The following is a 53867-nucleotide window of genomic DNA, read 5'->3' as shown; positions in this document are numbered from 1 at the left end:
CCGGCATCATCGCCTGCTCACCGAGGACGTGCTGCTCGATCTCGAGGTGGGCGAAGAGACCGCGATGGTCTCCATCCGGGAACTGCGCGATCTCGGCGCTTTTCGCGAATTCTGCCTGGTCACACTGCTCCGCTACGTGCTCGGCTTCTCCTGCTGGGCCGTCGATTCAAAGATCGCGCTGCGCGCGGCGGAATTCCCTTACCCCGAACCCGGCCATGTCTCGGTCTATCCGACCATCTTTTGCCGGACCATCCGCTTCGATGCGGACGGCGCCCGCATCATCTTCGACAAGCATTATCTCTCGCTGCCGCTCACGCGCAGCGCCGCCGATCTCGACAACATGCTCAAGGGCGCGCTGCGGCTGACCGTGCTGCCCTATCGGCGCGACCGCCTGCTGGTCGAGCGTGTCCGCCGCGTGCTGCGCAATGCGCGCGGACGCAGCCTCGGGGCCGAGGACGTCGCAAGCGAGCTTGCGCTCTCAACCCGCACCATGCATCGTCGCCTGCGCGAGGAATCCACCTCGCTGCGCGACCTCAAGGAAGAGGCAAAATTCGAGCTGGCCAAGCAGGAGCTGATGCGCGGCCGCACGCCGATCAAGCGGATCGCCGAGATTGCCGGCTTCCGCAACGAGAAGAGCTTCTCCCGCGCCTTCCGCAGCTGGACCGGCGCGAGCCCGCGCGAGTTCCGCGACAGGTATCGCTGAGGCGCGCAGGCCTCACGCCGCCGTCTTGATGTCCGGACCGGTCAGCGACTTGACGGCATCTTCGAGCGCCTTGGCGTTGTCGGTCAGCTCCTGCTCGGATCGCTTCATCATCTGCGCGACACGCGCGCAGCTCCGCGACAGAAACTCGATGTTGAGCAGCCGCATGCCCTTGAGGGCCGTACGGTAACGTTCGACGTCCGAACCGACCAGGCCGGGCCGAATGACGGTCTTTCCGTCGCTCGACAGCCCCAGCGACTTGTACATCTCGCGCGCCAGGATCGGCCAGTAGTCCAGCAGACGCGACATCTTCTCGCTTTCGACGTCGTCGAATGCCGCCAGAAAGTCTTCCGTGCTGATATTGCCGCGCGTCTTCGACTCGACCGTGAGATCCTCAATGACGCGTGGGATCTGCTGGATCCTGCGCTCGCGCTCGTCGGACGACTGCGCGTCGAAATCGGCAGGGAATTTCTGGATGATCTCGGACCTGAACCGGTAGCCCATGCGAATGGCGGTCAATAGCGAGAGCTGCTTGCTCGACAGCCCGGTCAGCGGTCCGCCGACCTCCTCGATCGCCAGGAATTCGCAGCGATAATCGCCATCGCCCTGGACACGCGCTCGGTGCAGCAGGGTCCGGTAGCGCCGGCCGCCGCGCCCGATCAGCACGGCCTGCGGCGCGACGAACTCGTTCTCGCGCGCCGCAAGCAGTATCTGCGCGGTTTCCTCGAGCCATTTGTACACGAAGTTCAGCTTTCCACTTTCCGTATTTGCCAGCTTCTGGACCTTGCACCAGGGTACGGATCGCGCCTGGATGGTGAAGAGATCGCCGAGCACATTGTCGTCGCCGGTGAACTGGGCCGCAGGCGGAATCTTCCCCTGGGCGAGTTCGGCGTCGGACGCCACGAAATGCACGCGCGGATAACCGTCGAACTCGCGGATCTCGCCGAACAGACTGCTATCCAGCTTGGCGACCAGCCCGCGCAATTCGTTGGCATCTACGTCGAGGGCGTTCCTCTCGAAAATGCCGATCAGCTCCTTGATGAGCTGATCCTTGCTCGTCAGCATCTGCAGATGGCTGAGCGGACCCGGCGGGTTCACGTTCGGGCGGATCAGGCAGAAGATCCGTCGATCGGCGACGGCCGGTTCTGCGGCGGCAAAATATCCGGCTTCATAGAAGCACCAGGACCAGTCCTCATAAGGCGCGCCGTAAAGCAGAAACAGGCTTTGCGCCGTCCGTAGATGATGCTCAATCAAGGGCCGCCATTCATTGCCGCGCGGAATGTCCTCCGAAATGAAGACATCGATTTGTCCATGCGAAGCGGTCTCGATGACCTTCTTCATCGCACGGGCGATCCGGCTGTATTCGAACCGGTGGCTGATGAAAATCGGGTTGGGAGCCATGACGCGCTTCCCCTTGTTACAATTCGGCCCTGTCCACAATTCGGGTGACCTCCGGGAAGCATGGACCCGCGCGGAGCGTCGCTCTGTGAGGGAGTTCACACGACCACGTCTAATTTTTGGGCCGAGATACTTACCCTCCTCCATGGCACGAGGTGTCGGGCGTGCGTTCAGGTGGGCGATAGCGAATGCGACGAAGAGACAAAGTTCGAGCTCATCAGGCAGGAGTGTATGCGCGGCCAGGGGTCAATCACTGCATCGCGGAGATCGCCAGCTTCCGCACTGCAACCGGAGCCCACCAACACACGCTTTGCGGGAGGCGCCATCGACTGGTTGTGCGCCGACTTCCATCTCGGGATTTCCGTTGTACTGTGGCGTTAGTGCAGCCGTCATTGGCAGGGGGAACCTGTGGCAAACGTTTTGCGCATTTTCATCTCCTCGCCAGGGGACGTCATTCCCGAAAGGCGACGCGTCGCCCTCATTATAGAGAAGCTGGCCAAGGACTACGCGCGTTACTTTTCCATCGAAGTGGTCCTGTGGGAGGTCGAGCCGATGCTCGCCAACCAGCACTTTCAGGACAACATAACGCCACCCAGCGTGACCGACATTTTCGTCTTGATCGTGTGGTCTCGTCTCGGAACCGAGCTGCCGCACGAAACTGAGAAACGGAAATACGAGGGCATCGGAGGCCGCTTTCCCGTCACTGGGACGGAATGGGAGTTCGAGGATGCGGTAGCCGCACAGAGGAAAAATGGAGTGCCCGATCTCCTGGCCTACCGGAAGCAGGCAGATCCGACCGTCTCGCTGAAAGACAGGAACGCCAAAGCCGCGGCAGAACAGCAGTGGGACAAGCTCAACGAGTTCTGGGAACGCTGGTTCGTCGACAAAGGAGTATTCAAAGGCGCCTTTCGCGAATTCATCGATCTCGAGGACTTCGATGACAAGATCGAAAGCGATTTGAGAGCCCTCATCGAGCATCGTATCCAGGCCTCGACGGACGAGAAGAGCGCCTCGGAGCGAACCTGGCATTCCGGTAGTCCGTTTCGGGGGCTGGATGGTTACCGCTTTGAACACGCACCGATCTTCTTCGGCCGCAATACCGCGACCAAGGCCGCGATCGAGCAATTGACCGGCCACGCCGAGGATGGCCGGGCGTTCCTGCTCATTCTGGGCGCGAGCGGTGCCGGCAAATCGTCCCTTGCGCAAGCCGGTGTCTTGCCTGCGCTGGTCGGCCGCGGAATTGTTCCGGGCGTAGGGTTATGGCGACGTGCGGTCATGCGCCCCGGGAGCCCCGGGGGCCCGTTCTCCGCTCTCGCAGAGGCTCTCACTGCCGATCACGCGATTCCCGAACTCCTGACGCTCAGGCAAGGCCCTGCAGAGCTGGGGCAACATCTCCGGGCCTCGACAGATAACCCCGCTTTCCTGCTGGCCGCAACGCTCGACAAGATTGAGGAAGCTGCCCGGTCGCGCAACGACTTGCTGCAAACCGAGGTCGCACGACTGGCCATCGTGGTGGATCAGTTGGAGGAGCTTTTCACGGCCGGTGAAATCACTGCTGAGGACCGCATTGCCTTTGTTGATTGTCTCGATGGCCTTGCAAAATCGGGGCGCGTGCTCGTGATCGCAACCATGCGTAGTGACTATTGGCATCGTGCCGCAGATACGCCCCGCCTGATCGAGATGGCGTTCGGTAGTCGACGACTCGATTTGCTTCCTCCGAGTCAGGACGAGATCATAGAAATCATCCGTCAACCGGCTAACGCAGCTGGAGTCGATTTTGAAGCCGATCCAGGTGGTATCAGGCTCGATGCGATGCTCGCGAAAGAGGCCTCGACCGAGCCGGGTGCCCTGCCACTGCTCTCGTTCTTGCTCGATGAGCTATACAAGACCGACATCGAGAATGAAGGCCGCTCGCTGCTGACATATTCCTCGATGATGAAACTTGGCGGCCTGACGGGTGCAATCGCCACGCGGGCGGAAGAGGTCTTTTCAAAATGGCCAGAGGACATGAAGGCTGCCCTGCCCAGAGTGCTGCGCACTTTGGTCACCATTGGCGGCGCGGAGGCGATGCCGACCGCGCGCGCGGCTCCGATATCGCGGTTTCCAGATGGCAGCTCTGCGCGCAAGGTCGTCGATGCCCTCCTGCACGAGAAGGTGCGTCTCCTCGTTGCCGAGGGCGACGGACAAGTTGCACGCGTTCGCGTCTCGCATGAAGCCCTGATTACTCATTGGAAGACGGCGCACGACCACATTGCGAGAGATCGCCGATATTTTCAGCTTCGCGCTCATCTGGAGCAGGCCGCCGCTCTATGGCGCGGCTCAAACGACGATAGCCGCCTGTTGGGCGAGGGTACGCCCCTGACCGAAGCTGAACAGCTGTTGGCGAGCTATACCGACGAACTCAGCGAGGACGTCACGGAGTTCATTCAGGCATCGCGGAAAAAGTGGAGCGGCCAGCAGCAAACGGTTGTATTGGTCAAGCGCGATTTGCGTCTCGACCTTTTTATGGGTCTCGCGCTGCTCCTCCTATCTTTGGGTAGTTTTCGATTAGAACTCCAAAACCGAATCGGCCTGAGCAACCCGGGCTTTAGTGGAGCCATAGAGGTCTTCGTGTTCATCTCGGGTTACACGATGGCCTCGGCGTATTATCCAGTAATCCGCAATCACGGCCTGAGGGCGGTGGTTCGACTGATCCTCACGCGCGCGGGCCAGGCTTACGTTGCCTACGTTTTTCTCTTCGCGATTTATGTTGCGACGGTGAGCTACCTCGCCTTACGCTTTGGCGACGCGGACATGATAGACGAATTCAACGTGGCAGGCATGGTCGACAATGCCGCAGAAACAATCCGCCAAGCCCTGAATCTCAAGTTCCAGCCGATCGATGCAGAGCCACTGGCTCTGTACATTGTTCTGCTCCCCCTCTTCCCCATTTTTCTCTGGTTGCTATATCGTCTTCCGACAATTGCCCTCGCGGCCTCGATCATTGTCTATCTTCTCTCCCAAGTTCTTGATTGGAATCTGCAAGCATACCCGGCTGGGAAATGGCCTTTGAACCCCTTTGCTTGGCAATTCCTCTTCGGATTTGGTGCATGGTGCGGGTTTGGGGGGACCGACAGAATCGCACTCTTCTTGCGCTCCAAAACCGCGATTGCGATTTCGATCGCCTATCTATGCGGTCTGGCACTCTTTCGCGGCTATCTTACTTATCTCAGTCAATCGACGGAACTCGCTTTCTTGACCGATAAGACCAACCTTGGCGTACTGCGTCTGATGCAATTTGTTGCGTTCGCAATTTTGGCCGCGCGTTTCATTCCGCGCAGCTGGGCCAGTCGGAACAATATCTTGTTGCGCCCTATCATTCTATGCGGACAACGGCCGCTGGAAGTTCTCTGTCTCGGGATTTTTCTGTCGATCGTCGCTCGCTTCGAAGTGTCAATGTCGTCCGGTAGCCTGGGGGCTCAGCTTTTCGTAAGCGTTGCATGCGTTGCACTGATGATCGGCTTTTCCGCATTGCTCCGGTCGGACGACACTCAGCACGTTTCGATCGTACGGACCGCAAAACCGAGAGCTGCGGAAAAATAGCTGGAGCTTGGACATTGCCTCGCCGCGCGTTGCCGACGCTTGCCGCTGCAATTTGGCGGAAAGATGCCGTTGACGCTCGACGCCCACGCGTTCGGCCCCCGAGATAACCGCTCGGAGGCCGCACAACCTCAACCCGGTTTCGAACTCTGCGTCAATTGGAGTTGGTCTGGCCGCCCGAGCGGAGCTTGGCGCGCGACTGCGAGTGCTTCGGCTGGTAGGCGAGAGAATCGTTCGTGCTCTTCGCACCGCTCTGCGCACACACGCCACCGATACCGCCGGCGGCGGCGCGGCAGGCCTCCATCGTCGCATAGCCGCAGCCGTGAGCAGCCTGCGCGCCGTTGGTGATGCAGTATTCTTCCGCCTTCGCGGTCGGCGCCGTCAGCACCAGAAATGCAGACGCAAACAGCGTCGCGGCGGAGACCGCGAACGTCTTCGAAATCGAGCTCATGTTGTCTTGTCCTGCTTGAGGAGTCCCACGTAAGAGCCCTCGACGTGCGATGCGCGCTAAGGCTCACCCCGCATGTAGGCCAACCCAGGGAACCATCAATCACGGTTCAGCGCATTGCAGGGATGTGATAATCACATTTCTCAGTTAGGTGATTTACTCATCATTATAGTGCCGATACGCTTTGCCCGCAGCTCGGCGGCGGCCGAGGATCGCCTTCCAGTTCTTCGAAATTGAACCAAATGCAATGCAGGCTGAGTCGGCGTGACCTGCTAAGGCATGATCCGGAAAAGGGCGCAGCGATTTTCCGAAAAGATCATGCTCAAACAACAACCGGAAGCGCGATGGCGATTCATCCTAATCGCATCACGCTCTATCCCGCCGGCGCTGCTGCGATGTCCTGCAACGGCAGCGGGACATCCTTGGCAACACCCAGCACCGGGAAGCTGCGGACGTTCTTCACGTCAGGCATTGCCGCGAAATGCAGCAGCTGCTGGCGCATGCTTTCGACGCTCGGCGCCACGCATTTCAGGAGATAGTCGGTGTCGCCGGAAATCCGCCAGCATTGCTGGATGCGCGGGATAGCGGCGATCGAGCCCTCGAACGCCTCCAGCACCGGCTGGGCCTGGCTGCCGAGCTGGATCGAGACGAACGAGACCACCTCATAGCCGAGCCGCCGCTCGTCGATGACGGCCCGTACCGCCCGGATCACGCCACGGCTGAACAGCGATTTCAGCCGCCGCAGGCAGTTCGGCGCCGACACGCCGACGCGCAGCGCCAGCTCGTTGTTGCGAACCCGTCCGTCGTGCTGCAGCTCGGATAAGATCTTCAGATCGACGCTGTCGAGCTGGTCCCGCCCCGCCATGCCCTACCCTCGTTATGGTCGTGTCATGCGGGGCAGCGAAGCATGGGGCGGAATTGGTGCCAAGAGGCCCCCGGCCCCTCTCCGTCATGGCCGGGCTTGTCCCGGCCATCCACGTTCTTTCAGGCGTCCAAAAACGTGGATGCCCGGACCTTCGCCTCGCCGAAGCGGCTTCGGCCGCGCCGGCGGGACAAGCCCGGGCATGACGAATTCGGCGCGCGTGGATGCAAGTTGTTAGTGCGTCCAGGGCTCGCCGCGGCGGAACGAAAAATTGTCGGCATAGGCGACCGGACGGCGGATCGAATCCTGGGGCTCGATGACCTGGTAGGCGATGCCCTTGCGCTCGCAATAGGCGACCGCCTCTTCCTTGCTGTGGAAGCGCAGCGTGATCTGCTGCTTCATGTCGCCGGACGAGGTCCAGCCCATCAGGGGCTCGACCGAGCGCGGCTGCTCGGGCTCGTAGTCCAGCTGCCATTCCTTCGTCTTGGACCGGCCGGATTGCATCGCGTTCTTGGCGGGCTTGAAAATGCGTGCGGTCATGGGTGGTCCAGGCCTCGTTTTCGTCTTTTCGTTCGATTTCGATGCGTCAGGGTGGCAGTTGGTGCAAAGCTCAGGGATAGTATAGAGACACCGGTTGGGAACTGATTGTTGATTCCGGCCCCCTGTAGCCTCTGCGACGGTATAGTCATTATGCTGCACCGTGACAATTGCGTACCCGCCTTCCGCGCCGGGATCCCGCCCGGCTGCACCGCCTCCCCGACCGCAGCCTGTCCGCCCCCTTCGAGAGCGCTCCTCGCATGGCCTTCCTGAACATCAACGCCACGCTCCCCGACAAAGGCCGTGATCTCCGGCTCGACCTGTTTCGCGGCGTCGCGAACTGGGCGATCTTCCTCGACCACATCCCCGACAATGTCGTGAACTGGATCACGACGCGCAACTACGGCTTTTCCGACGCCGCCGATCTGTTCGTCTTCATCTCCGGTTACACGGCCTCGTTCGTCTATGCGCGGATGATGCTGGACCGCGGCTTCATCGTCGGCGCCACCCGGCTGACCAAGCGGGTCTGGCAGCTCTATGTCGCCCACATCATCCTGTTCGTGATCTACATCGCCTCGATCAGCTATCTGGCGCTGCGCTTCGGCGACAGCGAGATGATCAACGAGTTCAACGTCGCCGGCCTCGTCGACAACGCCACCGAGACGCTGCGCCAGGGCCTGTTCCTCCGCTTCAAGCCGCTCAATCTCGACGTGCTGCCGCTCTACATCGTGCTGATGGGGCTGTTTCCGCCGGTGCTGTGGTTCATGCTGCGCAAGCCCGACGTCACCATGGTGCTGTCGATCGTGCTGTGGCTGACGGCGCGTCATTTCGGCTGGAATCTGAACGCCTATCCGGCCGGCCAGTGGTACTTCAACCCGTATTGCTGGCAGGTGCTGTTCGTGTTCGGTGCCTGGTGCGCGATGGGCGGCGCGCGCCGCTCGATGACACTGATCAACGCGCCGGTCACGCTCTATCTGTGCCTCGGCTACCTCTTGTTCGCGCTGGTCATGACCATGGCCGGCCGCTTCCCCGCCTTCGGCGGCATGTTCCCGGAATGGCTGTTCTCCGCCTTCAACCCGAACGACAAGACCAACCTTGCCCCCTATCGTTTCATCCACTTCGTGGTGATCGTGATCCTGGTGATCCGCTTCGTGCCCAAGGAATGGCCGGGGCTGGAATGGAAGGTGTTCGATCCCCTGATCGTCTGCGGCCAGCAGTCGCTCGCCGTGTTCTGCGTCGGCGTGTTCCTGTCCTTCGTCGGCCATTTCGAGTTGTCGATGAGCTCGGGCTCGCTGCTCGCGCAGATCTTCGTCAGCGTCGCCGGCATCGCGATCATGACGACGGTGGCCTATTACATCTCGTGGTCGAAGAAGCAGGACAAGCCGCTGAAGCCGCCGCCGGCCACGCCGGCGGCAACCGCGGCGAAGGCGGCCTGAGCCGGGGACACCTCCCCTCGGAGCGCACCGTTCGCGGCGTGCGCCGTTCGGTCGGCTCGACGGCCGTGGGCCAAGATCGATTGACCTGGGTCAACCGGGGGTGGCGCCGACCGGCCTAATGTCGTCGCGACACGCGCCGCCGCACCGATGTCGGCGGCCTCCCCTCAGACAAGGCCAAAAGCACATGCCCTCTCATTTTCACGCCGTGGTGTGGATCGACCATTCGCAGGCCCGGATCTTCCATCTCGGCCTGAGCGGCTCCGACGAAATCACGTTGCACCCGCAACTGGCGACGCGCCATCTTCATCACAAGGCCAACGCCATCGGCAGCGGCCACGCCGCCCCCGACAAGACGTTCTACGCTGAAGTGAGCAAAGCCCTCGCCGATGCCGGCGAGATCCTCATCATCGGCCCGGCGAGTGCAAAGACCGAGCTTGCCAACCACATTCGCGCGAACGCGCCCGATATCGCCAAGCGGATTGCTGCGGTGGAAGCGGCCGATCATCCCTCGGACGCCGAAATCATCGCCTACGCGAAGCGACATTTCAAACTGCCGCTGCCGCGCGTGCAGGCGCCGGGATAGGCCGGGCGATCGGCGTTCTGGCTGGGCCGGACGGCCTCAGCGACAACCCAGAGCGCGATGACGGCTCATTGCGGGCTCATCGCGCTTCAGGCCGCTTCCTCGCCGTCGAACTCGGTGAATTTCTTGTAGATCCAATCGCGGCCGTCATGACGGCGCCAGACCTTGCCGACCACGAGCTGCCCGTTGATCGAGCGGCGCGGCACGATCACCGTCCAGAGGTGCCAAATCTCGCTCCAGCTCGATTGCGGACCGGCGGTTTTGAAGTTGCGATCGAAAGACATGACGCAAAACTCGACTGATACGCGCGCTACGACGAACCGTGACCTCGTGTGAGCACGAATTGCAGGCGGCCCAGCAGGCCAGGAGCGATCTGATAACGATCGCCCAAGCGGCCGCAACTACCGCTCATCCTTAACCTAACCGGTCAACCTTACTTCTCGTGGCTTCCGACCGTAATCGGTTGAAAGAGAGCGTCGATTTTTTTAGAGTGTTCGTGATTTGAGAAGGCCACGTTGTGCGTGTGGCAATTCGATTGAGCTGACGACAGATTTTGCAATTGAATTTCGAGACGATTCGTAGGGACAACCAAAATGAATTTGCAATGTGCACGCCTGCGCCTGGCGGTGCGAATGACGCTGGTCGCAAAGACGCCGGCGCATGAGCCGCCGCAAGCCGCTAACGACAACCAGATGGTCTGGCCGTTCGTGCCGTTTCCGCCGGGCTGGCACGCTTCGGGCTGATCGGCCGGATCTGCCAAAATGACGTCCGGAACGCGCAACGCCGCACAAGCGGAATATCATCGCTTGGCGGCGTCCGTTTAGACATTGGGCGCTGAAATCCCCAACACAGATATGTCTACGGCGACAGCCAAAGGTTCGATGAAGCCTGGGAATTCTGTCCCAGTCAGGGGGCCCAAATCCTTGAAACTTCGCGGGGGTGAGGCGAGACGAGGTCCAGAACCGCCTCTCGGGACTGGTCGGGGCAGCTGGATTCGAACCAACGACCTGCAGTACCCAAAACTGCCGCGCTACCAGGCTGCGCTATACCCCGAATGTCCGGCGAGCCCCGTCGATACACGCTTCCAAAGGCGCCAGCAAGCTTACAAACTGGCGCTGGCAAGGCTGCCAATGCCCTCCCCGGCCCGCCCCTATTTGCTGCCGAACAGCGGGTGGCCGACGCGGTCGCCGGGGCGGATGCCGTATTTCTGCGCCGTTCCCGCCACCACCTCCAGCACGGCCCGGGCCGGCCCCTTGGACGAGATGATCTTGGTCGACAGCGGCTCGGTGTTCTCGGCGATGCGCAGGATGCGGCCGTTGGCGCCGATGAAGATCATGTCGAGCGAGACATAGGTGTTCTTCATCCACATCGAGATCTCCTGCTCGGGATTGAAGTCGAACAGCATGCCTTTGCCGTCCGCCAATTCCTTGCGGTACATCAGGCCGGTCTGCTTCTCCTCCTCGGTGGTCGCCATCTCCACCGAGAACACCTGCACGCCGTTCTTGGTGACGATCTCCAGGGGCTGGAAGCTGGCGGCGCCGGCGGGCGCGCCGGCGACAACACAGCCGGCGATGACGAGGATGGCGGCAAGCCAGCCCTTCAGAGCGGACCAGGCGGCCTTTCGATCAGGATTCATGGGGGACACTCGAGGCGTGGGACTGGAGGGAGTCCTTACGCAACGGTCGCCGGAAAAGCCAGAGGCGCGCCGGTCTGCCGGCGCGCCCCTATCGCTCACGATTGCGGGACTAAACGATCGCGGGTTCGGCGCCTTCAGTGCGACTGCAAGCCCGGCGATCCGGTCTCGGGATGGATCTCGGCCGCCATCATGCCCTTGGAGCCGGGCCCGAAGCGGACCAGGACGTACTGGCCGGGCCGGAGCTCGGTCATGCCGAAGCGGCGCAGCGTTTCCATGTGCACGAAGATGTCGGGCGTGCCCTCGCCGCAGGTCAGGAAGCCGAAGCCACGCAGCCGGTTGAACCATTTGACCTGGGCCCGTTCCAGCCCGCTGGTCGGGGTGACCGTGACATGGGTGCGCGGCGGCAGCATCTGCGCCGGATGGATCGCGGTCGACTCGTCCATCGAGACCACGCGGAACGCCTGGTAACCCTTGGCGCGCTGAATGCACTCGACGACGATGCGGGCGCCTTCATAGGCAGTCTGGAAGCCGTCGCGCCTAAGCACGGTAACGTGCAGGAGCACGTCCGGCCAGCCGTTGTCGGGAACGATGAAGCCGTAGCCTTTGGAAGCATCGAACCATTTGATGACGCCGTGGACCTCGACGAGATTGGCGCTGGCCTCACCGAGCCCGCTGAAAGGACTGAGCGCGCTGTCGCGCCCGGCGCCGCCGTGTTCGCCCGGCGTGATCCGCCCGGACGATACTCCCTGCCCGGGAACCCCGAGCTTCTTGGACTCAAATCCGTCCGACGACCCCATAACCCCGGACCCCACACTGCCATGCAACCCGCCACATCGGCGGCGCTCGAATCACGCGTCTTAAGAGAATGTTCTCAATTGGACGCGACGCGAATCTTTCGACTCAAAAGATAACACTCCCGGTTGCGAGGCATAGACAAAAAAGAGATTCGCCGGAACCTATGAACAGCTTGCACAGCCGCGAATCAAATTGATGCCTCAATTGCCGACAAAGGGCCCGAGCGCTTCGCCGATGTCGTGGTGGAGGACGAGGTCGGCGATGTCGTCCTGCTCGGTCGGCTCGCGATTGATGATCACCAGACGTGCACCGGCGTTCTTCGCCATCAGCGGAAAGCCCGCCGCCGGCCACACCACGAGCGAGGAACCGATCGCGAGAAAGAGGTCGCAGGCTCGCGCCAACGCGCCTGCGCGCCGCATTTCTTCGTCCGGCATCATCTGACCGAAGGAGATCGTGGCGGTTTTCACCGGCTCGTCGCAGGCGGTGCAATTGGGCGCGAGGCCGCCGTCGTCGTCGAAGCGACGCTTCACCCAGTCGAGCGGATAGGCCTGCCCACATCCGATGCAGCGCGCATAAGTGGTATTGCCGTGGAGTTCAATCACGTGCTCGGCGGCGAAGCCGGAAGCCTGGTGCAGATTGTCGATATTCTGGGTGATGACGGCGGGAACCTTGCCGGCGCGGTAGAGCGAAGCCAGCGCGCGATGGCCGCGGCCGGGCTTCGCCGCTGCAAAGATCTCTTCCATCGCAAAGCGGCGGCGCCAGGATTCATCGCGCGCTTCCTGGCTGGCGACGAATTCACCGAACTCGATCGGACGGTGGCGGGTCCAGATTCCACCCGGCGAGCGGAAGTCGGGAATGCCGCACTCTGTCGAGATGCCGGCGCCGGTGAACGGCACGATGGTCCTGGCCTCGGCGATCATGTCGCCGAGCCGTTCGACGCCGCTCTGAAGATCCGTTGCAATCAATTGCGGTCTCCGACTCGTTTCGCCTGGCATCCATAGGCACAAGCGGCAAGATTGTTGACGCTCTTATCAAGCGCTAATGCGCTGCGCTCGGCAATTTTTTCCGACCTTCGCATATCACAATCCTGCAATGCCTCCTCCCCATTGACGCCCCATTCAGAAGCATCAATGGATGTGCGAATGCGACTCAAGGTGATGCGGCGGCTGTGCTTGAGTTCAGTAGTAAACCAGAGGGGATGGCCATGACCGAAGACGAAGAACGCAAAGCCCGTGAGCGCGATGAGATCGCCGCCCGTGTCGCCGCCTTCCGTGCCACGCAGGAAAAATTCAAGCGCGAGCGCGAAGAGTATTTCGTGTCGACGCTGGAGAACGCCCGCAAGGTCGAACGGCCCTCGCTTTGGCCGTAAGACATCTCTGATCGACGCGCATGAAAAAAGCCCGGAGCATCGCTCCGGGCTTTTCGCTTGTCAGGCGTTACCAATGGCGCCAGTGTTACCAATGGCGCCAGTGGTGATGGTGCCGGTAGTACGGTCCGCCGCCGTAATAAGCGTAGGGGCCAGACCCGTAATAGTAGCCGGGCTGCTCGTAATAGCCGTAGCGCGGACCGTAATAGCCGTACGGATGCGATGCTGCGACCGCGCCCGCGGTGATCGCGCCGGCGGCGAGACCGAATGCGAGGCCCGGGCCGATGCCGCGACCGCGCGCCTCGGCGGGCGCCGGGGCTGCAACCGCGGTCACGCCGACGGCTGCGACGGTGGCCAGAACTGCCAGTGTCTTCTTCATGCTCTCCTCCTTCGCGTCATGCGGAGATAACGACGGGCGCCTGCGATGGTTGCGCGCAGGGTGCGGAACCGGCCGCTGCAAAAAAAGCCGTTGGTGCCGGAACGAAATCGCCGGGCGCGCATTGTCACCTCAAGTGCGGGAGCCTCCGCCATCCGGGTTGAGGCAACGGCACGAAGCCCCGTCCGCATCTCCGCGATGCTGGCGGGGTTTTCAGTTTCGAGGGAGCAGATGGCAGCACACGACGATGTCTGCCAGCGGGGCAAATGATCGAGGAGGACGTGTTGCCCTTATCTGCTTTGCTCGCCCGTATCCGCAAGCTGGTTCCCAGATCCGACGATCAGCATTACGACGAGATCGTTCGCAGCTTCGGAATCGGCACCCTGCACCCGCCTCCAACGCCGATGACAGACCGCGAGCTGGCACGGGCCATCGCCGAGTTCCTGAAAGAGCAGCCGTCGAGCCAATCCGTTGCGACCCTCGGGCGCCGGCTGGATCCCTCGTCCCCGGTTTGAGTTCTTCCCGGAGAGCAGGGAACCAGGATTGCGCGCGGACGTTGAGTTTCTTCACCAAGACCGGAAGAGGCCGACATGCCCGCGTGGCTCGAAGTCCTGCTCAACCTGTCCGGCTATGCCGGCTTCGTGGCGCTTGCCTCGCGCGGCACCGCGGGCTCGCAGGTGCCGGCCGACGATCGCATTTGCGGCGATGAGCGCTAGTTGACGTGCGCCGCTTCAGTTGGCGTGAGCCGCCTGGCCCGCCGTGCGCACCAGCCGGTCGGCCTTGACCGCAACGCGTGTGTCCTCGACCTGCGGCCGCAGCGAAAAGCTGATCACCACGAACGCGAGACAGAATAGCGTGCCGACCACGGCGACGCGCCGATAGGTGTGCCGGTCGCCTTGGTAGAAGGAGGGCTCTGAAAAAGGTGTCATGACAAAATGGCTTCTTGGCAAAGTCGTTCTTGCTTGTCGTTGCCAGACACCTATCCCAAGCAGCGGCAAGCGCAACGCGATTGGGCTTTTAACCTAACCGAATAGGGTTATCGGCTTCCGCGCAAACATTCGTTAGGAGTTTGCCGCGCGCCTTTCGATCACGGCGAGCCGCTTTCCATATCGCGAAGCAGAGTTGCGCAGCTTGCCGACCGGCTATGTTCCAGCTTCGACGCCATTTCGTTCTCGAAGAACGAATCGGAATCGAAGAAACCGGCAGAGAGCAGGACTTAACAAAACGTGCAGGGAATGCGCACCATGGTCCGATCACGTCGAATCGGGCGCCCCCTCATCGCGAGACGCAGCATCAGCAGATGTCGATCCCGGCGGCTGCACTTGCGGCACCGACGGCTTGGCTTTGCGCAAACGCGGGTGCCGATCGTACCAGAACACTTTGGCGATCTCGGCGAGAAACCAGCACTCATCCATGTCGCTCTCCTCGCCCACTCCTTAGCGAAGCGGCGTGGATGGGACTGTGCGAAGCCTCACGCTGTCTCGTTCTGACACGCGCGGCGGCATCGCCGCCGGCAAGCGCAACATGTTCTGCATCCGACTCCATTTCGTTCTCGAAGAACGAATCGGAGTCGGAAAAATCGGCGCGGAGCGATTCCTAACGATCGATGAAAGCGCGCGACGCGACGTCTTCAACGCTTCGCGGCACCATCTTCGGCGACAGGAATTTCGAGACGACCGCGAACACGATGACGATCTCGCGGCAAGGTTCACATCGAAAACTCTTGGCGGAGATCGCCGTCATCGGATTGGCGCATCGCGGGCATGTCATGCAGGCGAACGCCGATGGTACATGTTCGGTCCAAGACGTCGGCGGCGAACGCTGGCGGGTGATCCGGGAAGCCCGCCCAAGCAGGCTTCAGCTGTCAGCCCCACCCGCTGCAAGAGCCGTCCAGTCAAGCCGCCCGCTTCGCTTTGCCCTTCGGCGAGAAGCATTCCAGGATCTGGATGCGGAGCTCTTCTGCGGCGGGGCCCTCGAGCTTCCTGAGCTCGTTCCAGAGCCTGATCACTTCACGCTGCTTTTCGACGGTCATGAGTCACCTCCAAGCGATTGACCTTAAGGCGCCTCACTAGAACAAAATGAGAACAAAAAGTCCAGCCCTCGCCGGCGATTTCCCTGGCATGTCGCGTTGAACCTTTTCGGCGGCGCGCGAACCTATGGGAGCTGGGGATTTCAGCGCCCAGTGATATCGCAGCGCCGCGGTGGACGAACATATTCCGTCGCCGCGGCGCTGTTGCTTTTTGGATTTTCAACTTTAAGTTAGGCGTACGGCTGGCGGCCAGGCGCTGAAATCCCAACGCCGTCAGCCAGAAGAGCCCCGTGCGAAAGCGCGGGGTTTTTCTTGTGCGGCCGTCGCTGGCTGCCAGATGCGCGGGGCGTGGCCTTCGGGAACGAATTTTTCCGCTTTCGCATTGACCGGCCGCATGAAAGCGGTGCCGTCCGTTGCGCGATCCCGCGTCAGCTCCGGACGCCCTGCACCGCGCTGTTCACGCGCGAGGCGCCGATGGTCTGCGAGTTCTGTGAGAGCGAGATCCCGATCGGACTTTCGGTCTGCCCGGCTTGCGGGAAACCGCAGAGCGCGCCCGGACAGGCCGATCGGCGCTCTCTGTGGTTTGTCCTGATCGTCGTGGTGATGTTCGGCATCGCCGTCGCCGAGCACCACCTTGTCTTCAGCCGCTGATCGTTGCGCCGCCTTGCGAAAACGCCGGCGGCAACGCGTTGCGCCTTAGACGGCGTCCTTGGCCACCTTCAGCGGCGAGGCCTTGACCGATTTGCTCGCGGGCTTCGCCGCAAACTGCATCGGCTCCTTGGTGAAGGGATTGACGCCCATGCGGGCTTCGGTCGCCGGCTTGTTCACGACCGACATCTTCACGAAGCCGGGAATGACGAACTCGCCGGACTCGTTGAGCTCCTTGTAGCCGACGGTGGCCATGTACTCGATCACCGACTTCACGTCGTTCTTCGAAAGCTGCGTGCCCTCGGCAATTGCATCAATCAATTGGGTCTTCGTCATCTTCGCCATGTCTGAATTCCTTTTGTGCGCGCGAGCAACTTTCGCTGTGGACGCGGCCTGAAGCGCGGGGACGCGCTGCTGATTTCATGCCAGAGGTCATGAAGTGACGGGGCTTAGAACCCATCGAGGCCGAAAACGCAAGCAGGGGTTCTGCGGGGTTCCCCGCTTCCTGTGCAAGATGCCGCAGGACATACCGTTGGCCTTTTTGAACCATTCGGCGGCTGGCGCGTCTTATCATTGAAGTCCCCAAGCTTCACCCCACCAGAAGGCCCCGCTTCCCCCAGGCGGGGTTTTCGCTTTTCGGGACATGGCAGAACGCCCGGGTTGATATAATGGTCTGACGGTTTCCCGTGGGGTGCTCATGAAGGTCGCTATCGTCGTCGCAGGTTTGATCGTTGTTGTCGTGGCGGCCCTCGTCGCGATCCAGCCGAGCTTCCTGAAGCCCGCGTCCCTCGCCCTCGTGAAGAAGTCCGACATCTTCGGCTTCTCGCCCGGAATGACGTTCGAGGAGGCCAGCAAGCTCGTCAGTCAGCGCCACTATCTCTGCCGCCAGAGCCGCGGCTCGCACACGCTGGAATGCGACATCAACGGCGCCAAGGTGACGATCGACAGCGACGAGGCCGACGCCAGACACCCGATCTGGCGCGTCAATGCGACGTTGAACAATCCGGGGGCGGAGGAAGCTGCCGTCAAATCGATCTCCGACCAGTTCAACGCGCAAGCCCTCAAGGACCGGGAGGGATGGACCTGGATCGTCGGACGCGGGCTCAAGCTGAGCTATGACGGCCTCGCCTTGAACCTCGTGGACGAGGCCGCGGCGGCCCGGCTCCGCAAGGAGGACGCAAAGCGCTAGAGCGTGACGTCACCTCAGCGTGAAACTTGTGGGTCGGCTTGCGTTGTTGACACTTCAGTAACCCAACGCCGCCAAGCTCCGATCAGTATCGTTGCGTTGGAGTATCCCCAAAGTGCTGGATTTTAACGAGCTGCGTGAACTCGCGGCTGATGTTCGTGTCTTCGTCGACGTCGCCGAGGACAAGGCCGAAGCGCTCAGAGCCGTCATCGCGGCCTATGACGTGGTTCTGGGGATCTTCCCCACTGACGAGGGCATGGGCCTTCACGTCATCAAGGGCGGCGAGATCCTGGACAAGATTGCAAAATCACGCAGCCACGCGATCTACAGCCACACGGCCATCGCGGTCCCCGACCTGCAGCACGCCCAGGCGCTGAAGCTGCTGACGGCACCGGTCGAGCAACGGATTGCGGCCTAAAGCGCGCTGCGCCCTGTTCCGGATCCTGCTTGGGCGGCGTCGGCCTCGGCTGTCGTCCGCTGGGACTGCCGAGGTCCTATCCGCGGAGCCGATTCAAGACCTGGAGCGGGATCCATGATCCCAGCACCAAGAGAAGCGCGATAGCCGCGACCACGACATATTTCAGGGGATGTTGCCAGGAGGCGAGCGAACCTTCGAGGTGAAAGTGAGGGAGCGCGGCCTCCATGGCCATTCCGATCAGGGCCACCGCCGTCAGGCCGCCAACAGCTGATGCGAAGAGGTTGACGATCCACCCCATGACGCCACGCCCGTTCGACCAGGCCTCGTAAATCGCGACCGCCAGCATCACGACGACGAAGACCAGCATGAAGCTCATCGAGCCGCCGACGCTCGACGTCGAGCCGAAGACCTCCAGCAGCAGCATCGCCGCGATCGCAAGCAATGTGATCGTCTTCACGACACCCCCTCGTCAGCGCTCCAGCAAGAACACCGCAGAGCCGATCACGATACAGCCGAGGCCGAAGGCAGCCGTCGCGATTTCGACGGCGTTTTCCCGGCCGAACAGCCTGACGACGGCGCTGCATGCGACTGACAGATGATCCACGACCGCGTTGGGCAAGACTTGAAACATAAGAATAGGTCGCGCCATCGGAGTTGCGGTTCGGCGACAGTGGATTAAATCTAGCCGCTGTCGCCCTCCCATCACGATTTCCTCGGCGTGATCGCGCCGAGGCAGCCGCCAACCGCCAGGAGAGCGAAGAGAGGTGCGCTGAGATATCCGCCGCGCAGAGCCTGTAGGCCGGCAAGACCAAGCAAGGCGATGGTGGCGTATCGCATGACACACTCCTTGTCGGAGCGTGCCGATATCGGCGCGCCTGCGCTGTGACCGGCATCACGATCGTCTCAAAACAACGCGCTGAAACTGCAACAGTCGACGCCACAGCTCCCTACGGAATATCCCCGGTCTTCCGGCTGCTCCCAATCGAGACCGGCTTGTTCAGGAAATACTCGCGGTTGCCGGTTGCGGCTTCCGCATACTGGTCGATGGCCACGATGATGGCCTGGACGTGGGCATAGCACCACCCTTCCCGCGTCGCCCTGCGGCGAACGTCCTCGAGCGCGGTCAGGAAAGGCGACAGCTCTCTCTCGTCGTCGAACCATCGCCTGCTCACCATGTCCTCCCGCCCAGCACCCTGCCCCTGCTCTGGCGCGGCTGCGCAACCTTCAGCGCGTCCCGCTCGACGCAAAGACCTTCGACCTTCGCCTCCATCCGCGACAGCAGCGCCTCAGCCGAGGCCGTGCCGATGCCCGCACGTTGCAGCTGGAGGATCTCCTTCCTCTGCCTGCCGATCTGGATGCGCATCCGTTCGATTTCCTGCCTGACAGTGTCCAGGTCCGGCATTGTTCCGCCTCGCGATTTGAATAGGAAGCCATGAGAACAAAAACGGAACGACGAGTCGAGTCCGACGTTATACGGAGACGGAAAAGGAGATCTGCGATGGCCGACAATACTCAAAAGGACCCGAAAAACTGGGTTTCCGGGGACGATCCGATGACGGGAGCCCAGGAATCCTACCTCAAGACCCTCGCCGAGCAGGCCCACGAGAGCCCGCCCGAAGACGAGCTGACCAAGGCCGAGGCCTCCGAGCTGATCGACAAGATGCGGCAAAAGGCCGGGCTGGAGGACTGACCCGTACGATTGCGGCACCCGGCCGCCGTGTGTATGCAAACGAAATTGGGAATCGAAAATGCCTTATTTCGTTTGCGCCCGCGACGGAGCGGGCCAGATCATTTTGAAACGAGACACCAAGGAAGCGGCCGAGAAGAAGGCCGCCGAGCTCCGCGACATGGGCTATTTCGAAGTCGAGATCATCGCGAAGGGTGAAGAGAAGGCGGCGTGAAGCTCGTCTGATCCGCCTTCGCGCTGCTCACATCGAGCCGGCGCATCATGCTTCCCTCAACACTTTATAAGCGCTGAGAATGACGAAAGCGCCCAGACCATAGGTAAGTGCGTTCACAACCCAAGAAATGGCGATGCCGAGGAAGCTGGATCCTGCGACCGCGCCCCAGAAAAAATACGCCGCGGTGATGCCCGGCCACTCCAGCCAAAGAAACGCGAAGTCGGTCAGCGGCTCCAGGACAAGGAGCACCCCCGAGATCAGCGCCCCGATGGCCAAAGCCAGGGCGAGGGATATCTTCACGGAGAGCATCAAAGACCCAGCAGGCCGGAGATAGCAGGAATGAGGAAAAAGGCGGCGGTCCCGAGCAGAAGGCCGACGACAAGGCGTGCAGTGCGGCTGTGAATCTTCGTATCGAGCCACGCACAGATGGCCACCGCAGCCTGCCTCAGCCAGCTCCCCACGAGGGCCCTGACGAGATCAAACAGAAGTTCTGCGAAGAATGCGGCCATGGCGTTTGGTCGGCGCCGCCGCTGGCCGGGTTCAAGTGCCGACGGTTTGGCCTATCTGGGCGGAGATACCGCGCAAGCGGGACTGCCGTAGAACGAGCCGTGAGGTCGCTGGCCAGTTCACCGAGACTGCAGCGTCGCTCTGTAACCGACGTCTGCAAGCGACTTAGCATCCGCCATCCTGTTCGATCGACTTCATCGGCAAGGGCGAAGGGCGAGAGCGATCGAAGGCCTGCGCCGCTGGACTGCACTTCCCGAATAACACAAGATAGTTTCAGTGCAGCAGATAGGCCGGCGCCAGCGTGAGTTAAATGCGCCGCAATAAAATTCAGAAACCGGCAGGGAGGAACGATGCAGCGAAAAAGAAGCGTGGCCCTTGATGATGCGATGGCTTGCCTGCCTTTAGTAGCTGCCATCTTGGTCATAGCGATCTCGCCGGCACGCGGCGACGATTCTGCCAACATACTGCCTGCACTCAAATGCACTGACCTGAGCGGCTGGAAGATGCCGGGATCGACGGCAACAGTCACCAAGGCCGAGGTGGTGCCGGAGGCGCCGCCGGGGACCGTGCAACCGTCGCCGCCGGCGCCGGCCACAATATCGGTGGCGCTGCCGCCGAACTGCCGCGCCGATGGCGTGATCGATCAGCGCGTCGGCGTCGAGGGCAAGTCCTACGCGATCGGCTTTGCCGTTGCCCTGCCCGATCGCTGGAATGGTCGGTTTTTGTTTCAGGGCGGCGGCGGTTTGAACGGCTCGATCCGGCCGCCGCTGGGTTACCAGGCGGCCGGCGAGGTTCCGGCGTTGGCGCGCGGCTTTGCCGTGGTCTCGACCGATAGCGGTCATCAAGGCGCGGTGTTCGATGCCTCGTTCCTGAAGGACCAGGAAGCCGCGCTCAACTTCGCCAATGCATCCGTCGGCAAGGTGACGATGGCCGCCAAGGCGATCGTCGCGCATTACTATGGCCAGCCCGCAAAGCGTTCCTATTTCACGGGGTGCTCGACCGGGGGCCGCGAAGGCATGCTGGCGTCGGCCCGCTATCCCGAACAATTCGACGGCATCGTCGCCGGCGCGCCTGCGATGCGCACCGGCAACTCCAATATCGGTCTCGCCTGGGCCAACGCTGCCTTCAGCCAGGTCGCGCCGAAAGATCCATCCGGCAAGCCGGAGCCCGCCAAGACGTTTTCCGCGGCCGAGCGCAAGCTGGTCACGAACGCGATCCTCGATGCCTGCGACGCCAAGGACGGCGTCGGGGATGGCCTGATCTTCGACGGCAAGGCCTGTCAATTCGATCCCGCGGTCCTCACCTGCAACGGCGACAAGACGGATAACAAGACGGATTCCTGCTTGGCGCCGCCGCAGGTCGATGCCCTGAAGAAGGCTTTTGCCGGCCCGAAGAATTCACGCGGCACGCAGGTCTACCCGCCATTCCCGTGGGACAGCGGCGTGGCCGCCGAAGGCGTTGCCATTCCCGGCATCCTGACAACAGGCGCGCGCAGTCCGGTCGGACCGCCAGTTTGGGACAGCATCGACGTCGATCAACTCGAAGACCGCGTCAACGCGAGCGGGATGGATCGCCTCACCAACACCGCCTACTGGACCAACCTTTCGAGCTACTTCAGCCATGGCGGCAAGCTGCTGTTTTACCACGGCGTGAGCGACCCCTGGTTCTCGGCGCTCGACACCGTGAATTACTACGAGCGAATGGCGATGGATTCCGGCGGCATGGAATTGGTGCGGGAGAAATCGAGCCGGGCCTTCCTGGTGCCCGGCATGGGTCACTGCTCGAGCGGCACAACGCTCGATCGTTTCGATCTCCTCAGCGCGGTCGTGAACTGGGTGGAAGACGGCAAGGCGCCCGATGCGGTGGTCGCGACGGGACCAGCCTTTCCCGGCCGCAGCCGACCGCTTTGCGCCTATCCGCAACATGCGCAGTACAAGGGCCAAGGCGATCCGGAGAGCGCGGCGAGTTTTGAGTGCAAGTAGGGACTATCTGCAGCGCAGTTGAGTGCAGTAGCACCGCAATTGCGGTCATCGCGGTATCTCGATCGGGCAAACGCAAGCCGCTACGAGGCTCCGCACGCTCAGCGCGTCGGCGCCGCGGGCCCCGGCAACCCTTGCGCTCGTCATTCAATTGAATTACATTGCTATATCGCATCCGAAGAGGCGAACATGGCCGCAAATGCCCTTGTCCAAACCCGCATCGACGCCGAAGTCCGTGATCGCGCCTCCGCCGTCCTTGAGGAGATGGGGCTAACGGTATCGGACGCGGTTCGCATCCTGCTGACCCGGACCGCCAATGAGGGCGCGCTACCGCTCGAACTCGTCACGAACAGCAAGGCTCATGACGACTGGTTCCGCGCAAAGGTTATGGCGGCGCTGAACGATACCCGACCCGATGTTTCCGACGAACAGGCTGAAGCGCATTTCGCAAAGCGGCGCGCGGCGGCTCGGCGCAGGGCGGACGAACCAAAGTCGTGAAGCTCGTCTGGTCCGCCTTCGCGCTGTCGGACCGCGACGGCATCTTCACCCACATCGTGGCTGAAAATCCTCGGGCAGCCATAGCGCTCGACGAGCGGATCGCTGCCGCTGCGCATCGACTTGTCGAGTTTCCCGAGAGTGGGCGGCCTGGACGTGTGGCCGGCACACGCGAGCTCGTCATTGTCGGTACGCCTTATGTCGCGGCCTATGCCGTAACGGAAAGCTCGATCCGGATATTGCGCATCCTCCACGGCGCCCAGAAGTGGCCCGATGAGCTTCCCGGAGATGAATAATTGTTGCGCTCCAAACCATGATGGGTTTCTCAAGTCCTCTACCCATCTACGAGCTTTCAACAAGCGATCACGCAATCAACGCAAAACGGCAGCTTGAATGAAAACCGCACTTGTCTTCGGCGCAACCGGCTTCATCGGCTCGCATCTGCTGCGCGACCTGTTGGACAGTTCCGACTATTCGCGGGTTGTCGCGGTGGCCCGCAAGCCGCTGGCGGTGAGCCATCCGAAGCTCACGGCGCTGATCGGCGATCTCGCTTCCCTGCCCGCACTCAAGCCGCAATTGGTTGCGGACGAAATCTTCATCGCTCTGGGGACAACGCGCAAGCACACGCCCGACGAGGCTGAGTATTACAAGATCGATCACGATTATCCGGTGTTGGCGGCCCAGATCGCCAGGGCGAACGGCGCGCGGTCGGTGTTTCTGGTCACGGCCGTCGGCGCCAACGCGGCTTCCAGCGTGTTCTATCTCAGGACCAAGGGCGAGGTGGAGCGGGACATTCTCTCGCTCGATTTCGAGCACACGCATATTTTCCGCCCGTCGATGATCCTCGGCGCGCGCGACGAGGACCGCCCGCGTGAACGCCTCATCATCGCAATATGGGGCGCGCTCAATCCGCTGCTCGTTGGCCCGGCCGACCGGTATCGCGGGCTCACCGGAAACGACATCGCGCACGCCATCGCCAAAGCCGCGCGGCATCAAACCGAGAAGGTGCGGACCTATCATTGGAAAGAGATGGCGGCACTACTCGGAACTTGATGCAGCTAGTAGGATGGTAGAGCGAAGCGAAACCCATCGAGGGCCTCCGTTGCGTGACGAAACATGATGGGTTTCGCGAGTGCTCTACCCATCCTACGAGCTGTCACCGTAACTCGTACAGTGCTGGACCGTCACAGCAATCCTTGATCTGCCGCAAGGCGGCTTCCGATACACGGATAAAATGGCCTCCCAAGGCGGCGATTCTCGTCCGCACCGGCATGGGGGCCGGTTCGATGGCGAAGGCAATCTACTCCAGCGATCTCAAGGAAATCTCGGAGCATCTCGTCGACGGCGACGAGAGCGCACTCGATCTCGGGTTCGAGGCGCTTCCCAAGCAGGAACCGACGATCGAGGAGTCCAAGCAGCAAGGCAGCCCGCTCCCGCAGATCACTCTGGAGCGGATGGAGACCCACACGGTTCAGGAGATGGCCGCGAAGGACCGCCTCGCCTGGTATCAGCGAAAGCTCGGTGGCTACATTGCCCAGATCAACGCAAGCGCCAGGTCTCAAATGATTCCGCCGGACCTGTTGGCCGTCGTCGTCCTCAACGAGCTCGCGCAGATCAACTGGATCGACGAGTTGCAGGAAGCCTGGAAGATCAACGGCTCGATCGGCATCGCCCAAATCCAGGTCGACACGGCATTGGCGCACGGGTTGACCAGCGAGCCCGGCGACGACGAGCTGGTGAACCGGCAGGCGGCGGAACGACATGCGCTGGATCTGGAAATGGCAAAATATCCGGATCCGCCACCGCGAAAGACGCTTGCGGAATACAAGGCACTCGCAAGCTGGAATCTGTGCTTCGAAAGACTTCGGACACCCCAGTACGCGATCGAAGCCGCCGCGCGGGAGATCAGACGCCTGCTGAAGGAGATGGCCGACCACAAGGACAGTCCCTGGCAAAAACGCCTGGATTTCAGCCTGCCTTCGATCGACGATCTCACGTCGACGGACGACGCATATTTCTACGTGAAGGGAACGTCATTATCGGACAAGGCCCGCAACCTCGCGCAGCTCGTCGCCGCCGCGTACAATTCGCCTGGTATCGTGGCTGCCGTCGACGAGAACAGCATTACACCTGGCGCGGAAGGATTTCGCTACCCGGGAGCCGTCATTCACGGGAACAATGCCTGGGAATTGATGAAAGAGATATTCGCCTTGACGCGCCGATCCCGGAATGAGCTTCTGTTGGATTCGAGTTGGGCCGGGAGGGTCGTGGCGATCGGCGACATCTTCCGCTACAGCAAGGACAACGTTACCGCACCGGAATACTCGAGCGCGCTGGAGCGGCGTGCGGTCATCAAGCGACATGGCAAGATTCGCATCGTCGCGACCGCGCGCAATATCCGCGTCGCAACGCTCAAGCACAATTTCCTCGCCGATTTCTACGAGCGAAGCGAAGATGAGATTTCGGACGATATGGTTCCAAAAGTCGGCCCCATCACGATCCGGGTCTACTCCGAGATGATATGCCGGCTGCAGGAGGGATTCACGAACGCGACCAGCAACGTCTACGATGACTTCATAGAGCCGCTCGCACATCAGTACACGGTAGATTGGAGCGACTATGAAAAGCTGCCGCCGCACCTGCTGCTCGTAGAAGGCGGCTACGCCGTCAACCTGTCTATCGATACCGAGCAACTATCGAACACAGTCGTGGCGCTGAAGGCATCGCGGCCGGACCTCGAGGTCGACGACGAACTGGACTTGGAGATCTGCTGGTACATATCGGCCAGGGACATGCTCGGGGAGAAAAGCGAATTCTGCATCGCCAATTGGTCCGAGCACTTTCTGATGAGTGTGGCCTAGAATGCAGTCTAGCACTGTCACCGCAATTATCGTATCTCACTTCAGAAGTGCAGTTCAGTGCATTATTTAGCTCATCTCACTCATCCGCCGACGGCGCTCGCGCGTGTGATGGCGGCACTGCTTCGAACGTGATGCAGCTCGAGCCGAACCGACACCTCTCACGCACACATTTGCCTGGGCCCCCTGCCCCTCGTCCCACTTTCCTGCTATCTCTCCCCGCGCCGGCCCAGCCGACCCAAAAACCCTCCACCCCCAGGGAGCAACAACCATGCGATACCTCCACACCATGCTGCGCGTGCGCAATCTCGATGTCGCGCTGAAATTCTATGTCGATGCTTTCGGGCTGAAGGAGGTGCGGCGGATCGAGAACGACAAGGGGCGGTTCACGCTCGTCTTCCTGTGCTCGGCCGACGATCTCGAGGGGCTGAAGAAGCAGCCGCAAACGCGCGGCGCGCCGTTGGTCGAGCTCACCTGGAATTGGGACGAGGAGAAGTACGGCGAGGATCGCTTCTTCGGCCATCTCGCCTATGAGGTCGATGACATCTACGCCACCTGCGAGAGGCTGCAGAAGGCCGGCGTCACCATCAACCGTCCCCCACGCGACGGCAACATGGCCTTCGTTCGCTCGCCGGACCTGCACTCGATCGAGCTGCTGCAGAAGGGTGAGCCGAAGCCGCCGCAGGAGCCGTGGTTGTCGATGCCCAACACCGGCCATTGGTAGGCGCGCGACTGGAACAAGCCCTCGCCGCCCGCGTTCACTCCTCGACAATCCGATTGGAGGAGGAAACCATGGGACGCGGAATTCTGTTGTGGCTGCTGGGTGTGCCGATCCCGGTGATCATTCTATTGTGGCTGTTCTTCGGCCGCTGAGCGACGGGATCAAAGACTTCCTTGCCATGAAAGCTCCGCCGCGTGCGGAGCTTTTTGCATGAGAGGCGCGCCGCAATCGCACATCGCTCCCCGCGCCGAATTCCGCTATCACCCGCGGCAAGGTGGATTTGTAGCCCGCATGGAGCGCAGCGGAATGCGGGGCGCCGGCCCCGGATTGCGCTTCGCTCCATCCGGGCTACGCCACCACCGAACAATGCGGGGAGACGCTCCATGCCTGACACCAAGCTGACGATCTGGGGCCGCGCCAATTCGGTCAACGTGCAGAAAGTGCTGTGGTGCCTCACCGAGCTCGCTTTGCCCTATGAGCGCATCGACGCCGGCATGAGTTACGGCAAGACGCGCGAGGCCGAGTATCTCGCGATGAACCCCAATGCGCGGATCCCGACGCTGGTCGAGGGTGACTTCGTGCTGTGGGAGTCCAACTCGATCATGCGCTATCTCTGCCTCGCGCATGGACGCGGCACGCCGATCTATCCCGAAGCGCCGAAGCTGCGCGCCTCGGTCGACCGCTGGCTCGACTGGACGCTGTCGACGGTGCAGCCGGTCGACCGCCCGGTGTTCTGGGGCATCGTGCGCACCGCACCCGCCGAGCGCGACATGATCCAGGTGCAGCGCGATGCCGATGCCGCCGCCGAGGTCTGGGCCATCGCCGACCGCCTGCTCTCCTCCCGCCGCTTCATGGAGGGCGATGCATTCACGCTCGCCGACATCGCGCTCGGCTCCTATGCGCGGCGCTGGCTCGGCGTCGAGGGCATCTCCCGGCCGGCGCAGCCGCATCTGACCCGCTGGCTCGCCGAGCTCGGCAAGCGGCCCGGATTTGCCCAACATGTCGCACCGCCGATGTCGTGAGTCGGTGGCGCGGCGTAAGCTGCGGTGAAAGCACGAAGAATCCGCGTTTCGGCGCAGGCGAGGAGCGTCAGCCCGGCACTTGACGGCTACTGTGCATGGGGTTGTTTTCGCGTTTTTTGCCTTTGGCCTAGCGCCAGCCGCGCTCGACCAGCAGCACGCCGACGATCAGCACCAGCGTCACCGCCGCGGTCGCAAGCCGCGCCGTCCAGCTCATGCCGCGGCCGACCCACCACAGCAACGCGCAGTACATCAGGACGGGAACGATGAGGTCGAGCCGCAGCAGATCCGCCGGCATGGCCGCTAGCGCCTCACGGTGGTGTCGATGCTGATCGAGCCGCCGATCTTCACGCAGGTCCCAGTGCCCTCGACCATGACGAAGCGCGGGCCGTACGTCGCGCAGGAGCCCGCGCGTGCCTTGCCGGGCGCTCCCTTCAGCGGAACGGTCGTGCCCGCCTGAGTCCGCTCGGCTGGCGGCAGACGCAGGGCTTCCGCGGCGGCGGCGGATGTGGTCAGCAGCGAGATCAGGATGAGGAGCGGCGTGCGCATGGCGGCGTTCTAGCCCGGACCGGCGCTGCGCGCCATCGGGGTGGCCGTGGCCGCGATCAGATGAACTTGATGCCGGCCGATTTGCCGCGGCGCCAGACCACCTGGCAGCTCCGCCCGGTGCGCGCATCGCGCGCGAAGGCGAGCCGGATCACGCCCGGCAGCTGGCTGGCGTCCTCGTCCAGCGTGATCTTGGCGCCCGAATCCGAGATGTCCTGGACCAGGCAATGCCGCGCGGCGAATCCGCCGTCGAGCGTGATCCAGGCGTGCTGCGACAGCAGCTTGCGGGCTGCGCGCTTTTTCGGCGGTGGCATAGGTGAAAGATCTCCCACTCCAGCGCTACGCAGGGAACCCTAAGAAACCGTTGAAATCGCCACGGAATGCTCTTTGGGCCGGCGCTGTCCACCGGGGTCAAAAGACCGGTCGGAACGGCTTGCCCGAAGCCGGAAAGGCCACTATACGTTCGCCCGCTGCAGCCGCCGGGCCCTGTTCGGCCGGCCAGCGGCCGTGTCGATCAAACGGTCCTGTGTTTGCTCCCTTCGTCTATCGGTTAGGACGCCACCCTTTCACGGTGGAGAGAGCGGTTCGATTCCGCTAGGGAGCGCCAGTGCGCACGCGACGGCCGCCAGGCGGGCGTTGTCCTGTGCCGGCAAGCGGCAGCTTCAAGATCGTTCTCAGTGACGTCATCGGCCACGCGCAATCCAGTTCGGTGTCCTGGCCCTGCCGGAATTTCTTTAGCCGCCCTGCCCGCTGTTGGTTCACCGCGCGCCCAATGATGGTGTTGTGAGCGGGCCTGCAGCAAAAAGGGTCGTCTTGCCGCGCTATTCGCGTTGGGAGCGAGGCGCGCATTTACCAGAAATTTACCCCTGCTCCTGAGCGCTGGTATCATTTGCTTAGAATTTGATTGCTACCGTGGAATTACGGAAACGATCCCAAACCACGATTGGCGCGCATGTCCGTCACCGAGTTCCTCAGGCAACGAGCAGTGGAAGTCAGCGTGGCCGGCAGCTACTCGCTGCCGCGTTGGTACGATTGCGAGGGCAAGCTGCGCACCTTCGCCTGCCGGACCAAGCGCGTCTCGCCGTTCCGCATGATCGTGGACGTGCCTGTCGTCGGCAAGGTCGGCGAGCGCGTGACCTCCTACTTCCAGGATTTCGGCGAATTCCAGTGCACCATCAGCGCGACGCTGAAGGCGGGCTTCCTGATGGAGCTCGACATGACGCGGGCGCGGCGCGCCTGGATGTCGGAAAAGCTGACCTGGCTGGAGAAGAAGAAGAAGGACGACAGCGTCAAGGAGCTGCGGCGCGACGCCCGTTTCGTTCCGCAGGTCTCCCACACCTTCCTGACCCTCGCCGACGGCAGTACCCATCCCTGCTTCATCATCGACGTCTCCACGGCCGGCGTTGCGATCTCCTGCGAGTACGACCCGCCGGTCGGAACCCCGCTTGCGGTCGGCGCCTGTGTGGGCCGGGTTATCCGCAAATTCGACAACGGCTTCGCGGTCAAATTCGCCGAAAAGCAGTCGCGGGATGATCTGGTCCGCCTGATCGTGCGCTCGCCCCTGGCGCAGTCGGCCTGAGCCGGACCGGCATCCTCCGCGCGGTCGCCGGCATCCTCCGGTCGTCCCGCCTCCGCGACGCTGCCCTATCGCGGCCCCATTGCGGGATCAGCTTTTGACGGTCCGTGCCGCGCGCCGGACCTGATGTGCGGACTTGCGATCGGGGGACCGGATGGCAGTCGACAATATCTCGCTTGAAACGATCAAGGTTGAAAAGATCAAGGTTGATAAGATCACCTGGGACAGGGTCGGCCGGGTCACCGAGCCCGGACGCTACATGTACACGTTCGGCTGGCTCACCATCACCGCCGGCGACCTGGAAATCTGGAGGCTCTACCCCCAGGCCGCGTTCACGCTGCTGGTGCAACCGGGCGGCCCGGACGCGTCCTCTGGCGAGGAATTCCATCTCGGCGCCTTCGACGTCGCCCCCAGCGCGCCGCCGCCGTTCACCACGCACTGAAGGCGGAAAACGCCGGCCGTTGCGGGAACGCATGGCACGGGCGTTGCTTTATCATCGCCATGATGCACATCCCCGCCGTGGACCAGGCCTTCCTGCTGTTGCTCATCGTCTTCTGCCTCGGCACGTGCCTCGTACGTGCCTTCTGGCAGCTGGAGCAGACTCGGACCCGCCGGATCGCCTCACCGCCCCGTCGGGAACCGACGAAGCGCAGCTAGCTGGCCTGCCTCGCGCGCGGCTACGTGGTGAATCGAAGAAACTTGCGCACTTCCTTGATCCAGCTTGCCAATCACGCCTCGACCTCGGTCGGGCAGTCATTGCCATGGATGACGAACGGGCGCTGTCATGCGATTGATTGTATTCTACATCTCCGCGGCTGACGGCAGATGAACCTGGGCTGTCGCGCGCGTTAAGCGAGCCGACAGCGAGCACATGACACATGGTCGCATCGGAGAATGTAGATAAGCGAACCAAGGGAACCTATTTTCGGCGCCGATGTACCTGATTGAAGCGTTGCCAACCGTCATCGGAACTGCCGCCATCGCCCCGGCGCTGCTGATGCTATGGCTTGTCATCGCCGCTGAAGAGCGCCCTGGCCCGCCGGCCCAGGTCTGGACCGCATTCCTGCTCGGCGCCGCCAGCATCTCGCTGCTGGGCCTTGCTCGTGCCCCCTTCGCCAAGATGGTCGCCGCGCCCGACAATCCCTGGGCGGCGCTCGCCATGCATTCGGTCTTCGGCGTCGCGTTGCCCGAGGAAGCCGTCAAGGTGATCGCCATCGTGGTGGTCTCCTCGACCAAACGGCGGACTTTTGCAAATCCCATGGACACCGTGGTGTACGGCGCCGCGGTCGGCCTCGGCTTCGCCGCTTACGAGAACCTCGCTTATCTGGTTCAGCACGCCGAGATGTGGCGTTCGCTGGCCGCGTTGCGCAGCGTGCTGACGGTGCCGTTCCACGGCGCGCTCGGCATCATCGCGGGCGCTTACCTGACCATCGCGCGCGCCGGTACAGCGCTGGGCGCAAACCGCCACCATCGCGACTGGGCCCGCCTCTCCAGCCGCCTCTTGATCTTCGCGGGCCCCCTCGCGCTGCATTCCGCCTTCGATTTTCCCCTGCTCACCCTCCAGCGCATGCCGGACCTCGACCCGACATTGCGGATGTGGCTGGGGGCGGCGAGCCTCTTGATCGGCTTCAGCTCGATCGCCTTCGCGATCCGCCTGGTCCGGCGCGTCGCCCGCCACCACGCTCCCCGGACCGATGTTGCACGGGAGCGGCTGAGTCAGCTTCGCCGAATGTGGGCGCTGCTGCTGGCCGGCGGCGGCGTTGGCTTTCTCGGGCTCGCCTTCGTGCTGACCTCGATCCATCACTGGCTCATCAACCCCGAGCGCAATCTGACGCTGGCCCTGATCCCGATCGGTTTCGTTTCGATCCTGCTCGGCCTTGCGCTTCTGATTGTCACAACGGCGATCTACATTCTCGGCCGCAACCGCATCCGGACCAGCGCGGAAGGTTTTTCCTCGGCACCCGGCGGAGGTTGATCCACCGCATGGCGCGCGCGCCAGGGGCCGACTAGATTGGGCCCACTCCCCTCGTTCCGGAGCTAGACGATGACATCACCCGACGATCTTTCACGGCTGCAATCCGTCATGAGCCAGACGGTCAAGGCACATTGGAAGGCCTTCCTGTTCGAAGGCATCCTGCTCGCCGTCCTCGGCGTCGCCGCCCTGATCCTGCCGCCGCTCGCGAGCCTTGCGATCGCGATCTTCCTCGGCTGGATGTTCCTGATCAGCGGCATCGGCGGACTGATCGTGACCTATTGGGCGCGCGCGACGCCGGGCTTCTGGTGGTCGCTGCTCTCGGCTGCGCTCGCCGTGCTCACCGGCGCGCTGCTGCTGGCCCGCCCGATCCAGGCCGTGCTGACGCTGACCATCGTGCTCGGCGCCTACTTCCTCGCCGAGGGCGTCGCCACCATCATGTACGCGCTGGGGCACCGCCGCGAGCCGGGCAGCCGCTGGTCGTGGCTCCTGATCTCGGGTCTCCTCGACATCGCGATCTCGTTCATGGTGATCACGGGACTGCCGAGCTCGGCGGAATGGGCCATCGGCGTGCTCGTCGGCATCAACCTGCTGTTCGGTGGAGCCAGCCTGATCGGCATGGCGCTGGCGGCGCGCAACAGCAACACCTGAGACGCCTTGGCGCCGGTCACCCCGATTGGGGGGTGACAAGGCGCCTATGGCGCGCTATATGGCCTGCCATGATCACCGTCGCCACCAGCTATTTTTGGTACTTTAGCTACGACAGCTCGCTGGCGGCAGGAGGATCGCGCTCAATCTGAATATTGAAGCAAACGTCCGAACAAGCCGCCAGACCTGGCGGCTTTTTTATTGGCCGGCAGGTTCGAAACAAACAGGAGCCCGCCGTGCTGAGCACGACCGACGATCTTCGCATCCGTGAACTGAAAGAGCTGAGCACCCCGGAAGAGGTGATGCGGGAGGTCCCGCGCACGCTCACCGCCACCCGTGTGGTGATGGCAGCGCGCAACGCCATCCACGCCATTCTCGCCGGCCAGGACGACCGCCTGCTGGTGGTGGTCGGCCCCTGCTCGGTGCATGACCCCAAGGCCGCGCTCGAATATGCCGAGCGCCTCGCGAGCTTGCGCGAAGATCTCGCCGACCAGCTCGAGATCGTCATGCGGGTCTATTTCGAGAAGCCGCGCACCACGGTCGGCTGGAAGGGCCTGATCAACGATCCCGATCTCGACGGCAGCTTCGACATCAATAAGGGCCTGCGGCTGGCGCGCAACGTGCTGTCGGCGGTGAACAATCTCGGCCTGCCCGCCGGCACAGAGTTTCTGGACATGACGACGCCGCAATACATCGCCGACCTCGTGTCCTGGGCCGCAATCGGTGCACGCACGACCGAGAGCCAGATCCACCGCGAGCTGGCTTCGGGCCTGTCCTGTCCGGTCGGCTTCAAGAACGGCACGGACGGCAATGTGCGGATCGCAGCGGACGCCGTGAAGTCGGCCTCGCATCCGCATCATTTCATGGCCGTGACAAAACTCGGCCGCTCGGCGATCGCCTCGACTGCCGGCAACGAGGACTGCCACATCATCCTGCGCGGCGGAGCTAAGCCGAACTATGACGCGGCGAGCGTCGCGGCGGCCTGCAACGAGCTTGCGAAATCCGGCGTCGCGCCGCTGGTGATGGTGGATGCGAGCCACGCCAATTCGAGCAAGAAGCCGGAGAATCAGCCGCTCGTCACCGCCGACATCGCCGGCCAGATCTCCGGCGGCGAGAACCGCATCATGGGCGTGATGATCGAGAGCAATCTCGTTGCCGGCCGCCAGGACGTGGCGCCGGGCAAGCCGCTCACTTACGGCCAGAGCATCACCGATGGCTGCATCGACTGGGCATCTACTGCGACCGTACTCGAGCAACTCGCCGACGCGGTCGAGGTTCGCCGCAACACAAGGCGCGCCGGCCTGCACGAGCGGTCGGCGTAAGCCGACGCGGGATGGGCTCTTCCTCACCTCTCCCCGACGGGGAGAGGTGAGGACCTCAGCAGCCGCGGCAGATGCTCTTGATCTTCTTGTCGAGCGCCTGGTTTTCCTTGCTGAGCGGATCGTTCGGATCGGTCAGATTCTTCTCGCTCGGCACGTCCGAGACGCGCGGCTGGCGATGGCCGACAGGTGCCTGCGGCACCGACCCGGAGTTCGCGCCGCTTGACGTCGATCCCTTGGTGCCGGTCTGCGCCATCGCCGAACCACCAATCAAGACCACGAGCGATGCTGCCAGCATGATCTTCTTCATATCCGATCCTCCATTCAAACCGGCGCTTCTCACCGCTCAGGTCTCAGGCGGATAGAGATGGACGTCGCCGCAATAGTCCACGATACGATAGCGCGTTTCGGCTCCCGCTTCACCCGCATCGGCTGCGGTATTTTGCTCCGCCAACACATAGTTGGGCCCCACGGGCGATTTGCCCGCGCCGCCGGGAATGTCGATGACATAGTCCGGCTGACACAGTCCCGACACCCGCCCGCGCAACTGCCGCATCAAGTCCTGCCCCTCCGCCAGCGTCGTCCGAAGATGCGCGGTGCCCGGCGCGAGATCGCCGTGATGCAGGTAATAGGGCTTGATCCGGCATTCGACGAAAGCTCGCATCAAATCCGACAGAGCAGCGATGTTGTCATTGACGCCGCGCAACAGCACCGACTGGCTCACCAGCGGAATTCCGGAATCGACGAGCCGCGCGCAGGCGTCGCGCGCCGGCCCCGTCAGCTCGCGCGCATGGTTGGCATGCACGGCCACCCAGGTGGTCGCGCCCTCGACCTTGAGCGCCGCGACCATCTCGTCGCTGATGCGGGTGGGATCGGCCACGGGCACGCGGGTGTGAAGGCGGATGATCTTGACGTGATCGATGCCCGCCAGATCGGTCATGATCTCGCTGATCCGCCGCGGCGACAGCATCAGCGGGTCGCCGCCGGTCAGGATCACTTCCCAGATCTCGTGATGCGACTGGATGTAATCGATCGCCGCCCGGTATGCGCTATCCGACAGCGCGCTCTCCTTGCCGGGCCCCACCATCTCGCGGCGGAAGCAGAAGCGGCAATAGACCGCGCAGACGTGAACGAGCTTGAACAAGACGCGATCGGGATAGCGGTGCACAATCCCGGCAACCGGAGAATGCGGGTGATCCCCGATCGGGTCGGCGTTCTCGCCCGGCTGCATCTCCAGTTCGTTTGCACTCGGAACGAATTGCCGCGCGATGGGATCGTCGGGATCGGACGTGTCGATCAGTTCGACCAGCGCCGGCGTGATCGCGACCGCATAGCGCGCGGCCACGCGCTCAAGCGCGGGCAGCGCCGAGGCCGGAGCAAGATGCTCCGCCACGAGTTCGGCCGGCTCACGCAAGGTACGTGCAAGATTGGTCTTCGTCATCTCTCACCCGCAGGCGGTGTCCACACCACCTGATCAATTCGCGAAGCCCCGCTCGCCAGCATCACCAGCCGGTCGAAGCCGAGCGCGACGCCGCTCGCCTCCGGCATGGCGGCGACAGCGGCCAGAAAGTCTTCATCCAGCGGATAGGCTTCGCCGTAGCGGCGCTGCTTCTCCGTCATCGAATCCGTGAAGCGTTTGCGCTGCTCCTCGGCATCGGTCAGTTCCCCAAAGCCGTTGGCGAGTTCGACCCCGCACGCATAGACCTCGAAGCGTTCGGCAACCCTGGGATCCCCAGCCGTCACCCGCGCCAGCGCCGCTTCTGGAGATGGGTATTCGAACAGGATGGTCAAACGGCCCTGCCCCAGCTGCGGCTCGACATGCTCGACCAGGACCTTGCTGAAGATATCCGACCAGGTGTCGTCCTCGGCCACACGGACCTTGTCGCGGGCGGCCGCGGCAAGCGCGGCACGGTTACCCTCGTTGCCCGAGATTGTCGACATCAGGTCGATGCCGGCGAACCGCTCGAAGGCGCCCGCGACCGTCAGCAGCTCGGGCTCGGCGAACGGATCGGCGGTGCGGCCGCGGAACGAGAACGTCCCGATCCCGGTCGCCTGCGCGGCCCGGGCGATGACCACCACGGTGTCGGCCATGATGGCGTCATAGGGGGCGCCGGCCCGATACCATTCCAGCATGGTGAATTCGGGCAGATGCAGGTCGCCGCGCTCACGGTCGCGGAACACCCGGGCGAACTCAAATATCCGCGTTTCGCCCGCCGCCAGCAGCTTCTTGCAGGCGAATTCGGGCGAGGTCCGCAAATATCGGCTGGCCCGGCCGCCGTCCGGCCGCATCAGCTCGGTCCGGGGGGCGTGCAAATGGGTCTCGTTGCCCGGGGAGACCTGAAGGACGGAGGTTTCGACCTCGACGAAGCCCTGCTCGGCGAAAAAGCCCCTGAGAGACCCGGTAATGGCCCCTCTGGCCTGGAGGAACGGCCGGCGGTCGAGGTGACGGTCGGGCGACCAGAACGGTGAGATGGGCTTGTCCCCAGCCATTAACCGACCGCCCCAGCGCCGAGCAAAACGCTGGCATCTAACGGCAAAATCAGTATGTTGCGGCCCGAAACGGGCGCCGAGGTCCGATTTGAGACCCCAAGTCCCCCATCGAATTGATCACGTCCTGGCCGGTGCCGGGCCAAGCAAGCAGGAAATACAGCTTTGAGAGTCATCGCCAGTTCTATTCGCAAAGGCAACGTGATCGAGCAAGACGGCAAGCTCTACGTCGTCGTCAGCGCCGAAAACATCCATCCCGGCAAGGGCACCCCGGTCAGCCAGATCGAAATGCGCCGAATCTCGGACGGGGTAAAGATCTCCGAACGCTACAAGACCACGGACCAGGTCGAAAAGGCCACCATCGAAGAGCGCAACTACACCTTCCTGTATGAAGATGGCGACGGCTACCACTTCATGAACCCGGAAACCTACGATCAGGTCCAGGTCTCCAAGGACGTCGTCGGCGACGCGGCCGCGTATCTTCAGCCGGACATGACGGTCAAACTGTCGACCCACGACGTCAACGTGGTCTCGCTCGCGCTGCCGCAGCGCGTGACGCTGGAAGTGGTCGAAACCGAGCCGGTGACCAAGGGCCAGACCGCCTCCTCCTCCTACAAGCCCGCGGTGCTCTCCAACGGCGTCCGCACCACCGTGCCGCCGCACATTGCGGTCGGCACCCGCATCGTGGTGATGACCGAGGACGGCTCCTACTCCGAGCGCGCCAAGGACTGACGGGGAACAGGGCGGTCGTTACAGGTGGCGGCGCCGGGGGGCGAGACAGTGGTTGGGAAAGGTTTCCGCTTCGTCTCGCAAATTCTGGCGTCGCTTTCGCTCCTCATCGCCTCTCCGCTCGCTGCGGATGAATTCCGCAGCCCCTCGCTCACGGCCCTGCGCGTCGACTGGCGCGCAGCGCTCGACCAGTTCCGGACCGAGATCAACAGCCGCCCCCGGGTCGCGGACGATTTCATCTTCGCGCCTCGCCGTTCGGTGCCGCGCTACGATCCGCGCGCGACTCCCGCACTGGTGCAACTCAACGCGGTCTCCTCGCGATTCTTCACCGGCATCACGCGCAGTCCGGTACCGGTGCTGCTGCCGTTCGACGCCGCCGCATATCTCGAGGCGCAGCGCGTCGGCGCACCGGCGACGCTCGCGCTCTCGCGCTACCAGGCGGACTTCAATCCCGTCGACATGTTCGACGCCGGCCCCGCCGGCTACAGCGCGACCTTCTCGTTCGAGCCAGGTGCCGGCGACGGCATGCCCGCCCGGGTGTACACACGGCCGGTCGAAGTGCAGATCACGGGATCGGCGCTGGTCTACGACATCGCCGATCCCTCCGGCGGCAAGGGCGAGCCGGTCAAACCGCTCGCGACGACCTACCCGGACCTGCGCAGGTTCATTCGCGAAGGCTACGCGCGCTACGCCTTCACCCGCTTCGGCGTCGCTTATGTGGTGTCGGTGCAGTGCCTCGACAGCGTGGCGAAGCCACGGCGACTTGCCTGCAAGGAAGCCTATCCTGTCGCAGAACGTTTCCTGAAGGCGCTCCGGGTTGCCGGCGGACAACGCATGCGGCCGCTGATGGACGTCGCGTCCAATGTCCTCGATCGTCCCGCGGCACGTTCGCCGGACTTCAGCTACCGGCCGAGCGGGGACATCATCCCGAACACCGGCTACCGCAAGCAGGGCGGCCACCCCGACGTGATGGCCTATGCCCAGATTCGCTTTCCCCTGGAAAAGGCCCCCGCCTTCGTGCGCTCACAGTCCTACGGCAAGCGCGACAAGAGCGAAGGCCCGACCGCCTATCCCTGGCGTGACAATTTCTGCGAGTCGCGCAGTTTCGAGGTGTGGCAATGTGGCGGAGGCTACGGCCACCAGGGCGAAGACATCCGCGCTGCCGACTGCCCTCCGCCTGGCGAAGGCCGCGAGCCCTGCGACCCCAAGCAGCGCGGCGTCGTCGCCGTGCGTGACGCGATGGTCATCCGCGGCGCCAAGGACCAGGCCGCGACGCTCCAGGTCAACAGCCGCACCGAGCATATCCGTTTCCGCTACATGCACATGAATCCGCAGGCGCTGAATGCCGATGGCGTGGTCAATGGCCGCATCGTGACCGAGGGCGAGAAGATCGGCGTGATCTCGAACTATCTCGACCATCCCGCCGGGACGTCGATGCACCTGCATTTCGACGTGCAAGTGTTCACGCGTGACGGCTGGATCTGGGTCAGCCCCTACGTCACCTTGGTCTCCTCCTATGAGCGCCTGATCCACGCCCGCGGACGCGAGGTCGGCCCGGAGATCGCAGTCACCGCGCAGCCGGTCGCCCATGCGCTGCCGGAGGACGTGATCAAGCCGGACCTGCGCGAGGGATCGAGCGGCGAGGAGAACTGACGGCGTGCTCGTTCGTTGCCGGAGCGTGCAGGAGCATCTTGTCGCGCACTCTTCCAGCTCGGGCAAAGAAGGACAGGTTGATGAGCGTCGGACTGATCGGTCTTCTCGATGACATCGCGGCGATTGCAAAGGTGGCGGCCGCCTCCCTCGACGATGTCGCGGGCCAGGCCGCCAAAGCTGGCGCGAAGGCCGCAGGCGTCGTCATCGACGACGCGGCCGTCACGCCGAATTACGTCATCGGCTTTGCCTCGAAGCGCGAACTGCCGATCGTCGGCAAGATCGCGGTCGGATCGCTGCGCAACAAGTTGCTGATCCTGCTGCCGATCGCCCTGCTGCTCGGCTATTTCCTTCCCGCCGCGGTCACGCCGCTGCTCATGCTGGGTGGCGCGTTCCTCTGCTACGAGGGGGCCGAGAAGGTGCTCGAGGCCGTGATGCCCCATCATGCGCACGACAACGAAGCTCAACTCGATCCGGCTGCGGGGGGTGAAAGGTCGGTCGAGGATGAGAAGGTCGCAAGCGCGATCAAGACGGACTTCATCCTGTCGGCGGAGATCATGGCAATCACGCTGGCAGCGATCCCGGCGGGCAGCATCTGGACACAGGCATTGGTGCTGGCGGTGGTCGGTTTCGGCATCACGGTCGGGGTCTACGGCGTGGTGGCGCTGATCGTGAAGGCCGATGATGCCGGGCTGGCGCTGGCGCGCCATGACGGAGCATCATTCATTGGCGCCGGCATTCGCATGGTTGGGCGCGCGCTCGTCCGCGGCATGCCCGCCTTCCTGGCGGTGCTGAGCACCATCGGAACCGCCGCCATGATCTGGGTCGGCGGCGGCATCATCCTGCATGGCATCGAAAAATATGGCCCGCCCGTGATCGGCCGCACGGTCCATGCCGTAACCGAGGCTGCCGCACATGCGCTTCCATCCGTCGCAGGCATCGTCGAATGGTCTGTCGAAGCAGCCATCTCGGGCGTGCTTGGATTGCTGATCGGTGCGCTCGCGATTCCGGTCGTCGAATATGGTCTCGCACCGGCCTGGAAACGGTTGAGGCGATCGCGGCAGGCCTGAACGCTACCGATTATTCAAGCAACGTCGTCAGCTGCGCGCCCTCATCCGCCACGAACACCGCGATCAACTCTGCCGGCTCGGTCAGGCTGGCATTGGCGGAGACCAGATGCGTCGAGCCCGGCGGCTCGAAGAAGGACTGGCCGACGCCAAACGTCTCGACGGGACCGCCGCCGAGCTGGGACCGGATCTCGCCCTTGGTGATGGTGGCGGTGACGGAGCCTGCGTGCCGATGCGGACGCGAAAATCCGCCCGGGCCGTAGAACACGCGCACGATCGTGACGCGCTTGCCCGGCACGTTTGGCAATGCGTAGGAGCCGATCGGTTCGACCTTGTCGAGCGGCGAGCTCTCGGCGGCCGTGGCGCACAGCGGGGCCAGTGCGCCCGAGACGGTATCCATTGTCACCGGCAGGACCTTGCCGATCGCAAGCGCGCAGGCGAGCCCGCCCAGGGCCGCGATCGCCATCGAACGCGACGGCATCGGGCGCTGCGTAGCGGCCAATCTCATTGCTGTCATGTTGCTCTCTCCACGTTGCAATCAGGATGCCGCGGCCGGCCGCTCGGCGGGCGTCCAGCGATAGGCCGCTCCAAACCGGTTCCAGACATTGATCGAGGCGACCGCCGAGGTCAGATAGGTCAGCTCGGTTTCGGAGAACTCGCGCGTCGCCTCGGAATAGACCTCCTCGCTGACGCCCCCAGGCAGGAGCGTCAAGGCCTCAGCCCAGGCCAGCGCTGCGCGCTCGCGTGCGGAAAAGATCGGCGCCTCGCGCCAGACCGCGACCAGATGGAGCTTGTCGGCGGGAACGCCGATCCGTTCGGACAGCAGGACGTGGTGCTGCACGCAGAAGGCGCAGCCGTTGATCTGCGAGGCGCGCAGCTTGACGAGCTCGACGAGTTGCTTGTCGAGGCCGGCCTTGGTTGCAAGCTGACCGAGCGCCAGAACCACGTCATAGACGTCGGGCGCGACCCTCTTGAAATCCTCGTATTCGCTGCGGGCGTGTGACATTGCTGTTCATCTCGTGTTATTATAAGCGTACTTACACCTTATAAGAGCTCTTATATGTCACGCAAGCCCGCCGCCATCACAAGATCGAAAAACGCCCGCAAGGCGGCTGACGACGCCGTGCGCATTCCCGCGCCCGGTGAAGGCAAGCGTGGCGAGCAAGGCTATCTCGGCTATCTCTTGCGACAGGCCCATGCTGCGGCCCGCCTGACCATGGAACGCACGCTCGCCGATCTCGGCGTGACATCGCCGCAATTCGCGGTTTTGACCATGCTCAACGCCTATCCGGGCCTGTCCGGCGCCGACGTCGCCCGCCTCACCTTCCTGACGCCTCAGACCGTCGGCGTCATCATCCGCAATCTCGAACGCGACGGCGCGATTGTGATGACGCCGCATCCCATCCACGGCCGCATCCAGCAATGGACGCTGACGTCGCGCGGCGCAACGCTGCTGAAGGCCTGCCGGGAGCGGGTAATCGCGCTGGAGAAGCGCTTGGCGAAAGGCTTGGATGAGAAGGCGGAAATCTCGATCCGCCGTTGGCTGGCCGGCATTGCTGCCGACCTACACGAGAATTAGCACGAAGGTCTCTCAACCTGGCGACTGTGCCGTCGCAGAGATAGCGGCCTACCCGCCCCTCAATGCGTTGTGAACTTCATCATCAGGCCACGCCTCGCCCGCCGGGATCACCCGCACGCGGCTGCGGTCCGTGTCATTCACCAGCACATGCGAACTCACCCGGTCGCCGCTCGGCTCCAGGTGCAACTCGGTTTCGGGCTTCCAGCTCAGCGTCGTCGCGAGATCGCCGGGAAAAATCTGCCATTGCGAGCCGTCGTCGAGCTCGACGACATGGCTTTCCGCATGGGCGCGTATCTTCATTCCACCCCCGTGAAGAGACTGGGCCCCGGCGCACCGGCCGGGGCCCAGATCCGTCAGTCGTTGTCGTGATGAATCACGGTCTTGCTGCGATTGCCGAATTCATCTTCCTTCTTGATCACGGTGGTGCGGCTTGAGGGCTCGCGCTCCCGAATGACCGTGGTGCGGTCGCGATCACGGTCTCGCTCGCGGTATTCATGGGACTGACCAACCGTCACGCCTGCGCCGACCGGGCCGACATGAACGCCGACTTCATCCGCGAACGCAGGCGACGCAACCGCGGTAACCAGCGCGGCGGCAAACAGATATTTCCTCATGATGTCCTCCTCATTTCTCGTGCGGAAGGAATGCGGGACTGCGACACTTTGTTCCGCGGAACGAGCTGTTCCGGTGCCCTCGGAACTAGCTCCCAGGCCTTCAGTTTCCCGCTAGAATGGCGCCATGAAACACGCTGATTCCTCGCCCCATCCAACTCGCCGCAGCCTGCTGCAATCGACGTTCGGCGCGACCGCTTTGCTCGCGCTCCCGACTCATGTCCTCGCCGCGCCTGCGGGCTTTGACGAATGGCGCGAGGCATTTCGGGCGCGTGCAATGGCCAAGGGCATCTCGGCCGCGACCTGGCAGCGCGCGATGGCGCGGGTCGAGCCTGACATGAGCGTGTTCAAGCAGATGCGCAGCCAGCCGGAATTCCATGAGCAGGTCTGGCAATACATCAACCGCCGCGTCTCCGACTGGCGCATCATCAACGGCAAGATCGCGCTGAAGAACAACGAGGCGCTGCTGGCGCGCATCGAACGCGATTTCGGCGTCGAGCGCGGCACGCTGTTGGCTTTGTGGGGCGTCGAGTCCGCCTATGGCGATCCCCTCGTGCAGCAGAACCACATGACGCCGGTGTTTCCCTCGCTCGCCGCGCTCGCCTGGAACGAGCCGCGCCGCAAGGCCTATTGGGAGACGGAGCTGATCAACGCGCTACGCATCGTCGACAAGGGCTGGAGCACGCCGGAGCAGATGCAGGGCTCCTGGGCCGGCGCGATGGGGCATTCGCAATGGATGCCGGAGGTCTGGCTCAATGTCGGCATCGACTATGACGGCGACGGCAAGGTCTCGCCATTCGGCAAGCCCGACGACGCGCTGGGCTCGACCGCAAAATATCTCGTCAATCGCGGCAAATGGCATCGCGGCGAGCATTGGGGCTACGAGGTGCGCGCGGCCGGCAATATGAGCGGCAGCCGCACCTATGCGGCCTGGGCATCAGCCGGCGTCACCCGCGCCGACGGCCAGCCGTTCCCGCAGCCCAACGCGTCCGCGCAGATGTGGACGCCGGTCGCGGGCGGGCCGACCTTCCTGCTGGGGCCGAATTTCTACTCGGTGAAGAGCTACAATCCATCGATGAACTATGCGCTGGCAATTTGCCATCTCGGCGACCGCTGCCTCGGTGCGCCGCCGTTCATTCAGCCCTTCCCCGGCTCCGAGCGCGCATTGACACTGGCCGAGGTGCAGGAGATGCAGACGCGCCTGACCAAAGCCGGCTTCGACACCGGCGGCACCGACGGCCGCGTCGGCAACGACACCATGAAGGCGATCAAGGATTTCCAGCAGCGCGCGGGCATTACGCCGGCGGATGGCTATGGCGGACTGAAGGTGCTGGCCAAGCTGCGGCAGGGCGGCTGATAGCTCGCGCTTGTAGCCCGGATGGAGCGCAGCGCAATCCGGGACGCTTGCCTCCGCATGTAACAGCCCCGGATTACGCTGCGCTCCATCCGGGCTACGCGGCCATCGTTAATGCCGGTACTGCGGCTCTTCCGCATCGAGCTGCCGCCGGACCGCGGCGAGATGCAGCCGCGCGGATTCGGAATCGCCCTCACGCATCTGCCTGTAGGTTTCCGCCGCGATCGCGGGATCGACCGGCAGCACTTTCCGTCCCGTCGACATCGCCAGCACCTGCACCTCGGCGGCGCGTTCGAGGTAATAGAGATCGTCCCAGGCTTCCGCGATGGTCGGCGCCAACACCATCACGCCGTGATGCTTCATGAAGACGATGTCGGCGTCACCCACGGCCGAGGCGATACGTGCACCCTCGCGGTTGTCGAGCGCGAGGCCGTTATAGTCGCGATCCACCGCCGTGCGGCCATAGAATTTCAGCGCGGTCTGGCCCGCCCAGATCAGGGGATCGCCCTCGGTCATCGACAGCGCCGTGGCATAGGGCATGTGGGTATGGAAGGCGACTTTCGCGCGCGGCAGGAGCCGGTGCATCTCGGCGTGGATGTAGAAGGCCGTCGCCTCCGGCACGCCCTCGCCGTCGAGCACGTTGCCGTGGAAGTCGCAGATCAGCAGCTTCGAGGCGGTCAGCTCGCGAAAGGCGTAGCCGTAGGGGTTGACCAGGAACAGATCGTCATGCCCCGGCACCACGGCCGAGAAATGATTGCAAATGCCTTCTTCGAAGCCATTGCGCGCGGCCATGCGGAAGCAGGCGGCGAGATCCTCGCGCGCGGTGCGGATCGCATCGGTGGCAAGGTCCGGCCGGTTCGAGCGGAATGGCGCTGATGCGGGTGAGGAAGCATGAAGGCTGTGCGCCATGGCGAGGGACACCTCTGTCGGTCGAAAGCTGTCCGCCTTGTACAGGGGCTGCGCCTGCGCGTCAGCCCCTGCGCGTGCCGCCCTGCCCTGCGCCGCTCAGGCCCGTCGCGGCACGCCCCCGGCATTCATGCCGCCGTCGATCACGAGCTCGCTGCCGGTCACGTAGCGCGAGGCATCCGACGCCAGATACAGCACGCCGCAGGCGATCTCCGCGGCCTGGCCGGCGCGACCCAATGGCGTCACGACCTTGGCCCGCTCCTCCGGATCGATCGGCGCGTTCTGGCCGGCGCCGGTTGCCCCTGTCGGGATCTTGCCCCAGATCGGGGTGTCGATGATCCCTGGATGAACCGAGTTGACGCGAATGCCGTCGCCGGCCGCGGCGCATTCCATCGCGATCGACTTGGCGAACAGCCGCACGCCGCCCTTGGTCGCCGAATAGGCTGACAACCCGGGCGACCCGCGCAGGCCCGCCAGCGACGACATCATGACGATCGAGCCGCCACCGGTCTTGCGCATTAGGGGCAGGCAATGCTTCACCGAGAGAAACACGCCGTCGAGGTTGATCGCGTTCTGCTTGCGCCAGTCGGCAAGCGTCATATCGACGATCGAAGGCACGGCAATGCCGATGCCGGCATTGGAGACCATGATATCGAGCCGGCCGTAGCGCCTGGCGGTCTCGTTGACGATCTCAATCCAGCGCTCCTCGCTGGTGACGTCGTGCTCCAGGAAGATCGCTTTGCCGCCGGCTTTCGTCACGCGCTTGGCGAGCTCGGGCCCCCGTAGCTCGTCGATGTCGGTGATGACGACGGTGGCGCCCTCGCGCGCCAACAGCTCGACAATGGCCTCGCCGATACCGGAGGCCCCGCCCGTCACCAGCGCGACCTTGCCCTCAACCTGCCCTGCCATGTTCACTCCCATTCTTGTTGTTTGAGCGACCCATTCTTGACGGATGATCTCGCCGGATCTTGCGTTATCTGATCACGGACGGCCCCTGGTCCGGTAGCGCGACGTCGACGACGCGGAATTGCACGCGTTCGGCGCCCTGGTAGCGATCGACCGAGAGCGAGCCGGCCACATGCAGCTGCTGGCCGCGATTGGCCAGGAGTGCATTGCCGAGCTTCTGCCCGACCGAGCGGAACGCGATGCCGTTGACTATGGCGCCGTCACCCGACTTGAAGCGCAGACGCAAATGCGCCTGGCCGACCTCGTCGGCAAAAACGAGCTGATGTGCCGGCAGCGCCAGCACGGGCTCCGGGTTGCCGCTGCCGAAGGGACCGGCGCGGTTGAGCGTCGTCGCAAGCTCCGTCGTCACGGCGCGCGCGGAGACCGCGCCGTCGATATAGAGCTCGTTGACGTGGCGCGCCTCGGCGACGTCCTGCGCCAGCGCGTTCTCGAGATAGGCGCGGAATTCGGCGAGCTTCTCCTTCCGCAGCGTCACGCCGGCGGCCATCGCGTGCCCGCCGCCCTTGAGCAAGATGCCGTCGGTGACCGCCTGCCGCACCGCCTTGCCGATATCGACGCCGGCGATCGAGCGGCCCGAGCCGGTGCCGATGCCGCCGGGCTCCAGCGCAATGGCGAAAGCCGGCCGCGAAAACTTTTCCTTCAGCCGGGAGGCAACGAGGCCGACGACGCCGGGGTGCCAGCCTTCGGACGCCGTGACGATGACGCCGAGCTTGTCCTCCAGCCCGATCGAGGCCAGCGCCTCGGCTTCGGCCTGGGCTTCGGCGGCCTGCTCGATGACGCGGCGCTCGCCATTGAGGCGGTCGAGCTCGGCGGCGATCCGCGCGGCCTCGACGCTGTCGCCTTCGAGCAGCAGCCGCACGCCGAGATCGGCGCGGCCGATGCGGCCGCCGGCATTGATGCGCGGCCCCAGCATGAAGCCGAGATGCCAGGCCTCGGGCGGCCCGTTGAGCCGCGCCACGTCCATCAGCGCGGTATGGCCGACATGGTCGCGCCGGCGCATCGCGATCAGCCCTTTGGCGACGAAAGCGCGGTTGAGACCGATCAGGGGCGCCACGTCGGCAACCGTCCCGAGCGCAACGTGGTGCAGCATGCCGAGCAGATCCGGCTCGGGCATCTCCGCGCTCCAGAAACCGCGCTGGCGCAGCTCGCGATTGACCGCCACCAGCGTCACCAGCACGAGGCCGACGGCGGCGAGATGGCCGAGCCCGGAGAGATCGTCGAGCCGGTTCGGATTGACCAGCGCGTCGACCTCCGGCAGTTCCGTGCCGGCCTGGTGATGGTCGATCACGACCACGGACATGCCGAGCCGTTTCGCTTCAGCCAGCGGCTCGATGCTGGTGGTACCGCAATCGACGGTGACGAGCAGCGTGGCACCCTTGGCCGCGAGCCCGCGAACCGCTTCGACGTTCGGGCCATAGCCCTCGAAGATGCGATCGGGAATGTGGATCAGCGGATCGAGCCCGCAATGGCGCAGGTGCCAGGCCAGCAGCGCCGCAGAGGTCGCGCCGTCGACATCGTAGTCGCCGAAGATCGCGACCGTCTCGCCCTTCACGGCGGCATCCGCGATCCGCTTGGCGGCGGCCTCCATTTCCGTCACCGTGAACGGGTCCGGCAGCAGCTTGCGGATGGTCGGATCGAGGAAGTCCTCGACCCCGTCGATATCGACACCGCGGCCCGCTAGCACGCGCGCCAGCAGCTCCGGCAGCTGGTGCCGTTGCACGATGGCAAGCGCCTTGGCCGCCCCGCGCGCATCCAGCCGGTCGCGCCAGAGCTTGTCGGTAAGCGAGCGCGCGACCCCCAGGAACGCCTGCGGCGCTTCGACGGGTAAGGCGGTGGCAGGCGGCGTCATGAGTCGCAGCTGGTTTGAGGAACCCGCAGCCGACGATCTCGCGTCGGTCCGGCTTGCGGGACGATTGACCCGGAATCGCCAGGGATTTGCAATCTCCGCGCCGCACAAAGCGGTGGATTGCCGATTTGCTGCGCCGAGTGACTATCATTTGGGCAGTCCGCAAAACAGCAAATTAAGCAGGCGTTAGGCGGAATCTTCGAAAAAGAGTTGTATTCGATCTGTAATTTGTCGTTCCGGGTTCGTTGCAGATCAGACCTCATTGCCAAGGGAAATCCCCGATGTCTGCTGCGCTGGGTCTGAAAGCCAAGCCAATCGCCACCGAACCCGCTGACGATGATTCCGACATCTCCGTGCTGATCAACCGCCTGACCGCGGAGGTCAACCAGATCGCGGTCGACAAGACCAAGTCGATCCAGCAGATCACCAACCAGATGAAGATGCTGGCGCTGAACGCGCTGATCGAGAGCTCGCGCGCCGGCGCGCAAGGCGCGGGCTTTGCCGTGGTGGCGCAGGAGGTGCGCGGCGTCGGTCAGCAGGTCGAGACCATCGCCCGCGAGCTCGAGACACAGCTGACGAAACGGACGGGCGACCTCGTCTCCTCGATCGAGCGCATGAGCCAGCGTTCCCGCGGCGAGCGCATGATGGATCTGTCGCTGAACGCGATCGAGCTGATCGACCGCAACCTTTATGAACGCACCTGCGACGTGCGCTGGTGGGCGACCGATTCCGCCGTGGTCGATTGCGCCGCCTCACCCAGCACAGCTTCCGTCTCGCACGCCTCGCAGCGCCTCGGCGTGATCCTCGGGGCCTACACCGTCTATCTCGACCTCTGGCTCTGCGACCTCGACGGCAACGTCATCGCCAACGGCCGGGCCGACCGCTTCCGCGCCGTCGGCCAGAACGTTGCCCACACCAAATGGTTTCGCGAGGCGAAGGGCCTGCGCTCCGGTGACGACTATGTCGCCGGCGACGTCGAGAACCAGCCGCTGCTCGGCAACGCGCAGGTCGCGACCTATTGCGCCAGCGTCCGCGCCGGCGGCCAGGCGAACGGCGCCCCGATCGGCGTGCTCGCCATCCATTTCGACTGGGAACCGCAGGCCCGCGCCATCGTGCAGGGCGTCCGCGTCGGCGACAACGACAAGGCCCGCGTGCTGCTGGTCGATTCGAATCTGCGCGTCATCGCGGCGTCCGACGGCCAGGGCATCCTCAGCGAGCGCATCTCGATCTCCCTGAACGGCCAGCGCTCCGGCGTCTACCACGACCGCAACGGCTCGCTGGTCGCCTTCCATGCGACGCCGGGCTACGAGACCTATCGGGGGCTCGGCTGGTACGGCGTGATCATCTGCGGGGCCTGAGGCGCCGCTCGATTCAAAAACGCGAAAACAACCCCATGCACAGTAGCTAAAGCGTTGTTTTCACGCCAATTTTGATTCGCCGTTTGAAACGTCCGAAAAGACAGTGGCCTCCTGTCCTCATCGCGTCGTTGGCAACCGAAAGTGCTAGGCTCTAGCTAGGTCGTCTGCAGCTGCTCGGAGTGTCGCAACTCCGAGCGTCTGCGACGGACGCTCCCCAAACATCGCATGGTAGTATTGCGAGAACCGTCCGAGCTCATAGAAGCCCTGCTGCATGGCGACGGCCGCCACGGTCGTCGAGCCAGGAAGGCTCTTGTGCAAGATCGAATGAACGGCGCATAGCCGCTTATGTCGCAGGAAACCGACCGGGCCGAGACCGAACACCTCTTGAAAGGCGCGATGCAAGGTGCGACGCGACACGCTCAGGGCCGCGCAAATCTCCGACACATGCACAGGTCGCGTGCCGGCCTCCTCGACATACTCCTCAACACGCCGGATCAGCCTTCTTGCCGAGGGCAGCCAGCCACCATCGTCGGGTGGCAGTGACGACAGGATGTTGGCCGCCATGCATTCGACGATCGATCGTTTCCAGAAATCAGCGGTTGACGGCGTCAGTCCACATTTATTGTCGCGCAGGTGCGACATGAGCCGGACCAGGCGGCGCGAGGCGATCGCGCCGGTCTCCGGGTCCGCGCGGAAATGACCGCGGCTGCGCCAAGTGTCGGGATCTCTCAGCCGTGCTTCACCCCCGAACAGCGTCGCGACTTCGTTGAGGTCGAAGCGCATGGCGGCGTAAGCGGAGGCGCCGTGAAAAACACCGTCGTGCTCAAGAAGCGGTGGGATCACAAGTACATCGTTGAGCTGCATGTCAAACGACCAATGGGCGACGCGTTCTTCGGCAGCGAGCAGCATCCCGATGATCAGCTTGTCGTCGGTGGCGACGCGCTGCGTGCGCATGCCGACATTGAAGGCGCCGAGGCTGAGCGAGAAATCGCCGATGCCGACATGGGATAACGTCCCGCGCAACCGACCTCGGCCGAGTTGCATCACATCTACATGCGAGCCGTGGACGGCCTGGTGAAGTCCTTCGAAACCGTCCAGCTTGCGCGAATCAACCAGAAGGAATTGCCCCATGGCTGTACCCTGTTACTGAAGCTCGACAATTCTGCGGCAAGCGGCAGCGAAATACCACCACAACGCGAGGTGGGTGCGACAAGCTGACTACGCGTTTTGAGGCAAACACTACCGAAATCAGGTAGGCAAAATTCACTGCATTGCACCGCAAGTCAGTGGTTTTTGGCGATGGGGCAGTTCGGTCTCGCCCACTGCCCCTGCGTATTGGCACAAACTGCACATCACAGCCGGCAAATCTTCCGATACCTTTTCAACTTCAGCGCGATTGATTGAAAGCGCTCTGCGGATTGGCAGAGAGCACACGGCAGGGATTTGCCGCGCGCACCAACACGCGCGTGAAAGGGAAGAGACGCTGACAAATGAAGCGTCGTGCTCTGCTCCGAGCGCCAAAAAGGGGACCGGACATGCGTCCAACATGCCGCGAAACAGGCCGTCGCCAGCTGCTGCCAAAGTCTTCGCCGTAACGTCAGGCGGAATCGCGAGTATCGGAGTTTCAACCATGCTGCGGGCGGATTTGGATCACTGCGAGTGGTTGCCGGATGACTCAAGAACCGGAGAAATGGTCTTCATTCCCGGCGGAACCTTTCGCATGGGCTCCGACCATCATTATCCCGAGGAGGCGCCGAGTCATCGCGTCGCTGTCGACAGCTTTTGGATCGACCGCACGCCCGTCACCAACCGGCAGTTCAAGCAGTTCGTCAACGCGACCGGTCATGTGACCGAGGCACAGGTCGTTCCCGATCCCAAGGACTATCCCGGCGCGCTGAAGGAGATGCTTTACGCAGGATCGCTGGTGTTCTTGCCGCTGCCCCGCATCACCGATCTCGCCGACTGGAGCCAGTGGTGGACTTTCATGCGCGGCGCCAACTGGCGCCATCCCTACGGCCCCGGCAGCAACATCAAGGACCTCGACGATCATCCCGTCGTCCATGTCTCCTTTAGCGATGCGACGGCGTATGCACGCTGGGCCGGCAAGGACTTGCCGACGGAAGCGGAATGGGAGTTTGCGGCGCGCGGCGGCCTCGAGGCAGAGGAATACGCCTGGGGAGACGTGCTGATGCCGGGCGGCAGGCACATGGCCAATATCTGGCAGGGAAGCTTTCCGGTCCAGAATCTCGGCGAGGATGGGTACGAGCGCACCTCGCCGGTCATGGCCTTCCCGCCGAACGGCTACGGCATCCATGACATGATCGGCAATGTCTGGGAGTGGACGGCCGACTGGTGGTCGGCCAAACACGCGGCCGAGGCGGCCAAGCCCTGCTGCATTCCGAAGAACCCTCGTGGCGGACGCGAGAGCACAAGCTACGACCCTGCCCTGCCCGACATCCGGATTCCCCGCAAGGTCCTCAAGGGCGGCTCGCACCTCTGCGCGCCGAACTATTGCCGCCGCTATCGCCCGGCCGCGCGGCACGCCGAGCCGGTCGATACCTCGACCAGCCATGTCGGATTCCGCTGCGTGGTGCGGTCATCCCTTCCAACCAAAGCTCGACAAGAAAGACGTCCAGGAATCCAGGGAGCATGGAATGAGTAGCGAGCTTGAGAACAACAACAACAACAACCGGTCGCGGACAGATAGGTCGATCAATCGCAGAAATCTCCTATTGGGTACGTCATCCATTGTCGCTGCGGCGACGTTCACCTTCGAAGCTATCGCTCAAGCCCAGAAAGCTGCGCCTGCACCTCCCGCAAGCTCGACGCCCTCAGGCCGCAAGCCGAACATCCTTGTCATCTTCGGCGATGACATCGGGCAGACAAACATCAGCGCCTATTCGTTCGGCGTGGTGGGGTACAAGACACCGAACATCGATCGTATCGCCCGGGAAGGCATGATGTTTACGGACTATTATGCCGAGAACAGCTGCACCGCGGGCCGATCGACGTTCATCACCGGTCAGTCCTGCTTGCGCACTGGTCTTTCCAAGGTCGGCGCGCCCGGCGCTCCCGTTGGCCTCCAAAAGGTAGACATCACCATCGCCGAAGCGCTCAAGCCGCTGGGTTATGCGACGGGACAGTTCGGCAAGAACCACCTCGGCGATCTCGACGAGTATCTGCCGACCAGTCATGGTTTCGATGAGTTCTTCGGCAATCTGTATCATCTCAACGCCGAGGAAGAGCCGGAGCAACCTTATTGGCCGAAGGACGATCAGGCCTTTCTCAAGGCCTATCACCCACGCGGCGTCATCCGTAGCGTTGCCGGCGGCAAGATTGAGGACACCGGCCCGCTGAACAGGAAGCGGATGGAGACGATCGACGACGAGACCACGGCCGCTGCGATCGATTTCATGAGACGGCAGGTGCAGGCCAACAAGCCCTTCTTCACCTGGATGAACGCGACGCGTATGCATGCCTTCACACATGTGCGCGAGGCGATGCGTGGACAAAGCGGCATGGTGGGCAACGAATACGCCGATGGCATGCTGGAACATGACGGAGATGTCGGCAAGCTCCTGACAGCGCTCGACGAGCTAGGCATCGCCGACAACACCATCGTCGTCTACACCACCGACAATGGTCCCAATCAATGGTCGTGGCCGGATGCCGCCACGACGCCGTTTCGCAGCGAAAAAGACACCAATTGGGAAGGCGCCTTCCGTGTACCCGCGATGGTGCGTTGGCCGGGGAAAATCAAGGCAGGTGAAGTTTCAAACCAGATCTTCTCCGGTCTCGATTGGTTCCCGACGCTCCTGGCCGCCGCCGGCGATACCGATGTCAAGGAACGGCTGCTCAAGGGCTGGCAGCCAGCCACCAATCCGACCACTTTCAGGAACCATCTCGACGGCTACAACCAATTGGACTATCTGACCGGAAAATCGCCTAAGAGCGCACGCTCCGAGTTTTACTACTTCAACGACGACGGCGATCTGGTGGCCATGCGCTACGACGATTGGAAAATCGTCTTCGCCGAGCAGCGCAGGCCAGGCGGTCTGCAGGTTTGGGCCAATCCCTTCACGACCCTGCGTGTGCCGAAAATATTCAATCTCCGGATGGATCCGTATGAGCGCGCGGACATCGTCTCGGACCAATATTACGATTTCCTCGCCAAGAACGACTACATGATGGTGAAGGGACAGCTGAAGGCTGCCGCCTTTCTGCAGACGTTCGCCGAGTATCCGCCGAGCCAACGCCCAGCCAGCTTCAACGTCGAGGGCGTTCGCAAGGAGGTCAACAAGGCGATCGACAAGGCCTTCAGGGATCGCGGTATCGAGAAATAGCTCCAATGCCGCCGCCAGCCGGCACTGGGCCGGCTGACGTTTCGCCTTGGTGAGTTGCCGGCACCGTCATCTGAAAAGCCGAGTTCGGGGTGCGAAAGGAAATGTATCGGCTCTTCCACCGTTTTGCGCTGATCTTGCTCCTGGCCGGATCGCTTTGCGGAGCAATGAGCCGGACCACCCATGGCCAGTCCGATCCGCTGCCATCCTGGAAAGATGGTGCGGCGAAGACGGCGATCACGGGCTTCGTCGCGGCAGTGATCAAAGACAGAGGGCCGGAGTTCGTCCCGCCCGCCGAACGCATCGCCGTGTTCGACAACGACGGCACGCTGTGGTGCGAGCAGCCGGTCTATTTCCAGGCGGCGTTTGCCCTCGACCAGGTCAAGGCGATGGCGCCGCAGCATCCCGAATGGAGACAGCAACAGCCGTTCAAGGCGTTCCTTGCTGGCGACAGGGCGGGCTTGGCGACACAGGGCGAGAAGGGTTTGCTGACGCTAATCGCCGCCGCTCATAGCGGCATGGCGACGGACGTCTACGCGCAATCCGTCGCTGACTGGCTCGCCCACGCCCGGCACCCACGCTTCAATCGCCCCTACAACGAACTCATCTATCAGCCGATGGTGGAGTTGCTCGCTTACCTGCGTACCAATGGCTTCAAGACGTTCATCGTGTCCGGCGGTGGCGTCGAGTTCATGCGGGTGTGGGCCGATAGAGCTTACGGCATCCCCCCCGAGCAGGTCGTGGGTTCGTCCGGCGTCACGCAATTCAAGATCGGAGACGATGGCAAGCCCGTCCTGATGAAGCTGCCGAAAGTCGAATTCATCGACGATGGCCCCGGCAAGCCGTCGGGCATCAATCGCTTCATCGGTCGCCGCCCTATTCTCGCCTTCGGCAATTCGGATGGCGACCACCAGATGCTGCAATGGACCGCCGCCGGCCGCGGCCCGCGCTTTCTCGGCATCGTCCATCACACCGATGCTGCCCGCGAATACGCCTACGACCGCCAGTCGAAAATTGGGAGGCTCGACAAGGCCTGGGACGAGGCGGTTCGGCGCGGCTGGACCGTGGTGGACATGGCGAAGGACTGGAAGACGGTATTCGCGTTCGAACGTGGCAGCACGGGGGATTCGCGATGACAAGGACGTCGCAGCGTTCGACGCCATCAACGAAACAAGACAATGGGAGGAATGAGGATGTCTGAACGCATGAGCGCATTTCGGCTGCCAAGTTGCCTGCTTGCGCTGGCAACCGCGGTTTCTCTTCCGGTCGGTACGGTGTCCGCGGTGCCGCTTCAACCGACGGCAATCCAGCAAAGCGCGATTGGATCGTCCGATCTCATCGAGATCCGGGCCGCCGGTCGCCGTAGCGGTGCGGTCGTGGGTCCGCGCGGCGGTGCCGTGGTCCATCGCGGCGGCGCCGTGGTCGGCCCGCGTGGCGCC

66 protein-coding genes, 2 tRNA genes and 2 pseudogenes (1 of these 70 running past the window's edge) are annotated in these 53867 nt (G+C 63.2%); 36 read left to right on the top strand and 34 right to left on the bottom strand.

The features are described from left to right. A protein-coding gene (locus tag SE92_RS02990) for an AraC family transcriptional regulator (protein WP_063194397.1) crosses the window boundary here: on the top strand, window positions 1–703 show its 3' portion. The gene continues 326 nt to the left of window position 1, outside the view; the window shows 703 of its 1029 coding nt (coding positions 327–1029); its start codon lies beyond the left edge, outside the window; its stop codon occupies window positions 701–703. Between the two features lie 12 nt (window positions 704–715). Here SE92_RS02990 and SE92_RS02985 read toward each other — a convergent pair whose 3' ends face one another. Beyond that, entirely contained in the window at window positions 716–2101 is a 1386-nt protein-coding gene (locus tag SE92_RS02985) for a toll/interleukin-1 receptor domain-containing protein (protein ID WP_063194396.1), read from the bottom strand. 405 nt (window positions 2102–2506) lie between these two features. Between SE92_RS02985 and opgC the strand changes: the two genes are divergently transcribed. Next, window positions 2507–5680 (top strand): OpgC domain-containing protein, encoded by a 3174-nt coding sequence (gene opgC / locus SE92_RS02975; RefSeq protein ID WP_157095041.1) that lies wholly within the window; start codon window positions 2507–2509, stop codon window positions 5678–5680. A 151-nt stretch (window positions 5681–5831) separates the two neighbouring features. Here the strand turns inward: opgC and SE92_RS02970 are convergent, their stop codons facing one another. From SE92_RS02970 to SE92_RS02960, 3 genes are all read right to left on the bottom strand, one after another. Next, complete coding sequence (locus SE92_RS02970) at window positions 5832–6128, bottom strand: DUF3551 domain-containing protein (protein ID WP_063194393.1); 297 nt, start codon at window positions 6126–6128, stop codon at window positions 5832–5834. A gap of 370 nt (window positions 6129–6498) precedes the next feature. Beyond that, entirely contained in the window at window positions 6499–6990 is a 492-nt protein-coding gene (locus SE92_RS02965) for an Lrp/AsnC family transcriptional regulator (protein ID WP_063194392.1), read from the bottom strand. A gap of 231 nt (window positions 6991–7221) precedes the next feature. Beyond that, on the bottom strand, window positions 7222–7527 hold the full coding sequence (locus tag SE92_RS02960; protein ID WP_014495449.1) for an ETC complex I subunit: 306 nt from the start codon (window positions 7525–7527) through the stop codon (window positions 7222–7224). A 257-nt stretch (window positions 7528–7784) separates the two neighbouring features. Between SE92_RS02960 and SE92_RS02955 the strand changes: the two genes are divergently transcribed. Continuing rightward, window positions 7785–8960: an OpgC domain-containing protein gene (locus SE92_RS02955; protein ID WP_063194391.1), complete on the top strand. Its 1176-nt coding sequence runs from the start codon at window positions 7785–7787 to the stop codon at window positions 8958–8960. Between the two features lie 205 nt (window positions 8961–9165). Continuing rightward, complete coding sequence (locus SE92_RS02950) at window positions 9166–9543, top strand: translational machinery protein (protein ID WP_245324427.1); 378 nt, start codon at window positions 9166–9168, stop codon at window positions 9541–9543. An 86-nt stretch (window positions 9544–9629) separates the two neighbouring features. Here SE92_RS02950 and SE92_RS02945 read toward each other — a convergent pair whose 3' ends face one another. The 5 genes from SE92_RS02945 to SE92_RS02925 form a co-directional block, all read right to left on the bottom strand. Next, the gene (locus SE92_RS02945; RefSeq protein ID WP_018323121.1) at window positions 9630–9824 is read right to left on the bottom strand and encodes a hypothetical protein; all 195 of its coding nucleotides are present in this window, start codon (window positions 9822–9824) and stop codon (window positions 9630–9632) included. A gap of 692 nt (window positions 9825–10516) precedes the next feature. Next, window positions 10517–10593 (bottom strand) — tRNA-Pro (locus SE92_RS02940). A gap of 97 nt (window positions 10594–10690) precedes the next feature. Further along, entirely contained in the window at window positions 10691–11176 is a 486-nt protein-coding gene (locus SE92_RS02935) for a DUF192 domain-containing protein (protein WP_063194389.1), read from the bottom strand. 134 nt (window positions 11177–11310) lie between these two features. Beyond that, window positions 11311–11973, bottom strand: a complete 663-nt coding sequence (locus tag SE92_RS02930; protein ID WP_063194388.1) for a cold-shock protein — start codon at window positions 11971–11973, stop codon at window positions 11311–11313. Window positions 11974–12171: 198 nt separating this feature from the next. Then, complete coding sequence (locus tag SE92_RS02925; protein WP_063194387.1) at window positions 12172–12936, bottom strand: SIR2 family NAD-dependent protein deacylase; 765 nt, start codon at window positions 12934–12936, stop codon at window positions 12172–12174. 239 nt (window positions 12937–13175) lie between these two features. On the opposite strand from SE92_RS02925, the gene SE92_RS35545 reads away from it, so the two are divergent. Next, window positions 13176–13340 (top strand): hypothetical protein, encoded by a 165-nt coding sequence (locus tag SE92_RS35545; RefSeq protein ID WP_162832225.1) that lies wholly within the window; start codon window positions 13176–13178, stop codon window positions 13338–13340. Window positions 13341–13425: 85 nt separating this feature from the next. On the opposite strand, the gene SE92_RS02920 is transcribed toward SE92_RS35545, so the two are convergent. Continuing rightward, entirely contained in the window at window positions 13426–13716 is a 291-nt protein-coding gene (locus SE92_RS02920) for a hypothetical protein (protein ID WP_063194386.1), read from the bottom strand. A 263-nt stretch (window positions 13717–13979) separates the two neighbouring features. Between SE92_RS02920 and SE92_RS02915 the strand changes: the two genes are divergently transcribed. Both SE92_RS02915 and SE92_RS37340 read left to right on the top strand, forming a co-directional pair. Continuing rightward, entirely contained in the window at window positions 13980–14228 is a 249-nt protein-coding gene (locus SE92_RS02915) for a hypothetical protein (RefSeq protein WP_245324426.1), read from the top strand. 75 nt (window positions 14229–14303) lie between these two features. Beyond that, a complete protein-coding gene (locus SE92_RS37340; RefSeq protein ID WP_157095031.1) occupies window positions 14304–14429 on the top strand; it encodes a hypothetical protein in 126 nt (41 codons plus the stop codon). 15 nt (window positions 14430–14444) lie between these two features. On the opposite strand, the gene SE92_RS02910 is transcribed toward SE92_RS37340, so the two are convergent. The 3 genes from SE92_RS02910 to SE92_RS36440 all read right to left on the bottom strand — a co-directional run bounded on the left by SE92_RS02910 (window position 14445) and on the right by SE92_RS36440 (window position 15745). Continuing rightward, window positions 14445–14642 carry a hypothetical protein gene (locus SE92_RS02910; RefSeq protein WP_063194385.1) on the bottom strand — a complete coding sequence of 66 codons (198 nt, stop codon included), beginning with the start codon at window positions 14640–14642 and terminating at the stop codon, window positions 14445–14447. 667 nt (window positions 14643–15309) lie between these two features. Further along, window positions 15310–15456: a hypothetical protein gene (locus SE92_RS37005; RefSeq protein WP_157095029.1), complete on the bottom strand. Its 147-nt coding sequence runs from the start codon at window positions 15454–15456 to the stop codon at window positions 15310–15312. A gap of 151 nt (window positions 15457–15607) precedes the next feature. Beyond that, entirely contained in the window at window positions 15608–15745 is a 138-nt protein-coding gene (locus SE92_RS36440) for a hypothetical protein (RefSeq protein ID WP_198172535.1), read from the bottom strand. 345 nt (window positions 15746–16090) lie between these two features. On the opposite strand from SE92_RS36440, the gene SE92_RS02905 reads away from it, so the two are divergent. Further along, window positions 16091–16393, top strand: coding sequence for a hypothetical protein (locus SE92_RS02905; protein ID WP_063194384.1), 303 nt, complete (start codon window positions 16091–16093; stop codon window positions 16391–16393). A gap of 45 nt (window positions 16394–16438) precedes the next feature. Here the strand turns inward: SE92_RS02905 and SE92_RS02900 are convergent, their stop codons facing one another. Continuing rightward, window positions 16439–16735 (bottom strand): HU family DNA-binding protein, encoded by a 297-nt coding sequence (locus SE92_RS02900; protein ID WP_018323108.1) that lies wholly within the window; start codon window positions 16733–16735, stop codon window positions 16439–16441. A 352-nt stretch (window positions 16736–17087) separates the two neighbouring features. On the opposite strand from SE92_RS02900, the gene SE92_RS02895 reads away from it, so the two are divergent. Beyond that, on the top strand, window positions 17088–17579 hold the full coding sequence (locus tag SE92_RS02895) for a hypothetical protein (RefSeq protein WP_063194383.1): 492 nt from the start codon (window positions 17088–17090) through the stop codon (window positions 17577–17579). Between the two features lie 112 nt (window positions 17580–17691). Beyond that, window positions 17692–17994, top strand: a complete 303-nt coding sequence (locus SE92_RS02890) for a hypothetical protein (protein ID WP_063194382.1) — start codon at window positions 17692–17694, stop codon at window positions 17992–17994. A gap of 76 nt (window positions 17995–18070) precedes the next feature. Here SE92_RS02890 and SE92_RS02885 read toward each other — a convergent pair whose 3' ends face one another. From SE92_RS02885 to SE92_RS02875, 4 genes are all read right to left on the bottom strand, one after another. Next, on the bottom strand, window positions 18071–18451 hold the full coding sequence (locus SE92_RS02885; RefSeq protein ID WP_063194381.1) for a hypothetical protein: 381 nt from the start codon (window positions 18449–18451) through the stop codon (window positions 18071–18073). 12 nt (window positions 18452–18463) lie between these two features. Continuing rightward, complete coding sequence (locus SE92_RS35530; protein ID WP_198172534.1) at window positions 18464–18613, bottom strand: hypothetical protein; 150 nt, start codon at window positions 18611–18613, stop codon at window positions 18464–18466. A gap of 328 nt (window positions 18614–18941) precedes the next feature. Beyond that, window positions 18942–19169, bottom strand: a complete 228-nt coding sequence (locus tag SE92_RS02880) for a hypothetical protein (protein WP_063194380.1) — start codon at window positions 19167–19169, stop codon at window positions 18942–18944. Then, the gene (locus tag SE92_RS02875; protein WP_063194379.1) at window positions 19163–19396 is read right to left on the bottom strand and encodes a hypothetical protein; all 234 of its coding nucleotides are present in this window, start codon (window positions 19394–19396) and stop codon (window positions 19163–19165) included. Before SE92_RS02875 ends, SE92_RS02880 begins: the two co-directional genes overlap by 7 nt. Window positions 19397–19492: 96 nt before the next feature. On the opposite strand from SE92_RS02875, the gene SE92_RS02870 reads away from it, so the two are divergent. Next, window positions 19493–19684, top strand: coding sequence for a DUF3072 domain-containing protein (locus SE92_RS02870; RefSeq protein WP_063194378.1), 192 nt, complete (start codon window positions 19493–19495; stop codon window positions 19682–19684). 58 nt (window positions 19685–19742) lie between these two features. Then, window positions 19743–19895, top strand: coding sequence for a hypothetical protein (locus tag SE92_RS35525; RefSeq protein WP_157095024.1), 153 nt, complete (start codon window positions 19743–19745; stop codon window positions 19893–19895). Between the two features lie 45 nt (window positions 19896–19940). Here SE92_RS35525 and SE92_RS02865 read toward each other — a convergent pair whose 3' ends face one another. Further along, window positions 19941–20204 carry a hypothetical protein gene (locus SE92_RS02865; protein WP_063194377.1) on the bottom strand — a complete coding sequence of 88 codons (264 nt, stop codon included), beginning with the start codon at window positions 20202–20204 and terminating at the stop codon, window positions 19941–19943. After that, window positions 20204–20404 (bottom strand): hypothetical protein, encoded by a 201-nt coding sequence (locus tag SE92_RS02860; protein ID WP_063194376.1) that lies wholly within the window; start codon window positions 20402–20404, stop codon window positions 20204–20206. The genes SE92_RS02865 and SE92_RS02860 overlap by 1 nt, the downstream gene beginning before the upstream one ends. A gap of 348 nt (window positions 20405–20752) precedes the next feature. Here SE92_RS02860 and SE92_RS37510 point away from each other — a divergent pair. The 8 genes and pseudogenes from SE92_RS37510 to SE92_RS02825 form a co-directional block, all read left to right on the top strand. Continuing rightward, a pseudogene (locus SE92_RS37510) lies at window positions 20753–21838 on the top strand (tannase/feruloyl esterase family alpha/beta hydrolase); the annotation flags it as partial. Window positions 21839–21844: 6 nt separating this feature from the next. Next, window positions 21845–22384, top strand: a complete 540-nt coding sequence (locus SE92_RS37505; RefSeq protein WP_502686791.1) for a tannase/feruloyl esterase family alpha/beta hydrolase — start codon at window positions 21845–21847, stop codon at window positions 22382–22384. 186 nt (window positions 22385–22570) lie between these two features. Next, window positions 22571–22879, top strand: a complete 309-nt coding sequence (locus SE92_RS02850; RefSeq protein WP_063194374.1) for a type II toxin-antitoxin system RelB/DinJ family antitoxin — start codon at window positions 22571–22573, stop codon at window positions 22877–22879. Beyond that, the gene (locus SE92_RS02845) at window positions 22876–23172 is read left to right on the top strand and encodes a type II toxin-antitoxin system RelE/ParE family toxin (protein ID WP_063194373.1); all 297 of its coding nucleotides are present in this window, start codon (window positions 22876–22878) and stop codon (window positions 23170–23172) included. Before SE92_RS02850 ends, SE92_RS02845 begins: the two co-directional genes overlap by 4 nt. Window positions 23173–23269: 97 nt before the next feature. Then, on the top strand, window positions 23270–23929 hold the full coding sequence (locus tag SE92_RS02840; RefSeq protein ID WP_063194372.1) for an oxidoreductase: 660 nt from the start codon (window positions 23270–23272) through the stop codon (window positions 23927–23929). 233 nt (window positions 23930–24162) lie between these two features. Next, window positions 24163–25737: a hypothetical protein gene (locus SE92_RS02835; RefSeq protein WP_063194371.1), complete on the top strand. Its 1575-nt coding sequence runs from the start codon at window positions 24163–24165 to the stop codon at window positions 25735–25737. Window positions 25738–26005: 268 nt separating this feature from the next. After that, a complete protein-coding gene (locus tag SE92_RS02830) occupies window positions 26006–26458 on the top strand; it encodes a VOC family protein (RefSeq protein WP_063194370.1) in 453 nt (150 codons plus the stop codon). A 380-nt stretch (window positions 26459–26838) separates the two neighbouring features. Next, window positions 26839–27477 carry a glutathione S-transferase family protein gene (locus SE92_RS02825; protein ID WP_063194369.1) on the top strand — a complete coding sequence of 213 codons (639 nt, stop codon included), beginning with the start codon at window positions 26839–26841 and terminating at the stop codon, window positions 27475–27477. A 127-nt stretch (window positions 27478–27604) separates the two neighbouring features. Here the strand turns inward: SE92_RS02825 and SE92_RS35515 are convergent, their stop codons facing one another. From SE92_RS35515 to SE92_RS02815, 3 genes are read right to left on the bottom strand one after another with little or no spacing between them, the layout of a single operon-like run. Continuing rightward, entirely contained in the window at window positions 27605–27772 is a 168-nt protein-coding gene (locus SE92_RS35515; RefSeq protein ID WP_157095017.1) for a hypothetical protein, read from the bottom strand. A gap of 5 nt (window positions 27773–27777) precedes the next feature. Beyond that, window positions 27778–28023, bottom strand: a complete 246-nt coding sequence (locus SE92_RS02820; protein WP_063194368.1) for a hypothetical protein — start codon at window positions 28021–28023, stop codon at window positions 27778–27780. Between the two features lie 56 nt (window positions 28024–28079). After that, window positions 28080–28334 (bottom strand): PilZ domain-containing protein, encoded by a 255-nt coding sequence (locus tag SE92_RS02815; protein WP_018323099.1) that lies wholly within the window; start codon window positions 28332–28334, stop codon window positions 28080–28082. Between the two features lie 218 nt (window positions 28335–28552). Between SE92_RS02815 and SE92_RS02810 the strand changes: the two genes are divergently transcribed. The 6 genes from SE92_RS02810 to SE92_RS02785 all read left to right on the top strand — a co-directional run bounded on the left by SE92_RS02810 (window position 28553) and on the right by SE92_RS02785 (window position 33538). Further along, window positions 28553–28627, top strand: a tRNA-Glu gene (locus SE92_RS02810). Between the two features lie 345 nt (window positions 28628–28972). Next, the gene (locus SE92_RS02805) at window positions 28973–29599 is read left to right on the top strand and encodes a PilZ domain-containing protein (protein ID WP_063194367.1); all 627 of its coding nucleotides are present in this window, start codon (window positions 28973–28975) and stop codon (window positions 29597–29599) included. A 151-nt stretch (window positions 29600–29750) separates the two neighbouring features. Continuing rightward, a complete protein-coding gene (locus tag SE92_RS36435; RefSeq protein ID WP_502686746.1) occupies window positions 29751–30038 on the top strand; it encodes a hypothetical protein in 288 nt (95 codons plus the stop codon). Between the two features lie 492 nt (window positions 30039–30530). Next, window positions 30531–31571, top strand: a complete 1041-nt coding sequence (locus SE92_RS02795; protein ID WP_063194366.1) for a PrsW family glutamic-type intramembrane protease — start codon at window positions 30531–30533, stop codon at window positions 31569–31571. Window positions 31572–31640: 69 nt separating this feature from the next. Next, complete coding sequence (locus tag SE92_RS02790; RefSeq protein ID WP_063194365.1) at window positions 31641–32219, top strand: HdeD family acid-resistance protein; 579 nt, start codon at window positions 31641–31643, stop codon at window positions 32217–32219. A gap of 233 nt (window positions 32220–32452) precedes the next feature. Continuing rightward, window positions 32453–33538 (top strand): 3-deoxy-7-phosphoheptulonate synthase, encoded by a 1086-nt coding sequence (locus SE92_RS02785; protein WP_063194364.1) that lies wholly within the window; start codon window positions 32453–32455, stop codon window positions 33536–33538. 55 nt (window positions 33539–33593) lie between these two features. On the opposite strand, the gene SE92_RS02780 is transcribed toward SE92_RS02785, so the two are convergent. The 3 genes from SE92_RS02780 to epmA are packed head-to-tail and all read right to left on the bottom strand — an operon-like array spanning window position 33594 to window position 36025. Continuing rightward, window positions 33594–33845 (bottom strand): hypothetical protein, encoded by a 252-nt coding sequence (locus tag SE92_RS02780; RefSeq protein ID WP_063194363.1) that lies wholly within the window; start codon window positions 33843–33845, stop codon window positions 33594–33596. A 36-nt stretch (window positions 33846–33881) separates the two neighbouring features. Beyond that, on the bottom strand, window positions 33882–34976 hold the full coding sequence (locus SE92_RS02775) for a lysine-2,3-aminomutase-like protein (RefSeq protein ID WP_063194362.1): 1095 nt from the start codon (window positions 34974–34976) through the stop codon (window positions 33882–33884). Then, window positions 34973–36025, bottom strand: coding sequence for an EF-P lysine aminoacylase EpmA (gene epmA, locus SE92_RS02770; protein WP_063194361.1), 1053 nt, complete (start codon window positions 36023–36025; stop codon window positions 34973–34975). Before epmA ends, SE92_RS02775 begins: the two co-directional genes overlap by 4 nt. 162 nt (window positions 36026–36187) lie before the next feature. On the opposite strand from epmA, the gene efp reads away from it, so the two are divergent. The 3 genes from efp (at window position 36188) to SE92_RS02755 (ending at window position 39471) form a co-directional block, all read left to right on the top strand. Further along, window positions 36188–36754, top strand: a complete 567-nt coding sequence (gene efp / locus SE92_RS02765) for an elongation factor P (RefSeq protein WP_063194360.1) — start codon at window positions 36188–36190, stop codon at window positions 36752–36754. Between the two features lie 48 nt (window positions 36755–36802). Beyond that, window positions 36803–38404: a M23 family peptidase gene (locus SE92_RS02760; protein WP_198172531.1), complete on the top strand. Its 1602-nt coding sequence runs from the start codon at window positions 36803–36805 to the stop codon at window positions 38402–38404. Window positions 38405–38484: 80 nt separating this feature from the next. Then, window positions 38485–39471 (top strand): DUF808 domain-containing protein, encoded by a 987-nt coding sequence (locus SE92_RS02755; RefSeq protein ID WP_063194358.1) that lies wholly within the window; start codon window positions 38485–38487, stop codon window positions 39469–39471. Between the two features lie 10 nt (window positions 39472–39481). On the opposite strand, the gene SE92_RS02750 is transcribed toward SE92_RS02755, so the two are convergent. Both SE92_RS02750 and SE92_RS02745 read right to left on the bottom strand, forming a co-directional pair. Beyond that, a complete protein-coding gene (locus SE92_RS02750; RefSeq protein WP_063194357.1) occupies window positions 39482–39985 on the bottom strand; it encodes a cupin domain-containing protein in 504 nt (167 codons plus the stop codon). Between the two features lie 21 nt (window positions 39986–40006). Beyond that, window positions 40007–40474, bottom strand: a complete 468-nt coding sequence (locus SE92_RS02745) for a carboxymuconolactone decarboxylase family protein (RefSeq protein WP_063194356.1) — start codon at window positions 40472–40474, stop codon at window positions 40007–40009. 54 nt (window positions 40475–40528) lie between these two features. On the opposite strand from SE92_RS02745, the gene SE92_RS02740 reads away from it, so the two are divergent. Further along, window positions 40529–41047, top strand: coding sequence for a MarR family winged helix-turn-helix transcriptional regulator (locus SE92_RS02740; RefSeq protein WP_063194355.1), 519 nt, complete (start codon window positions 40529–40531; stop codon window positions 41045–41047). Between the two features lie 48 nt (window positions 41048–41095). On the opposite strand, the gene SE92_RS02735 is transcribed toward SE92_RS02740, so the two are convergent. Then, window positions 41096–41347, bottom strand: a complete 252-nt coding sequence (locus SE92_RS02735; RefSeq protein WP_063194354.1) for a hypothetical protein — start codon at window positions 41345–41347, stop codon at window positions 41096–41098. Between the two features lie 53 nt (window positions 41348–41400). After that, window positions 41401–41661: a hypothetical protein gene (locus SE92_RS02730; RefSeq protein WP_063194353.1), complete on the bottom strand. Its 261-nt coding sequence runs from the start codon at window positions 41659–41661 to the stop codon at window positions 41401–41403. Between the two features lie 124 nt (window positions 41662–41785). Between SE92_RS02730 and SE92_RS02725 the strand changes: the two genes are divergently transcribed. Continuing rightward, entirely contained in the window at window positions 41786–43015 is a 1230-nt protein-coding gene (locus tag SE92_RS02725) for a lytic murein transglycosylase (RefSeq protein ID WP_063194352.1), read from the top strand. 108 nt (window positions 43016–43123) lie between these two features. On the opposite strand, the gene SE92_RS02720 is transcribed toward SE92_RS02725, so the two are convergent. From SE92_RS02720 to recJ, 3 genes are all read right to left on the bottom strand, one after another. Next, complete coding sequence (locus tag SE92_RS02720) at window positions 43124–43921, bottom strand: aldolase (RefSeq protein ID WP_063194351.1); 798 nt, start codon at window positions 43919–43921, stop codon at window positions 43124–43126. A 96-nt stretch (window positions 43922–44017) separates the two neighbouring features. Continuing rightward, entirely contained in the window at window positions 44018–44827 is an 810-nt protein-coding gene (locus SE92_RS02715; protein ID WP_063203312.1) for an SDR family NAD(P)-dependent oxidoreductase, read from the bottom strand. Window positions 44828–44891: 64 nt separating this feature from the next. Continuing rightward, window positions 44892–46733, bottom strand: coding sequence for a single-stranded-DNA-specific exonuclease RecJ (recJ, locus tag SE92_RS02710; protein ID WP_063194350.1), 1842 nt, complete (start codon window positions 46731–46733; stop codon window positions 44892–44894). 278 nt (window positions 46734–47011) lie between these two features. On the opposite strand from recJ, the gene SE92_RS02705 reads away from it, so the two are divergent. Beyond that, window positions 47012–48088 (top strand): methyl-accepting chemotaxis protein, encoded by a 1077-nt coding sequence (locus SE92_RS02705; RefSeq protein WP_063194349.1) that lies wholly within the window; start codon window positions 47012–47014, stop codon window positions 48086–48088. A gap of 144 nt (window positions 48089–48232) precedes the next feature. Here SE92_RS02705 and SE92_RS02700 read toward each other — a convergent pair whose 3' ends face one another. Then, window positions 48233–49219 (bottom strand): helix-turn-helix domain-containing protein, encoded by a 987-nt coding sequence (locus SE92_RS02700; protein ID WP_063194348.1) that lies wholly within the window; start codon window positions 49217–49219, stop codon window positions 48233–48235. Window positions 49220–49718: 499 nt separating this feature from the next. On the opposite strand from SE92_RS02700, the gene SE92_RS02695 reads away from it, so the two are divergent. The 4 genes and pseudogenes from SE92_RS02695 to SE92_RS37000 form a co-directional block, all read left to right on the top strand. After that, window positions 49719–50750, top strand: a complete 1032-nt coding sequence (locus SE92_RS02695) for a formylglycine-generating enzyme family protein (RefSeq protein WP_063194347.1) — start codon at window positions 49719–49721, stop codon at window positions 50748–50750. Next, window positions 50743–52431: an arylsulfatase gene (locus tag SE92_RS02690; protein ID WP_063194346.1), complete on the top strand. Its 1689-nt coding sequence runs from the start codon at window positions 50743–50745 to the stop codon at window positions 52429–52431. Before SE92_RS02695 ends, SE92_RS02690 begins: the two co-directional genes overlap by 8 nt. A 164-nt stretch (window positions 52432–52595) precedes the next feature. Beyond that, entirely contained in the window at window positions 52596–53564 is a 969-nt protein-coding gene (locus SE92_RS02685) for an HAD family hydrolase (protein ID WP_063203311.1), read from the top strand. A 69-nt stretch (window positions 53565–53633) separates the two neighbouring features. Further along, a pseudogene (locus SE92_RS37000) lies at window positions 53634–53867 on the top strand (hypothetical protein); the annotation flags it as partial.

This window comes from Bradyrhizobium sp. AT1 (assembly GCF_001590795.1).
Taxonomy (GTDB): Bacteria; Pseudomonadota; Alphaproteobacteria; order Rhizobiales; family Xanthobacteraceae; genus Bradyrhizobium.
This window is presented reverse-complemented; position numbering and strand designations above follow the sequence as displayed.

Coding starts and splice junctions, on each gene's coding strand:
- SE92_RS02945 (WP_018323121.1), bottom strand. CDS start 9,824: ATGTCTTTCGATCGCAACTTCAAAACCGCCGGTCCGCAATCGAGCTGG.
- SE92_RS02840 (WP_063194372.1), top strand. CDS start 23,270: ATGAAAACCGCACTTGTCTTCGGCGCAACCGGCTTCATCGGCTCGCAT.
- SE92_RS02690 (WP_063194346.1), top strand. CDS start 50,743: ATGAGTAGCGAGCTTGAGAACAACAACAACAACAACCGGTCGCGGACA.
- SE92_RS02700 (WP_063194348.1), bottom strand. CDS start 49,219: ATGGGGCAATTCCTTCTGGTTGATTCGCGCAAGCTGGACGGTTTCGAA.
- SE92_RS02870 (WP_063194378.1), top strand. CDS start 19,493: ATGGCCGACAATACTCAAAAGGACCCGAAAAACTGGGTTTCCGGGGAC.
- SE92_RS02895 (WP_063194383.1), top strand. CDS start 17,088: ATGAAGGTCGCTATCGTCGTCGCAGGTTTGATCGTTGTTGTCGTGGCG.
- SE92_RS02825 (WP_063194369.1), top strand. CDS start 26,839: ATGCCTGACACCAAGCTGACGATCTGGGGCCGCGCCAATTCGGTCAAC.
- SE92_RS02910 (WP_063194385.1), bottom strand. CDS start 14,642: ATGACACCTTTTTCAGAGCCCTCCTTCTACCAAGGCGACCGGCACACC.
- SE92_RS35515 (WP_157095017.1), bottom strand. CDS start 27,772: ATGCCGGCGGATCTGCTGCGGCTCGACCTCATCGTTCCCGTCCTGATG.
- SE92_RS02695 (WP_063194347.1), top strand. CDS start 49,719: ATGCTGCGGGCGGATTTGGATCACTGCGAGTGGTTGCCGGATGACTCA.
- SE92_RS02725 (WP_063194352.1), top strand. CDS start 41,786: ATGAAACACGCTGATTCCTCGCCCCATCCAACTCGCCGCAGCCTGCTG.
- SE92_RS02865 (WP_063194377.1), bottom strand. CDS start 20,204: ATGCTCTCCGTGAAGATATCCCTCGCCCTGGCTTTGGCCATCGGGGCG.
- SE92_RS37340 (WP_157095031.1), top strand. CDS start 14,304: ATGCCCGCGTGGCTCGAAGTCCTGCTCAACCTGTCCGGCTATGCCGGC.
- SE92_RS02880 (WP_063194380.1), bottom strand. CDS start 19,169: ATGGTGAGCAGGCGATGGTTCGACGACGAGAGAGAGCTGTCGCCTTTC.
- SE92_RS02685 (WP_063203311.1), top strand. CDS start 52,596: ATGAGCCGGACCACCCATGGCCAGTCCGATCCGCTGCCATCCTGGAAA.
- SE92_RS02960 (WP_014495449.1), bottom strand. CDS start 7,527: ATGACCGCACGCATTTTCAAGCCCGCCAAGAACGCGATGCAATCCGGC.
- SE92_RS02820 (WP_063194368.1), bottom strand. CDS start 28,023: ATGCGCACGCCGCTCCTCATCCTGATCTCGCTGCTGACCACATCCGCC.
- SE92_RS02735 (WP_063194354.1), bottom strand. CDS start 41,347: ATGAAGATACGCGCCCATGCGGAAAGCCATGTCGTCGAGCTCGACGAC.
- SE92_RS02745 (WP_063194356.1), bottom strand. CDS start 40,474: ATGTCACACGCCCGCAGCGAATACGAGGATTTCAAGAGGGTCGCGCCC.
- SE92_RS02730 (WP_063194353.1), bottom strand. CDS start 41,661: ATGAGGAAATATCTGTTTGCCGCCGCGCTGGTTACCGCGGTTGCGTCG.
- SE92_RS02720 (WP_063194351.1), bottom strand. CDS start 43,921: ATGGCGCACAGCCTTCATGCTTCCTCACCCGCATCAGCGCCATTCCGC.
- SE92_RS02790 (WP_063194365.1), top strand. CDS start 31,641: ATGACATCACCCGACGATCTTTCACGGCTGCAATCCGTCATGAGCCAG.
- recJ (WP_063194350.1), bottom strand. CDS start 46,733: ATGACGCCGCCTGCCACCGCCTTACCCGTCGAAGCGCCGCAGGCGTTC.
- SE92_RS02780 (WP_063194363.1), bottom strand. CDS start 33,845: ATGAAGAAGATCATGCTGGCAGCATCGCTCGTGGTCTTGATTGGTGGT.
- SE92_RS02875 (WP_063194379.1), bottom strand. CDS start 19,396: ATGCCGGACCTGGACACTGTCAGGCAGGAAATCGAACGGATGCGCATC.
- SE92_RS35525 (WP_157095024.1), top strand. CDS start 19,743: ATGCCTTATTTCGTTTGCGCCCGCGACGGAGCGGGCCAGATCATTTTG.
- SE92_RS02805 (WP_063194367.1), top strand. CDS start 28,973: ATGTCCGTCACCGAGTTCCTCAGGCAACGAGCAGTGGAAGTCAGCGTG.
- SE92_RS02985 (WP_063194396.1), bottom strand. CDS start 2,101: ATGGCTCCCAACCCGATTTTCATCAGCCACCGGTTCGAATACAGCCGG.
- SE92_RS02830 (WP_063194370.1), top strand. CDS start 26,006: ATGCGATACCTCCACACCATGCTGCGCGTGCGCAATCTCGATGTCGCG.
- SE92_RS02835 (WP_063194371.1), top strand. CDS start 24,163: ATGGCGAAGGCAATCTACTCCAGCGATCTCAAGGAAATCTCGGAGCAT.
- SE92_RS02795 (WP_063194366.1), top strand. CDS start 30,531: ATGTACCTGATTGAAGCGTTGCCAACCGTCATCGGAACTGCCGCCATC.
- SE92_RS02850 (WP_063194374.1), top strand. CDS start 22,571: ATGGCCGCAAATGCCCTTGTCCAAACCCGCATCGACGCCGAAGTCCGT.
- SE92_RS02915 (WP_245324426.1), top strand. CDS start 13,980: ATGATCGAGGAGGACGTGTTGCCCTTATCTGCTTTGCTCGCCCGTATC.
- SE92_RS02860 (WP_063194376.1), bottom strand. CDS start 20,404: ATGGCCGCATTCTTCGCAGAACTTCTGTTTGATCTCGTCAGGGCCCTC.
- SE92_RS02705 (WP_063194349.1), top strand. CDS start 47,012: ATGTCTGCTGCGCTGGGTCTGAAAGCCAAGCCAATCGCCACCGAACCC.
- SE92_RS02970 (WP_063194393.1), bottom strand. CDS start 6,128: ATGAGCTCGATTTCGAAGACGTTCGCGGTCTCCGCCGCGACGCTGTTT.
- SE92_RS36440 (WP_198172535.1), bottom strand. CDS start 15,745: ATGACCGTCGAAAAGCAGCGTGAAGTGATCAGGCTCTGGAACGAGCTC.
- SE92_RS02900 (WP_018323108.1), bottom strand. CDS start 16,735: ATGGCGAAGATGACGAAGACCCAATTGATTGATGCAATTGCCGAGGGC.
- SE92_RS02775 (WP_063194362.1), bottom strand. CDS start 34,976: ATGACGAAGACCAATCTTGCACGTACCTTGCGTGAGCCGGCCGAACTC.
- epmA (WP_063194361.1), bottom strand. CDS start 36,025: ATGGCTGGGGACAAGCCCATCTCACCGTTCTGGTCGCCCGACCGTCAC.
- SE92_RS02755 (WP_063194358.1), top strand. CDS start 38,485: ATGAGCGTCGGACTGATCGGTCTTCTCGATGACATCGCGGCGATTGCA.
- SE92_RS36435 (WP_502686746.1), top strand. CDS start 29,751: ATGGCAGTCGACAATATCTCGCTTGAAACGATCAAGGTTGAAAAGATC.
- SE92_RS02740 (WP_063194355.1), top strand. CDS start 40,529: ATGTCACGCAAGCCCGCCGCCATCACAAGATCGAAAAACGCCCGCAAG.
- SE92_RS02935 (WP_063194389.1), bottom strand. CDS start 11,176: ATGAATCCTGATCGAAAGGCCGCCTGGTCCGCTCTGAAGGGCTGGCTT.
- SE92_RS02955 (WP_063194391.1), top strand. CDS start 7,785: ATGGCCTTCCTGAACATCAACGCCACGCTCCCCGACAAAGGCCGTGAT.
- SE92_RS02965 (WP_063194392.1), bottom strand. CDS start 6,990: ATGGCGGGGCGGGACCAGCTCGACAGCGTCGATCTGAAGATCTTATCC.
- SE92_RS02920 (WP_063194386.1), bottom strand. CDS start 13,716: ATGAAGAAGACACTGGCAGTTCTGGCCACCGTCGCAGCCGTCGGCGTG.
- SE92_RS02715 (WP_063203312.1), bottom strand. CDS start 44,827: ATGGCAGGGCAGGTTGAGGGCAAGGTCGCGCTGGTGACGGGCGGGGCC.
- SE92_RS37005 (WP_157095029.1), bottom strand. CDS start 15,456: ATGACGGCGATCTCCGCCAAGAGTTTTCGATGTGAACCTTGCCGCGAG.
- SE92_RS02930 (WP_063194388.1), bottom strand. CDS start 11,973: ATGGGGTCGTCGGACGGATTTGAGTCCAAGAAGCTCGGGGTTCCCGGG.
- SE92_RS02815 (WP_018323099.1), bottom strand. CDS start 28,334: ATGCCACCGCCGAAAAAGCGCGCAGCCCGCAAGCTGCTGTCGCAGCAC.
- SE92_RS02750 (WP_063194357.1), bottom strand. CDS start 39,985: ATGACAGCAATGAGATTGGCCGCTACGCAGCGCCCGATGCCGTCGCGT.
- SE92_RS35545 (WP_162832225.1), top strand. CDS start 13,176: ATGACCGAAGACGAAGAACGCAAAGCCCGTGAGCGCGATGAGATCGCC.